Origin of the sequence: Cellvibrio sp. OA-2007 (genome assembly GCF_000953825.1) — a bacterium.
GTDB lineage: Bacteria > Pseudomonadota > Gammaproteobacteria > Pseudomonadales > Cellvibrionaceae > Cellvibrio.
Window position 1 is genome coordinate 1 of record NZ_BBUL01000016.1, and the last position, 48,984, is coordinate 48,984.

A 48,984-nucleotide genomic window follows, 5' to 3' on the forward strand; every position below is an offset into this window, starting at 1 on the left:
CACTGTATCAATCGATGTAATTGCCAATGACGGCAATGGCGGCACGGTGACTGATACCTTCGATATTGTCGTCGCCAATACCAACGATGCGCCCACAGTTGCTTTTCCAATTGCAGACCAGAGTGCAACTGAAAATACCGCTTTCAATTTCACCTTTGGCGCTAATGTATTTGCTGATCCCGATGTTGGCGACACACTGACTTACAGCGCACAACTTGCGGGTGGCGGAGCCTTGCCAGCGTGGCTGAGCTTTAATTCCGCTACCCGCAGTTTTAGCGGTACACCGGCTCTTGGCGATGTTGGCAGTATCAACATTGAGGTCACTGCGAATGACGGGCAGGGCGGTACAGTGAGCGATGTTTTTGCGCTCACTATTTCTAGCCTGCCGGTGAATGCACCGCCGTTTGTACAGTCGCCTATTGCCGATCAAGTAGCTGCCGAGAACCAACGTTTTGATTACAGTTTTCCCGCGTCGACCTTTGTTGACCCAGAGGGTGCTCCGCTAAGTTATTCCGCCCAATTGGTAGGCGGTGGATCTTTGCCAGCCTGGCTGAGTTTTGATGCAGCGACACGCAGTTTTAGCGGCACACCGACGGCGGGCGATATAGGTAGCATCAACGTATTGGTGACGGCGAGTGATGGTAATGGCGGTTCTATTAGCGATAGCTTTGTTATTGTCGTCAACAACGTTAATGACGCACCGGTGCTGGTAAATCCTCCGGCCAACCAGACTGCGCTGGAAGACCTACCGTTTAGTGTGACCTTCCCCGCCAACATGTTTACTGATGCCGATGTGGGCACCACCTTAGTCTACAGCGCGCAATTATCCGGCGGCGGGCCCTTGCCCGGTTGGTTGGTGTTTGATGCCGCGACCCTGAGCTTTAGCGGCACACCTACACAGGCGGATGTGGGAAACCTGAGTATTCACATCATCGCCAGCGATGGCATTGCCACTGCGACAGCACAATTTGAACTGACTGTGGTGGAGGTGAATGATGTGCCTGAAACCACCGGCAGTATCGTCATCAATAATATTGAAGACGCGGCGGGTGATCAGGTTGATTTATGGGCCTTGTTTAGCGATCAGGAAACTGCCACTCGCAATCTGGTATTTTCTGTCGTTAGCAATAGCAACCCGGCCTTGGTGACCAATGCGAGCATTGATCTTGCCACCGGTAAATTGCAGTTGAACTATGGCGCCAATCAGTTCGGCAGCAGCGATTTAATGGTGCGTGCGCAAGATGAGCAGGGCGCTTCGGTTGATACATTGGTACGCGTCAATATCGCATCGGTAAACGATGTACCTGTATCGAGCGGCATAGCGGATATTAGCGTCAAGGCTGGCACTGCACCTCAGCAGATGAATCTGCGCAGCGTTTTTAGCGATGTGGAAAATGGCACGGCGTTGAGCTGGACGCTGATGCAAAACAGCAATAATAGTGTGGTTCCAAACATTCAAATCGACCCGGCTACCGGCCTTATGACGCTCTCGTTTGCCTCTCAAACCGGTGGCGAGTCAACCATTACTCTGCGCGCGAAAGACAGCGATGGCGCTTGGGTAGAAACCTCGTTTAAAGTCACTGTAGCTGCGTTGGAAAAGCCACCCGTTACTGTGCCGCCGGTAGAGCCGCCAACCCCTCCAACAACGCCGCCTACCACACCTCCAACAACACCGCCTACCACAGATGGGCCAAAAACCCCTGATGGTGCAGATACAGATCTGCCAGAGATTCCCGGTGAATTGCCAAATCAGGGTGGCAATAACAGCCTTGAGCCACTGCTGCCGGATGGCTTGGACGCTCAACAAATTATCGTGGAAACCGGCGATAGCAATCACACTGACGCGGTGATTAACGATAAGTCCAGCCGCGATTATGAACGTGCTGAGGAGGTCAATAGCGATGGCAATGTTCCGCTTACCACCTTAACCGCCTCACCTAATCTGGCAGGCTTGATTGCGCCAGACGCCGGTTTTGCCCCTTGGGAAGAGGCGGATTTTGATAATGAAGTGCGTCGGTTACGCGCACAGATGGATGAAGCCATGGTAGAAGAACAAGATCGCAAGGCGGTAGTGGCCGGTCTTACATTTTCTGTTACTACCGGGTTGCTGATTTGGTCTTTGCGCGCGAGCAGTCTATTGTTAACCATGATGTCCATGCTGCCGCTCTGGCGCGGGCTGGATCCGCTACCTATTCTGGATGAAGTGAACAAGCGTAAAAAAGAATTGGAGCAGCAGCGTAAAGACCGTGAGCGTGAAGACAAAAATGCCAAAGAAGTGGGTTATTTGTTTGACCATGCCCAGCGCAAAGAAAGCGGTTCATAACCTATACGTAAATACATAAGCAAGGCGCGATGATGGTTGGTTTTACTCCTGCGGTCAGGTTAAGTTTGGGCTTGGTGGTGCTGACAGTCTCCATCTTGATCCTTGCCCAAGCATTGGGTTTGACTCCCGGTGCCGAGCGGCAACAATTAGATGTGCGCAAGCGCTTGACGGAAACTCTCGCCTCGCAGGTGGGGGTGGCAATCATGCGTGGCGACGAGATTTTGCTGCAATACTTGCTGGAATCTACCGTAGAGCGCAATCCGGAAATAGAGTCGGCGGGTGTTCGGCGCAATGACGGCATTATCGTTTCGCAAACCAAGCTGCACGCTAAAAAATGGGCGGGCGCTAAACCCTATGAGTCCACCCCAACGCACGTGCGCTTTCCAATTATGCTCAATGGCGCCAAGCGCGCCGAGTTTGAAATCACGTTCGAACCCTTAATGAGCGACCAACACCCCATTTTTGGTATTCCCAGTTTCATCTTGCTAGTGGTGTTTGTATCGCTCAGCGGTTTTGTCGGTTTTTGGTTCTACATCAAGCGCGCGTTAAAACACCTGGACCCCAGCGCTGTGGTGCCAGCGCGGGTGCGCAATGCATTAAATATCCTCGCGGAGGGCGTGTTAATTCTGGATCGACGCGAACAGATTGTATTAGCTAATACAGCGTTGATTGAGCATCTGGGGCGCACTGAGCAGGCCATTATGGCCAAAAAAGCCAGTAACCTCGGCTGGTTTTTAGATCCGAATCAAGAGGTGCGCGAATACCCTTGGCTTACTGCCATTAACACGGGTGTTAAACAAACTGGTGTGCGCCTACTCTTGCCGCAGGCTGATGACAGCGACAAAATTTTTCATGTGAATGCGGTGCCCATTCTGGATGCCAAAGGCGCAAGTCAGGGCACTATTGCCGTGTTTGAAGACATTACCGAATTGGAAACCAAGAGCCGTTTGTTGGAGAATATGATCCAACAATTGGCGGCGAGCCAGGTAGCTATTGAGACCAAAAACAAAGAGCTGACCTACTTGGCCACGCGCGATCCACTCACCAATTGTTTCAACCGCCGTGCACTCTATGAGCACCTCAATGGTAAGTTCGATGGCGCGCGTTCGTCTGACACTGAATTCAGTTGCATCATGGCGGATATCGATTTCTTCAAAAAAGTGAACGATACCTACGGCCATGCGGCGGGCGATGAGGTAATTAAAATGGCCGCCAACAGCTTGCGCGAAGTGGTGCGGGATATGGACATGGTGGCGCGTTTTGGCGGGGAAGAGTTCTGCGTGATATTGCCGGGGGCACCGCTGGAGCAAGCGCAGATGATTGCCGAACGCTGTCGCGAAAAAATTGAAAAGAAGGAGACCAATGGGATCAAAGTGACAGGTAGCTTCGGAGTCACATCGATTCGTATGGGCGCCACTACTGCAAGCCAGCTTATCCAGCAGGCTGATGAGGCGCTCTATTACTCCAAGCAGCACGGGCGCAATCAGGTCACTTGCTGGGCGCCGGGTATGGAAAGCCTTATCGCCGAGAGTCAGCATTAAGTATTAAACCAACAGTCTCCCCAGATAAAGGGAGTCGTCATCCCCGCTGCGGGGATCCATAGGTTTTTAAATTGGTAGCCAGACTCCCGCAAACGGGAGTAGCGATGGATAAATAATCAGAATACCCAGTATTTTTAGCGTAATTTCCTCCAGAGTGATCTTGCCGGTGGTAAATCTGCCGCTAGTAATTACAATAGCCCTCGTTAATTTACTTACCGCTTTAGGCTATCAATCGGGAAACTCCATTGAAATCAGTGACTCCGCAACGCCGCGCGCCCGCTTCTGAGCAAGCGTCCAATCTTCTCGTTCGTCTGTTAAAGGAGGGCGCACTGATTGGCTTGGGTGCAGTCTGTTTGTATTTGATGATCGCCATGGTCAGTTATGATGCGAATGATCCGGGCTGGTCAAAAACCGGCGAAAACAACATAGTACAAAATGCAGGCGGCCCGTTTGGTGCCTGGATTGCCGATGTGTTCTTCTCACTGTTTGGCTATCTCGCCTATTTGTTTCCAGTAATGATCGCCTATCGCGCCTGGCTGGTGCTGAAAGATCGCACCCGCCAAGGTGGTATCGACTGGCTGTTTTTTGGCTTGCGCGCGGTGGGTTTGATATTGGTGATGGTGGCGGGTGCAGGTATTGCCGCTATGCACTACAGCGATGGCGCATCGGTGCTGCCTTATTCCAACGGTGGCTTGCTGGGCGCTGCGGTATCCGATGGCGTTTTTCATGCATTTAACTACACCGGCGGCACGCTGCTATTGTTGACCATGTTTCTGGTCGGTATGACCATTTTTACCGATCTATCCTGGCTCAAGTTGGCGGAAGATATTGGTCGTTGGATCTCCCTTGGTGTCGCGCGCGCGCTGGAAAAATGGCAAGTCTATCAACGCGAGCGGGCGGAAAAAAAGATCGCCGCGAAGGCACAAGAACATCGGCGTGAAGTCGTGGTGCAACACGCAAAAGTGGAAGCCAAGCGTCAGGCGCCAGTGATTATTGAAGAGCCGGTTAAAAAGAAACCCGCGCCCAGCCCGCGCATCGAAAAAGAAAAACAGCCGTCATTGTTTGAATCGCTGGAGCCGGCTGTGGGCACCTTGCCGCCCTTGAGCTTGCTCGACCCAGCCGATAAACGCAGCGACAAGGGTTACTCCAAAGAGTCGCTGGAGGCCATGTCCAAACTGCTGGAGTTTAAGCTCAAAGACTTCGGTATCGACATTGAAGTAGTTTCAGTTCAACCCGGCCCAGTCGTCACTCGTTTTGAAATCCAGCCCGCACCCGGCATTAAAGCGAGCCGCATCACTGGCCTCGCCAAAGATCTCGCCCGTTCACTCGCGGTGGTATCGGTGCGGGTGGTAGAGGTGATTCCCGGTAAATCGGTAATGGGGATCGAAATCCCCAACGCACACCGTGAAATGGTGCGCTTGTCTGAAGTGATCTCATCTGAAGTTTACGATAACGCCAAGTCTCCTTTAACCATGGCGCTGGGGCACGATATTTCCGGCGAGCCGATTGTGGCTGACCTCGCCAAAATGCCCCACTTGCTGGTGGCCGGTACTACCGGTTCGGGTAAGTCGGTGGGTGTTAACGTGATGTTGCTTAGCTTGCTGTACAAATCCACGCCCAAAGAAGTGCGCTTGATATTGGTCGACCCGAAAATGCTGGAACTTTCGGTCTATGAGGGCATTCCCCATTTGCTGACGCCGGTTATCACCGACATGAAAGACGCCTCCAACGGTCTGCGTTGGTGTGTGGGTGAGATGGAGCGCCGCTACAAACTGATGTCTGCGATGGGGGTGCGCAACCTCGCTGGTTTTAACCGTAAAGTGGAGGATGCCATCAAAGCCGGTGAGCCGATCAAAGACCCGCTATTCAAGCCGGAAGAGAATTTTGACCCAGGTGCAGAAGTAGCAACTGCGCCAGATTTGGCCGAGTTGCCATTTATTGTGGTGGTGATCGACGAATTTGCCGACATGATGATGATTGTCGACAAGAAAAAAGTAGAGCAATTGATCGCCCGTATCGCGCAAAAAGCCCGTGCGGCGGGCATTCACTTGATTCTCGCTACCCAGCGCCCATCGGTAGACATTATTACCGGCCTGATCAAGGCCAACGTGCCGACCCGTATCGCCTTTCAGGTTTCCTCCAAAATCGACTCGCGAACCATTCTGGATCAGGGCGGGGCAGATCAATTGCTCGGTCACGGCGACATGTTGTATCTGCCGTCCGGCACCAGCGTGCCCATTCGTGTACACGGTGCGTTTGTTGATGACCATGAGGTTCACAAGGTCGTCGCCGACTGGAAAAAACGTGGTGCGCCGCAATATATCGATGGCATCACCGATGACGACAACAACTCCATTCCGGTACCGGGTTTACCGAGCGAAGGCGGTGAAGATAGCGATGGCGAAACCGATGCGCTGTACGATGAAGCGGTCGCCTTCGTGATCGAATCGCGCAAAGCCTCTATCTCATCAGTGCAGCGCAAATTGCGCATCGGCTACAACCGTGCTGCGCGTTTGATCGAAACCATGGAGTCGGCAGGTGTAGTCTCCACCGCAGGCCATAACGGCAACCGCGAAGTATTAGTTGGCGGCGGGCGCGATTAAATTTTTATTAATTGAATCATTTATCTCAGGTTCATCCGCACCCGATAGGATCTAGGTGTCAGTCACTCAATTTATTGCTGGAAATTATATGAACGTCTTGTCCCGAATTTTTACTGGTTTATTGTTGCTCGTGTCCGTTACTGCGCAGGCGGCTGACGATCAAGCTGCAGCGCAACTGCGTAAACAACTCGATGCTATGAACACATTGCAAGGCGACTTTGTACAAACTACCTACGACAAAAAAGGTGTTGAACAAGAGTCCAGCAGCGGCAACTTTATGCTGATGCGCCCGGGCAAGTTTTATTGGAAAACGCTGGCGCCTATGCAACAGTTGTTGGTATCCAACAACAAAACCATTTGGCTTTATGATCCGGATTTGGAAACCGTTAATGAGCGCGCGTTCAGCGATGACCTGCGTGAAACTCCGGCGCTACTATTAAGTTCTGATATAGCCCAACTGCGCAAAAGTTTTACCGTCACTCGCGATGAAAAAGAAAAATCTGCAGAAAAATATACGCTTACCCCAAAAGTGACCGAGGGCATGTTTCAGCATTTAACGCTGGTGTTTAAGGCGAATCAGCTCACCGAGTTTGCGATTCAAGACAGTCTCGGCCAACTCACGCGCTGCGTATTAAGCAACGTGCAGCGCAACCAAACCCTGCCGGAAGAAAAATTCTTTTTTCAACCGCCGGAGGGTGTTGAAATCCTGAAAGATTAAGCGCGATGGATCTTTTTGGAAGTTCTGCGCCCGCCTATCAACCACTGGCGGCGCGCATGCGCCCGCGCAATCTCGACGATTATATCGGTCAGGAACATCTGCTCAGCGCCGGAAAACCCCTGCGCGAAGCGATAGCGCGCGGCCAATTGCACTCGATGATTTTGTGGGGGCCACCGGGTGTAGGTAAAACGTCACTGGCAAAACTATTTGCAGAACAAGCTGATGCACGGTTTGAATCTTTGTCGGCGGTTTTGTCGGGTGTCAAAGAAATTCGTGCCGCTGTCTCCAGCGCACAGCAAGAGCGAATTTCCAGTCGCCGCAAAACTATTTTGTTTGTCGATGAAGTGCACCGCTTTAACAAATCCCAGCAGGATGCGTTTCTCCCTTATGTGGAAGACGGCACTTTTATTTTTATCGGTGCGACCACCGAAAATCCCTCGTTTGAATTAAATAACGCCTTGCTCTCGCGCTGCCGTGTTTATGTGCTGCGCGGCCTGCAACCGGAGCAATTAAAAAACGTATTACAGCAAGCGCTCGATGATAAAACCCGTGGCTTGGGTGAGCTGAATATTCGTATCGATGACGATACACTGATGACCCTCGCTCAAGCCGCCGATGGCGATGCGCGCAAAGCGCTTAACCTGCTGGAAATTTCTGCCGACCTTGCCGATGAAGACGGCGATCATAAAGTCATCAATGAACAGGTGATTGCAGAAGTGCTCGCTTCTGATGTGCGCCGCTTTGATAAAGGTGGCGATATTTTCTACGAACAAATCTCGGCGTTGCATAAATCCGTGCGTGGCTCATCGCCCGACGGCGCTTTGTATTGGTTGGCCAGAATGCTCGATGGCGGTTGCGATCCGCTCTATATCGCCCGCCGCGTAGTGCGCATGGCCAGTGAAGATATAGGCAATGCCGACCCGCGTGCGCTGCCGCTGTGTCTGTCGGCGTGGGATGTACAAGAGCGTTTGGGCAGCCCGGAAGGGCAGTTGGCTATTGCCCAAGCGGTCGCCTATCTCGCCTGCGCACCCAAAAGTAATGCTGTGTATAATGCGTTCAATCAAGTCATGGCCGACGTGCGCAATCAACCGGCTTATGATGTTCCCGTGCATTTACGCAATGCCCCAACCAAGCTGATGAAAAGCATGGATTACGGAGCGGAATATCGCTACGCCCATGACGAGCCAGGCGCTTATGCCGCAGGTGAGAACTATTTGCCGGAAGACATTGCCCAAGCTTGCTATTACCAACCAGTCGAGCGTGGGCTGGAATTAAAAATTCAGGAAAAACTTGCACATCTGCGCGAGTTGGATAAACAAAGCAAAAAGAAACGCTACAAAAAATAAGTTGGGATATTTATGCAGTGGTTAGCAATCGCATTAGGTGGTGCGCTCGGCTCAGTACTTAGATTCGCTGCCGTTGGATATTTAACGCCGCTGCTGAATTACCGTTTTCCGTTCGGTACCTTTGTTGTCAATATTGTAGGTTCTTTTTTGATTGGCATGGCCTATGTGCTGTTAGTTGAAAAAGCCACTGTGCCAGCCGAATACCGGTTGTTTTTTATCACCGGATTATTGGGCGGGTTTACCACTTTTTCGGCGTTCTCGTTAGAAATTTTACAGTTGTGGCAAGAAGGGCATGTGTTTAATGCGCTTGTTTATGCCAGCAGCTCGGTGATTTTAGGGTTGTTAATGGCTTTTGTTGGGATGGCCTTAACCCAAAAATTATTTTAGTTTTTATTATTCATATCCTTTAACTTTTAAATAGATAATTACTCATCATGTTAGATTCAAAATTACTCCGCACCGCTACCGAACAAGTTGCCCAGGGTTTGGCCAAACGTGGCTATGAATTAGATGTTGCCAAAATTCAAGCACTGGAAGAAACCCGCAAAGCAATTCAAATAAAAACCGAAAATTTGCAAAGCGAACGCAACTCTATTTCCAAAGGCATCGGCAAAGCCAAACAGGCGGGCGAAGATGTAGCGCCTATGATGCAAGCCGTGGAAAACATCAAACAAGAATTGGCCACTGCAGAAGTGGAATTGGCAAAAGTGCAAGCCGAGTGGGATGCATTTGTGAACGCCATTCCCAATGTACCTGCCGATGAAGTGCCCAATGGAAAAAGCGAAGACGACAATGTGGAAGTGCGCAGCTGGGGCACGCCGCGCAATTTTGAATTCCCAATTGTCGATCACGTTGACCTGGGTGCAAATCTCGCCGGTTTGGATTTTGAAACCGGCACCAAAATTACCGGAACTCGCTTTGCTGTATTGCGCGGCGGTGTGGCGCGCCTGCATCGCGCACTGGCGCAATTTATGTTGGACACTCACATCAATCAACATGGTTATGAAGAAGTTAACGTCCCTTTTATCGTCAACCGCGATTCACTTTTTGGAACGGGTCAACTGCCCAAATTTGAAGAAGATTTATTTAAACTGACCGATGACCGCGAATTTTATTTGATTCCTACCGCCGAAGTGCCGGTCACCAATATCTACCGCGATGAAATTATCGATGAGACGCAGTTACCGATTAAATTAGTCTGTCACTCACCTTGCTTCCGCTCTGAAGCAGGCAGTTATGGTCGCGATACTCGCGGAATGATTCGTCAACACCAGTTTGAAAAAGTAGAGCTGGTGAAATTTGTTCGCCCGGAAGAATCCGATGCGGCATTAGAAGCATTGGTTGGCCACGCCGAAACCATTTTGCAAAAACTCGGCTTACCGCATCGCACGGTAATTTTGTGTGGTGGTGATATTGGTTTCTCATCCGCGAAAACCTACGACATAGAAGTCTGGGTGCCGTCACAAGGTAAATACCGCGAAATTTCTTCGTGCAGCAGCTTCCGCGATTTTCAGGCCCGCCGCATGATGGCGCGCTACCGCAACAAAGAAACCGGCAAACCCGAATTGCTACATACCCTTAATGGTTCAGGTTTGGCCATTGGCCGCACCTTGCTTGCCGTAATGGAAAACTACCAACAAGCCGATGGCAGCATCATTATTCCAGAAGTGTTGCGCCCCTATATGGGTGGCACCGAAGTGTTAACGCCAGCGCAAAAGTAATTGCAAGTTTCACTCATGTGAACTGTAGGGTGGGTGGAGCGCAAGCGATACCCACTTTTCTGTTATCGGGAGCCAGAAAATTAGATGTTCACCAAAATCGATCACCTAAAAGCAATTCTCGATGCCCATCGTCCTCTGCCGGAATCGGTGGTTCATAACCTGCATGAAGATTTGGTGCTGCGCTGGACTTATAACTCCAATGCCATCGAAGGCAATACGCTTACACTGATGGAAACCAAAGTGGTGCTGGAAGGCATCACTATTGGTGGCAAAAGCCTGCGTGAACATTTTGAGGCGATTAATCACCGCGATGCGATTTTGTTTGTAGAAGAGTTGGTGCGGCAGCGTGAAGCTTTGTCCGAATGGCAGATCCGCAATATCCATCAACTGATTCTTAAAAATATTGATGAACAAAATGCCGGGCGTTATCGCAACCTGAACGTCTTGATTTCCGGTGCGACTCATACTCCACCAGATCATCTGCTTGTGCCTGAAAGAATGGCCAGTTTTATTTCGGGACTAAATCTGGATTTACATCCCGTTGAATATGCAGCGCGGGTGCATGTGGATTTTGTGGGCATTCATCCTTTCGTTGATGGCAATGGTCGCACATCGCGCTTACTGATGAATTTGGAATTAATGAAAGCCGGTTTTCCGCCTGTTGTTATTCCGGTTGAGCAGCGCTTACGTTATTACCAAGCTTTGGATCTTGCCCATACTCAGGGGGATTACCAACCTTTTATCCAATTGGTGGTTGAAGTCGTTGAACAAAGTTTTGAACCCTATTTTTTTGCCTTAGGCATTAGACCTTAAAGCGATACTTTCTGGCTTTGTCGTCACCTTTCATTCATTGCCTTGTTTCCCGCCAATAAGTTACTATGTACGGAAACCCCGTACGTTATAGGTGCCCTATGGAAACGGTAAGTGTTAATCGCTTTCGCGATAATCTGAAAGTGTTGGTGGAAGATGTCATCGACAATCACGCCCCCTTAAAAGTCACCCGCCGCGCTGGTGAGGATTTTGTGGTGGTGAGTGCCGCTGACTGGGAGCGGGAGCAGGAAACTTTGCATGTACTGCAATCCAGCGACCTGATGCGGCAAATTGCCAAATCGATGAAAACCCACGCAAAAGGCTCTGGCTATCAACCCACGGAAAGGGAACTCGATGAAATCACTGGTATTTGAAGGTGAAACCTGGGCGGCGTATGAAGTCATGCGTGAGCGCGATAAAGCGTTGCATAAGGCTCTTTGTAAAGTACTGAAAGAATTACTGCGCGCTAAAGATCCAACTAAAGGAATCGGGAAACCTGAAGCGCTTAAGCACAACCTCTCTGGTTTTTGGTCGCGACGCATTTCGCACAAAGATCGCCTCATTTATAAATTTGATGACCACGCGATTTATATTTTTGCCATCGGTGGGCATTACGATCAGTAGATATATTTATGGATTATTTCCCCGTCTTTCTCGATTTAAAAAAACGTCGCTGCCTGTTAGTCGGAGGTGGTGAAGTGGCTACTCGTAAAGGGCGCATGCTCGCTAAAGCGGGTGCGGTTTTGCGGGTGGTTGCGCCAGAGATTTCCAGTGAATTGCGTGAGTTAATTGCCAGTTCTGGTGGTGAGTTGTTTGCGCGCGAGTATCAAACCAGTGATTTGCAGAGCTGTGTATTGGTTATCGCAGCGACGGATATTGAATCGGTCAATGAAAAAATTTCTGCTGATGCACAAGCCTTAAATCTGCCGGTCAATGTTGTGGATACGCCTGCACTTTGCACTTATATCACGCCAGCGATTATTGATCGCTCGCCCTTGGTGATTGCAGTTTCCAGTGGCGGTGAAGCGCCGGTGCTTGCGCGTTTGGTGCGGGCAAAATTGGAAACGTTAATTCCAGCGAGCTACGGCAAGCTGGCGCAAATTGCTAGCCTGTGGCGCGACAGAGTTAAAGCGCGTTTTAGCGATGGCGATAGTCGCCGCAAGTTTTGGGAGAAAATCCTGCAAGGTCCCGCAGCAGAGTTGATGATGAATGGGCAGGAAACTGCTGCAAATAACTTTATCGCAAGTGAATTGGCGGCAGATCAAGCTGAATTAACGCGAGGTGAAGTCTATTTGGTTGGCGGCGGACCGGGTGATCCGGAATTGTTAACCCTGCGCGCGTTGCGTTTAATGCAGCAAGCCGATGTAGTGCTTTATGACCGATTGGTTTCTGATGGAGTGATGGAATTAGTGCGCCGCGATGCCGAGCGGATTTATGTAGGCAAGCGCCGCAGCGAGCATGCAATGCAGCAAGAAAATATCAATCAGCTATTGGTTGATTTGGCCAAACAAGGTAAACGTGTGTTGCGTTTAAAAGGCGGCGATCCGTTTATTTTTGGTCGTGGTGGCGAAGAGATCGAATTGCTCGCGCAAAATCATATTCCGTTTCAGGTCGTACCGGGTATTACCGCTGCATCAGGTTGCGCGGCTTATGCGGGCATTCCTTTAACGCATCGCGATTATGCTCAGTCGGTGCGTTTTGTGACGGGGCATTTGAAGTCCGACGATACCAATTTGCAGTGGCCGGAGTTAGCCAATCCTACTCAGACACTGGTGTTTTATATGGGGCTGGTGGGGCTGAAAGAGATTTGTGAATCCCTTATTACCCATGGCCGCGCGGCCAGCACGCCAGTCGCCTTAATTGAAAAGGGCACGACTCAGGAGCAGCGGGTGCTAATTTCAGATTTGAATTCGATTGCCGATGTGGTTGCGCAAAATGATGTTCATGCGCCCACGCTATTCATCGTGGGTGATGTCGTCAAACTGCATAACACCTTAAAGTGGTTTAAAGCTGGTAACTAATATTGTATAAAATGTGATCTGTGCGTCAGAAATGTGTTGAAGGTGGTTTTAAGGTTAAAGGAATTCAATGTTTTGCCGATAAATTGACTGTGATTTGACTATTTAGGCGTAACAGGAATCTCTATGGTTTATCTCGGCCCCATACAACCCCGACCGGTATCGGTAAAGGTGCCCAGCCGCCCATCTGCAACTACGGCGGTTAGCGCCTATGCCAATGAGCAGCAGAAGAACGAACGCTCCGCCGGGCTTGACGGAGTCATGCCTCCCGGTGGCGTGGAGCGCCGTAAAAAACAAGATCGCCGCAATAAATCTGCCGCACCTATGTTAGAAACCCGCGCCGGAAAAGACCGGCGCAAATCCCCGCAGCCTAGTATTAGTATTTCGATCTAATTTTTTCCGTAACTTTTAGTCGGTTGTTGAACCTGAGTTGCGTATTTGCACCGGAACAGATTTAAACGCGGGCGTTTTGCTGCGTGGGTCATGGGTAGTCGCAATCAACACATTAGCCTCCGGGTAATAGGCCATTGCATTGCCGCGCGGTAGATCAAACGCAAATACTTTTACTGCTTTCATTTCACCTTGTGCTGATTGGACGTCTACAGAATCGTTCACTTTAATTCCCAGTGCATCAATATCCGCTTGATTCATCAAAATCGACCAGCGGGTATTGGTGCCGCGATAGGAATCACTCTCTTCATAAATAATCGAATTAAATTGCCCTTCGCTGCGGATACTCGCCAGTAAAAATGGATACTCCGCGCTGGTGACAGGTGCGGGTAGGGGATTGGTTTGGAATTGCGCTTTGCCGTTTTCGGTTTTAAATACAGGTGTGGAAAATAAACGATCTTTAATTGTAAATTCCTGTTTGGTTTTAGCTATATCTTTTAATTCACTTAAACCGGGAATAGTGGCTGCAATAGCGGCGCGAATAGAATCGTGTTGTTTCAATTGATTAAAATCGAGCGGGCAATTGGGCAATAAACGTCTGCCCAATTCACACAAAATTTCTACTTCGGGTTTTACATTATGTAAACGGTCGATGCCGCCATCGCTCAAGCGCACATAATTAAACATGGATTCTTGTGTAGTAGGTTGCCACTCTTCATCGCGCGCGGTGACCGGCAAAATTAACGCTTCGCTAGTTTCCATACCAGTGATATGGCCAGCGTTTAAGGTTGTTGTTAAATAGACTTTGAAGTTGATTTTATCAAGCGCTGCTTGTGCCCACTTGCTGTTGGGTGTGGCGGAAAACAAATTCCCGCCCATGATGAATGCGGCATCTATTTTTCCTGCGTGTGCTGCATCTAAACAGGCGAGGGTATCCATCCCTTTGCTGCGCGGAAGTTGCACATTCAAGTGCTGTTCAAGCTGCTGTAATACATCGTCCGCTAAAATCGGTTTTACTCCAACGGTGCCAATACCTTGCACATTGCTGTGGCCGCGCAGTGGCAATAAACCTGCAGCCGGTTTGCCGAGCATGCCGCGCAGTAATGCCAAATTAGCAATGGCTTCGACATTTTCTACTCCGTGCAAATGATGGGTAATGCCCATGCCCCAGGCAAAAATTGCTTTGTCGGCGCGCGCATAAGCATCGGCCAGCGCAATTATTTTTTCTTTCTCAATACCGCAAGCGCTAACCAGCGTTGGCCAGGTGGTATGTTCAATATCATGTTTAAACGTTTCAAAATCACTGGTGTATTGCGCGATATAATTTGTCGCAATTTGATGTTTTTCTAACAGTGCTTTAGCTATGCCTTTGAATAATGCCAAGTCACTGCCAATTTTTGGTTGTTCATATTCCGATGCAATCCAGCTGCCGCCGCTGAGCATAGACTTGGCGCTTTTCGGTACAGCAAACCGCACCAGCCCAGGTTCTTTTGCCGGATTAATCACAATCACTTGCCCGCCGCGCTCACGGCAATTTTTTAGTTGATGCACAAAACGTGGGTGATTGGATGAGGGGTTTGCACCTATCACAAAAATACAATCGCAATTGCCAACATCCTCTAATGAAACTGTTGCGGTGCCAGTGCCTATCACATTGGATAAACCCACCCCGGTCGCTTGATGACAGTAGTAGGAGCAATTATTGACGTTGTTGGTGCCATACAAGCGGGCGAGTAATTGCAGCACAAAACCGGCTTCATTTGATGAGCGACCAGATGAATAAAAAAAGCTGCGCTCGGGATCGGTTGCGGTAAATGCGCGAGCCATTTTATCCAGCGCAAATTCCCAACTGACGGGGGAATATTTATTGCTATCGGTAGATTTAAATAATGGATTGTTTAACCGCCCGAGGTGTTCTAATTCATAGGCGCTGAGTTGTTTAAAATCGTCGAGCGTATGATTGAATAAATCCGTTGGAATAGGTTGCTGTATATCGGTTGATTGCGCCTGAATACTTTTATTGCATACCGAGGGAAATTCATCTTTTTCATTTGTCATGCCGCCGCGCTGACCGCCCATGCCCAAACCGCAGGCTTTACAGGCATTTTTACTATTGAGCGCTTTTGCTGAATTGAGCAGGCCAATACGCGCAACGGTTTTTAAGGTGTAGAGAACTTTTTTAGGGCCACCGCCGACAATAGTAATGGGTTCGGTGGGAGTGGATTCTTTTATAGACATAAGCGCTCAACCAGACAGCAATACAATAACAAGAGGTTAGGGGGGATTCTGTGGTATTGCAATATGTTAAATGGCCCGCTTGCTAAAGCACGGGTTGGTAAAAAACTGGGGGGGAATAGAAATTCAAGGTTTAGTTTTGTGAAGCAAAAGCTGTGACAATGAGAAAGGGGGTCACGGTAGTGAGCCCCTCTTTAATTTCATTTTTTTACAGCTGGTTTTTTTATTTCAAAATGCCTTCAATTTTTGCTAATTCATCCGCACTGAACTCAAGGTTATTGAGTGCTGCTACAGAGTCGTCAATTTGCGCTGGGCGGCTGGCGCCGATCAGGCAGGTGGTAACAACTGGATTGCGTAGCGTCCAGGCGATTGCCATTTGTGCCAGTGATTGATTGCGCGATTCGGCAATTGCATTTAAGGCCTGCACTTTTTTAAGCTTTTCCGGGGTGATGTCTTTGTCGCCCAAGTAGATTTGTTCGCTGCGTGCTGCACGAGAACCTTCCGGAATACCGTTCAGGTATTTGTTGGTCAGTACACCTTGTGCCAGCGGTGAGAAAACAATGGAACCTACACCTTCGGTTTTTAATACATCGGTCAGGCCTTTTTCAATCCAGCGATCAAACATGTTGTAACGCGGTTGGTGAATTAATAATGGCGTGCCCAGCTCGCGCAAAATGCGCACCGCTTCTTGTGTTTGTGCCGGTTGATAATTGGAAATACCCACATAGAGTGCGCGACCGGAGCGAACGATAAAATCCAGTGCTTGCATGGTTTCTTCCAGTGGTGTTTCCGGGTCCATGCAGTGGTGATAAAAAATATCAAAATAATCGAGGCCGGTGCGTTTTAAACTTTGGTCGCAACTGCTGACTAAATATTTGCGTGAGCCGCCAATGCCGTAGGGGCCTGGCCACATATCGTAACCAGCTTTGCTGGAGATAATTAATTCATCGCGGTAGTGAGCAAAATCCTGTTTGTAAATATTGCCGAAGGTGGATTCTGCAGAGCCAAAATTGGGGCCGTAGTTATTGGCTAAATCAAAATGGGTGATACCCAAATCAAATGCGCGACGCAGCATCGCACGGGCATTGGCTTGTGAATCAACTGCGCCGAAGTTTTGCCATAAGCCCAATGACAGGCGCGATAAACGCAGACCACTTTTTCCGCAGCGCTGGAATTTCATGGTTTTGTAGCGATCAGGATGGGCGACATAAAGCGGATTGGGTTCGTGGGTTATCATTTTTTATCCTGCAGTGTAGTGAATGTAGATCTTACCGAAGGGGCGCATTTTACCTGAAAAGACTCCAAGACAAGCTTGGCTGAGTGTAAAGAAAAGCTGAGTAAATAAATGTATCGTCCCCAACAGTAAAAATCCCTGCGAGTTTGTCTGGCAGGGATTTTTACTGTGAGTGTTTATCGTGGCTGTTTAGCGGGTCGCATAACTCGCAACCAAAATCCCCCAAATAACCAGCATACAAATATTGCCCAGCATATAAGCGCGCAGGCGATGGATAACATTGTTGCTGTGCAGATGGATCCAGCTATGAGCGATACGCGCCAAGACAAAAATCCACGCGGTGATAATCATTACTGGCGGTTGTATGCCGAGGGCAATGGCAGTAGCGCCGGCAGCGTAAAACAGCACCGGCACTTCAAACAAATTGCTGTAATTGCGTGCTGCTTGAGCGATGGCGTCGGGCATTTCACCGCTGTTAAGGCGAAATTGGCTGAGCCGAATATCGCCGGCTTTAACGGCTTTAACCCGTAAGCGAAACAGATGAATAGCGACCGCACAGGTCACCAAGACCATGGCAAACATTGGGTAGAGCATAGGGGTATCCTTAATTAAGGTGTTATCAGTTGGGTTTCACTATAGCTCAAGAGCAGGGTGATTCCGCAGTGCATATGCCATCTAATCGCCATAGGGGACATTCGCGGATTCAGACACTATAATGGCCGCCTTTATTTGCCGGGTCTGCCACAGGCAGCACTTTCTTACCCACCATCACAAGGTAAACCCATGATTATCAAGCCAAAAGTTCGCGGTTTTATTTGTACCAACGCCCACCCGCAAGGCTGTGCAGTTAACGTTCAAGAGCAAATCGCCTTCACTAAAGCCAAAGGTCCTGTGGCCAATGCCCCCAAAAAAGTCTTGGTATTGGGCTGCTCTACCGGTTTTGGTTTGTCTTCACGGATTACCGCTGCGTTTGGCGGTGGTGCGGATACGCTGGGTGTTTGCTTTGAAAAAGAGCCAAGTGAGACTAAAACGGCGACTGCCGGCTACTACAATACCTCGGCGTTCCACGATGCGGCCAAAGCAGAAGGCCTGTATGCCCAGACTATCAATGGCGATGCGTTTTCTGACGCGCTGAAAGAGCAAGTTATCAGTGAATTGAAAAACTCCATCGGTAAAGTCGATTTGGTGATTTACAGTCTGGCATCACCGCGCCGCACTGATCCTAAAACCGGTGAAGTCTACAATTCTGTACTCAAGCCAATCGGCAAGCAGTACGTGTCTAAAAACCTCAATACCGATACTCTGAAAATTGCCGATGTCACCATCGAGCCAGCATCAGATGAAGAGATCGCCAACACAGTTAAAGTGATGGGCGGTGAAGATTGGGAAATGTGGATCGATGCTTTGAAAGGTGCCGATCTGCTTGCCGACAACTTCCAAACCGTGGCTTACACCTACCTCGGCGACAAGTTGACCTGGCCGATCTACGGTAAAGCAACTATCGGTAAAGCCAAAGAAGATTTGGATCGCGCCGCGAAAACCTTGAGTGCAAAACACGGCGGCAACGCCCATGTTGCAGTATTAAAAGCGGTAGTAACCCAAGCGAGCTCGGCCATTCCGGTAATGCCGTTGTATTTGGCGATCCTGTTTAAGGTGATGAAAGAGCAGGGCACCCATGAAGGTTGCATCGAACAGATTCAACGCTTGTTTACAGAGTGCCTCTATTCAAATACTCCGCGCCTGGATGATGCCAACCGCTACCGCGTCGATGAACTGGAATTGAGCTCATCGGTACAAACCAAAGTGGAAGAAATTTGGGAACAAGTGACCGAAGAAAATCTGTTTGAGTTGACCGATTTTGCCGGTTACAAAGCGGAATTTTTGCGCTTGTTTGGTTTTGGTTTAAACGGTGTCGATTACGACGCAGAAACCACCCCGCTGGTGCAGACGAATTTCTAAGCCTGCCGCAACAATCCCTCGCCTCGGCGGGGGATTTTTTTATCGGTCATTGTTAAATAATTGTTGTGTAGAACTGTATTTAAATAGGAGCATAAATGCGCAAACGTATTGCGATAGATATGGACGAAACCATTTGCGATACCATGGCTCGCCATCTCGATTGGTACAACACCGAGTTTCAACAAAGCTTAACTAAAGCCGATTTATACGGAACTAAAATTTATCACAAAGTGCCCGAGGCACATGTTGCCCGCGTGCGAGCATACCCTGATATCCGCGCGTTTTTTACTGACATTCGACCCTATGACGATGCTATCGAGGTGATTCGTGAATTGCATGAATCTTATGAGATTGTAATCGCCACAGCAGCGATGGAGCATCCCACTTCGTTCGCACCTAAATATGAGTGGCTGGTGAAATACTTGCCGTTTTTGTCGCCGATGAATTTTATTTTTTGCGGCAAGAAAAATCTGGTGCAAGCAGATTATTTAATTGATGACAACTCGCGTCATTTTGATGGATTTGTAGGGCAGGGGATTTTGTTTTCTGCCCCGCATAACATGGAAGAGGCGGCAGAGGTGCGGCTCAATAATTGGCAAGAAGTGCGCGCCTATTTTTTGCGATAAGTTTTTGCGGTATTGTTCTCGCAAATAAGCGCGCACATTATTGGTTACTGCAAAGGTTTAAAAAAACGCTCGCTGCGCGGTAAAAAATAATCCTCGTAGTCGAGTGACATTACCACGCTGCGTGAGCGACCGACAAACTCGCTGCGCGGTACAAAACCAATCATGCGTGAATCAGCACTATTGTCACGGTTGTCCCCTAGCATTAAATAGTGGCCTTCAGGCACGGTGACTGGATCAAAATTGGCGTAGCCCTGCGCATTGGGATCCAAGCGGACAATATGTGTTTGTTCCGGTAGTTGCTCCAGCCAATCGCCATTGGTTGCTGCGGTATAGGAAAGCGCTTTACCGTTGATAATTAAATGGTTATCGCGCATGGCAATAGTATCGCCCGGTACGCCAATCACACGTTTAACCAAACGCTTATCCGCTACTTTGGAATCGAATACTGCAATCTCACCGCGTGCGGGGTCGGCAATTTTATACAGTGAAATGTGAGTGAAGGGGATGCGTAAATCATAGGCCATTTTATTCAGGCCAATCCGGTCGCCTTCGATCAGGGTGGGTTTCATCGAACCGCTCGGCACATCATTCCAATCGGCGATGGCGCTGCGGAAACAAAACATCAGAGCCAAAAATACGATGAATGAGCGATTTTCTTTCCAGCAGGATTTACATTGGCTCAGCATGATTGATTTCCTTTAACAGCAGTCAGTTGATTGAACAAATACCAAGGATGAATAAAACTGTATGAGTGTGTATTGACCGGGTTTTTCACACTCGGTTCAGTGCATGAAACATTTACTTTTTAGCAGCTATTTTTTATGTCTATTTTTCGTCATCTAGTGGGTGTTATCACAACGGGTTTATTTATCGTTTTCACCAGTGCGGTGTTTATTCCCTTAATGGTGTTAGCGCTGTTGAAGGTGGGTATTCCACTGGCGCGCTGGCAGGCGCTGTGTAACCGCTGGTTGGATGGATTGGCCAGCCTGTGGATGAATGCTAACGCCGGGCATCAGAAGTTGTTATTGCCCACGCAAATTGAAATTGAAGGGCTGACCAATTTGAGCCGACAGGAGTGGTACATGATGGTGGCTAATCATCAATCCTGGGTGGATATTCTCTTGCTGCTGCGCATCTTTAACGGGCGCATTCCCTATCTTAAATTCTTTTTGAAACAATCCTTGATTTGGGTGCCGCTGCTCGGCCTCGCCTGGTGGGCGTTGGAGTTTCCCTTTATGCGTCGCCATACCAAAGCGCAGATTGCACGCGCCCCCTCCCTGCAAGGGAAAGACATAGAGCAAACCCGCAAAGCCTGCGAAAAGTTCCGCTATAACCCGGTGACAATCATTAACTTCCTTGAAGGCACGCGCTTTACTAAAGAAAAATATGCGCAACAACAATCTAGTTATCGTCATTTGCTGATGCCCAAAGCGGGCGGTTTGGCGTTTACGCTTGCGGCGATGAATGGGCAGTTGCATCGCCTGCTGGATGTAACCATTTATTATCCTGACGGTATTCCAACCTATTGGGATTACGCCTGCGGCCGTGTGAAGCGCATTCAAATACACATTCGTCAGTTGCCTATCCCCACAGAATTGATTGGTGATTACACCGGAGACGCTGAATTTCGCGCGGGTTTTCAGCAGTGGGTGAATCAATTGTGGCAGGAAAAAGATGCGCTCATCGAACAGATGGCAAGCCGCAGGGAAAATTAAACTAGGTAGTCGCGCCGGTTGAGGCTATTCTAGCGGCGAAATCTGTCGAAACCGGCAAATTTAAATGATCACATAAATTCGTAAATGATCAGGTAAGTCCGTAAAAACCGACTGGAGGGCTACATGTTCTACACGCTAAATGATCTTTTTGCCAAATTGGGGTTGCCCAATACTCCCGCCGAAATCGAGGCTTTTATCGCCAGACATAACCCTCTGCCGCAGGCTGAACCACTGGCCAGCGCGCCTTTTTGGACTGCCGAACAAGCGGAGTTTTTGCGTGAGGCGCGTCAGAGTCACTCGGACTGGGCGGAAGTGGTCGATGAGCTTAATTGCTTATTGCGCGACTAGCTTTATGCTGTTTGAAGCCTAGCGACCGGCCAATGTGCCGGTCGTTTTCATTTGGCAGTCATGTTTTCTATGTTATGGTTCGTCCTTCCTAACTTGAGGTAACAGGATATAGCTATGCATAAATTGACCATTGTACTCACACTGACTGCACTCACCACGACTGCGCTTGCCGATGAAAAAAAGCGCCCTTGGGATGTCGATGTAGATGTAGGTGCAATCGCCACTTCCGGCAATACTGATTCAACCAGCCTCCAATTTAAGGTGGATGCCAAGCAAAATCTGGAAAAATGGGAAAACCAATACATCTTCAATTCGCTTTTCAAAGAGGATGAGGTCGAACAGGATGACGACACAACCAGCAAAGAAAAAACCGCTGAGAAATATTTTGGTTCGGCTAAATTTGCCTATTTGTTAGGTGTGGAAAAATCCTACGTATTTGGTTTTGGATCTTATACTGACGATAAATTTGGTGCTTATCGCACCTACACCACTGTCGCACTGGGTTACGGTGATTGGCTTTATTCCAGCCCTACATTCAATTGGTTTGTTGAGGCGGGTCCGGGTTATTTTGAAGGTGAAAAAGTAATCGAGAGCGACGATGCCAGCATCCCCGATAGCATTACCGATGAAAGTGGTGCAATGCTGCGTGCAGCCACAGCGTTGGAATGGAAAATAACCAAGAATGCAGAATTTAAACAAGTGATTAGTGTGGAATCGGGCGCGGATAATACTCGTACCCAAAGTGAAACCTCACTGGCAACATCCATCAATGGCAGTATGAAAATGAAAGTGGGTATTGCCATTGCCAATGATACCGATGTAGCGCCGGGTAAAGAAAAGACCGACACGACTACGTTTATCAATTTGGTTTACAGCTTTTAAATTGATTGTTTAATCTCGCGTAAAGCACCTGACTGAAAAAGTACTTAACAAAAAGCACTTAACGGAAAGTACTTGGCAGCAAGTTCTTAGCTGAAAGTTCTTAACTGAAAGTACTACGGTTAATTTCTTGTTAGGTGCTTTGTTTGCGAGCCGTTATAATTCGCCCAGTTTTTCAATCGCAGTCATTATCTGCTCTTTGTGTTTTAAATCCCTATGGCATCATCTCATTTTTCGCGGACGCTATTAGCCCCCAAACATTGGTTGACTTGGCTGGGTGTTGGTCTTTGGTTTTTAATAGCCCAACTTCCCTATCGCTGGCAGTTGGCGATGGCGCGTGGCCTCAGCCCATTGTTGCGCAAAAACAAAAAACGTTTGCATCAGGCACAGACTAATTTGCGTTTGTGTTTTCCTCACATGAGTGATGCTGAACGCGAAAAACTGCTAAAAGAAACTTTGTTTTCCACTGCGATGGCAGCGTTTGAAACAGGCATAGCCTGGTTCTGGCCAAAGTCGCGCTTGCGCAAGTTGTTTACCATTACCGGCCTTGAACATATCGAACAGGCGCAGGCTGAAGGGCAGGGTGCATTGCTGCTGAGTTTGCATTTCACTACCTTGGATATTGGCAGTGCCATGCTGGGGCAGTATTTGAATTATGACGGTATGTATCGCCCCCATGCCAATGCTGTTTATGATTATTTGCAGCAATCGCGCCGCGAAGCCTATTGCAGAGGTGGCATGGCATTTAGCCGCGACAATGTGCGTGCGATGGTCAGCCAATTGCGTAAAGGCCGCATGATTTGGTACGCACCCGATCGCGATTTAGGTGAAAAAATGTCGGTGTTTGTGCCGTTTTTTGGTGTGCCGACCGCAACGGTTACCGCGACTGGCCAGTTTGCACGGATGGGGCGCGCGAAAATAATTCCTTTTACCCAGCGCCGTTTGGATGATGGTAGTGGTTATGCCGTTACGATTCACCCGCCGTTTGAAAATTATCCAACCGGCGATGATATTGTGGATGCACGCCGCGTGAACGAATTTATGGAGCAGGAAATTGCAAAGTGCCCAGGCCAATATTTTTGGGCACAACCGCGTTTTAGAACTCGCCCGCAAGGCGAGCCCCCAGTGTATTAAATTATTTTTTTTGTACGGGTTTGTCGGAATAGTGGACTTGCCCGTTTTCATCCGTCCAGCGGTAAATAGTTGTCGCCGGTTTTTCATCTGCAGCGGTCGAGTCCGTTGGTGCTTGCGTAGTATTATTCGATGCTTCGTTTATATCCTGTACGCGATAAGTGCCCATGCCATTCGCAGGTGTCGTCTCGCTGCTAAAAATAATTTCCGTTAACTGATTGAGTTTTGGATTCATCATCAGTGGTAATTTGTTCGATGAGTTTAATTGCTGCTGAAATTCCGGATCGTTAATGATCGCAATTACACGCGGGTCGTGCTTGATTGTTTGCACGCGGCTCCATGCTTGTACCATTTTTTCAGCCGCTGCTTGCGCACCGTGTTCGCTGGTCACATCGGATTGTGACATAAGCGCCTGCACACTGGGGTTATTCATCAGTTCCTTAAAGGCGGGGTCGCGCATCAGTGCGTGGGTATCACCGGTGGTGAGAATGGATTGGATTTTCTCATCGGCCATCAAGTTTTTCATCTGTCCATCATTTGCCACTTGTTGCACATGGGTGAGCATGGTTTGCGGATTCTCCACAAACGCTCTGGTTATTTGTGTAGTGGTCTTATCATCCAGTGCTAAATCCACCGCCGTGGCGGCGGCAGTGCTAATTAATTTTTTGGCGCTGGCTTCAATAAATGAATCATTGGTTTTGGTAAGGTCTCGTATATTGGGTACACCTGTGGCGGGAGCGCGTGCAGTATTATTTTGTATCGTGGAATTATCCGGTGTAACGGCATTATTTGCCTGTAGCTGTGGTTGAGCCTTGGGTGTTATCACCAGTCCAATGCCGTAAACCACCAGCAGCCCCACCAGTGCGCCCATTAATACTCCTACACCTGCGCCGCCAATTTTAGAACCGGTTTGTGTCGCATCTGTATCGGGAATTAATTTGGCCAACTGATTGAGCAGCACACTAACTAACAAACTCACCAGCAAAAAAATACTGCTGCCTGCAATAAAATATACAATCAAACCCTCTAGCGAGGTGTTTTGCATAATTAATTTTGCCAGCGGTTTGGTAAATACAATCGCCGCTGGGTAGGCCACAATCCAACTGAGTATACGGGTGATGGAACCGATAAAACCTTTCTGATAGCCGCGCCAGGTAAAAAACGCGAGCAGTGCAAAAAAGATGATCGTTGTCAGGTGCATATATATTCCTTAGTGCATTACTGGTTGAAATTTTTGTTGGTGTAATTTTTTTGCTAAACATTTGTAGCAATAAAAAACTACAAGGATAGGCGCAGTTGCTTGTTTATTTCATTGCTAAAGCCTTGTGGTACAGCGGCTTTATTGGCATAGGTTTGCCACTGGCTAACCACATCTTGTACCTGTTCAATAATTAATTTTGCTTCTTTGGTGAAGTTGCTAATCAGTTTAGCGGCGACTAATAAATCTTCGCGGGTAAAATTATCGCGTTTGCCGTTTACACTTAATTGATGCGAGTTTACCCAGGGCGAGCCGGGTTTATAACTGTAGGCTACATCAAATGCGGGCGCCAATTGCCATTGCGCCCGCGGGCCTGGCAAGATAAAACCGAAGTTTTTGCTGTGATCATCGTGGTTGCGCGCAACAATGTTAAACACCATACGGCGATAAATTTCTATCGCCTCTGCGCGGCTCAAGCGCAGTTGCCGTGCAACGGAAAATAATTGTTCATAGCTGTAATGGCCGGGCATTTTAAAATCGGCGTGATCTATGGCGCAGAGTGATTGATAGTGCAATTTATGATTGCCAGTGCGATCAAAACGCTGCGTCAAAAAATGCGCGCGCTCGCCATCAATTAATAATTCGCAAGGTGTCATCGCAATGCCTGCGTCTTTTGCCATCAAATAATAGGCGTATTCCATCCGACCAAAACCCTGCGGGTCACCGAAGGTTTCACGATTATTGCCTTGTTCTACAATGCCATCAAATTTTAATAAGTAATGTTCAAAACCTTCCGGTGCATCCACTTGGCCGGAGCGAATTTCGCTGCGATTTTTATTGATCGCCACCAAGGCTTTGGCGCGCGCGCCGCCGGCAGATGTTCCCACCTGCAAAATTGCGGTTAAGTCATCGTTTCCGGCGCTGTGCAATTGGCTGCTCACGCCGGCGCGCTGATCCAATACTTGCTGCGCCATACTGATCAGTGAATCCAGCTCCAGTTTGGTATTTCCGGTTTGGGTCTGGCGCAGTGCTGGTGCGTATTCCAATGCACCCATGCCGCGTTTGCCGCTGTAGAGCAATCGCTCCAGTGGATTAAAACTCTGCGGATCGCGGCCATTGCGTGCCAGCCAGGCATTGATAACCGCATTGCCAAAATCATCGGGCAGGGTATCGGCAAAACAGGCGGGCAGACCTTTGTAAGTGGCGCGATTAAGTTGCGGGAAGTGAAAAATGCGCGTGCTATCGCTGCGGCTGGGCATGTGCAGCGGCGCGATTTGTACGCCGGTTTTGATCCATTCAGGGGTGTATTCAAAGGTCGCGGTTGCGGTGTCTGGCGCCCACGCCAGTGCGCCCACCAGTTTGTCCCACAGCCAGACTTCAGCGAGATTTTGCATTACCAATCCAACCCGGGTTCTTCTACACCCTCTGCCGTATTTGCCGTTGCTGTTTTATAGGTTGTGTGGCGTGCGCGTTGACGCTGCTTGCCGCGCAGCTTTAATTGCTCCAAGGGGCTAGGGGGAGTTGCAGGTAAAAAGTTTTCCAACTGTTCCAGTGCATTGAGCGCGCGCAGAGCGGCCACCATGTTTTCCAGCTTGCCACCACCGGCAACCAGTTGGCGATAACTTTTGGGGGTTATGCCAATCTCGTCGGCCAGTGCCTGCTGGGTCATGTTCTGCGCCAAGCGCAGAGCCTCAAGGCGATTGCCCAGCTCAGCCGCAACGGACGCATTTGTCATAGTATAAAAGTTCATAATGGGTATTTATTTACCTTTATGTGTCTTAGTTAGGCCATTTGGGTTAATTTATACCTATTATCGCTTCTTGTCTATTTTTGGGTCTTTTTATACCTATTAACTAATTTAATGCTGTTTATGGGTAGTATGTGACCTATTAATATTGGAGGTATGGCTATGTGGCTGGTGTATTAACAAGCGACAGCGGTGCGGCTTTGGTGTTAGTTGGGAAAAACTGATTTCGCAGTCTCATAAAAGGTGTTTCTACCAAGAGATAGAGAAGCCATCCGCAAAAAATACTTACCGCCATAATAATTGCCACGCCCAGCCAGCCATTAATATCAATCTCATATTCCGTTAACGGTGCTTTCAATACTTGAAATATAGGTTTGTGAATTAAATAAATCGCGTAAGACCACAGCGCTAAACTTGCTGCTCCCGGAATTCGTATGCGATGCAACATTGAGTTGGGGCTGAGTGCAGCGAGTACCAGAATGCCAAAACTGATTGCCAATAACGAATAGCCAAATGTGGTCACCATGAACGTGCGTCCATAGCCTTCGATATAGGCAAAGTTCTGAAATACGTAAAACATGGTGCCCACACTTGCCAAACCTATTGCTAACAAAAGATTGCCTCTACGCAATATTGCGGCGTAAATCGTTGGGTGAAAATTTTTCAATAAGGCGATCGCTATGCCGGGTAGTAGTTCATCAAAGCGGGTAAAGCTGGAATAGTAAATATGTTCCATAAACGATTGCATGGTGATTGCAGCTTCGCCTTGGGCCTGCCAATTGTATCCGCGTAAAAAAATTGCGAGCAGCATTGCGCCAATAATGGCTATCCAGCCAAGTCGAACAGAGCGTTTAGCGTAGGCGATGAGTAATGCGATAACCGGAAAAATTAAATAGAATTGCTCTTCAATGCATAAAGACCAGGAGTGTGTAAAGGTTTCCCCGGCGCGCATGTCGAGGTTTTGGGTAAAGGTGAGAAATGACCAGAAGGGCGCCGTGGCGGTACCACTCAATGCGACTGGAAAAATAAAATAGAGCGCGAGTACAAAATAATAATTAGGCAGGGTGCGCAGAAAGCGGCGAATGTAAAACAGTTTCAGTGAAAAGTCCTGCCCTTTGGCAAATGCAGAGAGAATCTGGTTGCCAATTAAATAACCGCTTAACACAAAAAATAAATCGACACCTGCCCAACCAAGTTGGCTCATGAAACCGAAGCTGTTTTCCCAGCTTACCACCACTTTGTAGTGGTAGATTAAAACGATAACAATAGCAATGGCGCGAAGAGTATCCAGTCCGTAAAGGCGATTATTGTTATGGGCTTCCATGGGGTGATGCATGTGTCGTCCTGATAGATTTAGTATGTTAGTTGTGATGGGAAATTGTGGAGAATTGGTACTAAGGTAGGTTGAGCGGCATTATCACCGTAATTCCCGCATAAGTTCAATCAATCGCGCAATCCGCTCATTGGAGAGCTGGCGATAGTCGGGGTAGGGTGCAACAATCAGGCGATGTTCCTTGTTGATGGCAAAGTACTGGTCAAGCCACACCAGCGAAGGCAGATCCAAAGATGCGGCGTATGTTTTTCCCGCGATGATATGAATCGCGTTATTGTTTTTATCAAGTTCTGGCGCGCTAAACAAAAGCGCTTCTTGCGATTGCAATTGAAATAATTCCGAATCTCGATATTCCTGCCAGCTCGGCGGTAAATTCGTGCGCTGATTTAGCGAAAACCAATCAAACAGTAATTTGGCGTAAACATTAAACGCTTTACGCCAGTGGTTACTGGTGTGCTGCACTATATGTGCGAGCTCACCCGGTGCCAAGCAGCGAAGTTCTTTCATCGATGAGTAATCGCCAATCGGCGGGCGATTGGCGATATAAAAATTGATGGAGCTCTCTTTGGAACCAAAACCAATGGGTGGCATTGAGCTTTTAATCGCTAAAGCTTTTTAGATTGTTAATTTTCAGGGAGACGATAGCGCCTCCGCTGTCTAGCGTATAGGTTGTGACTTCGTTGATAAGGCTTCCAGAAATATCGACAGTTTGGGCTTGTACAATAAAGTCCAAATGGCCACTGGTTGTGCTTTCTGCTCGCCAGTTACCGGGTGCGATAGTGATGTTATTGTCGCAGGTGAAGCCCGGTGTAATATCGCTGTCGCCTGATTTTACCTGCGCGGGAAAATGGTAAGGCGAGGTAGACGAGCAGTTAATTCTGGTGCCCATACCGGTTTGGCTGGCAAAAGTGGTAAAAGAGATTAAATTTTTAGTGGCGGTATCTATATAGGAGGTTGTCTCCCATATAGGAGCAGAAATATTGCCGCTGCCATGGCGAGAGTTTTTAACCGTAAAGTAGCGATATTGAGGCGTTACCATTACACCATTGATGACTGTTTCTGGCTTATTTTCGATTGCAATAAAACCATACTGGGTGGTCGCCGAGTCAAACAATTCTGAGGAGTAAACAACTCCACTTTTTAATGAGACTACTTTTTCAAGGCTATAGGTTTTGTTTGGCTGTGTGTCGAGAGTATTGCTTTTATCATCTCCTCCGCAACCAATCAAAATTAGGGGAATAATAAATACACTTTTTTTCATTTCCTTGCTCCATGTGAAAACTCAGAGTGTGAAAATATACGCTCTTTATCTAGGGTTAGGCAATTTAGATTTATTGTTTTCTGCGCTGTTATTGTTACGTGTGTCAACGTATTAAATTATTCCGGCGTTATTATTCAGTAGCCATACTTTTTCCCAAGCAGGGCACTGACCTTTTAACTTTCCTATCACTTCCGCGCTTTCTAATAACTGAATTGTATAACTTGAGTTGTAGTGCGCTTGTAGTTCTTCATCGCAAATGGAAAAGGGTGGTCCCGGGAGTTGAGTCTGGTCATATTCAAAACAAATCAAAAGTTGTTTGGCATTTCCAGTAATTGTTTTTAGATGTGATGTGTAATTGGTGCGCATTGCAAGGGGCAAGGCAACCAAGGCGGCGCGATCATAAACTGCATCGACATGGCCGAGTAAGCTTGCTGTGACATTAAAAACATCGCCTACAAATACATCTATATTGGGCGCGCGATAATACTGCAGATTTTCTAATTGCGTAATCTCCGGTGCTACTCCCAGCTCATCAAAAAGCTGTTCGATAGCGATAGGGCTTAACTCCGCACCAACAACCTGAAAACCATGCGCGAGCAGCCAATGAATATCCAGTGTTTTCCCACACAAAGGTAAAAATACCCGGCTGCCAGCAGCCAAACCCAATGTGGGGAAATGCTTAACCAATAACGGGTGTGCATCACTGTTGTGAAAACCAATGTCGCTTTCTTGCCATTTCTTATGCCAGAACTCGGGTTGCATGGGGTGCTCTTGTTGCTGAGGGTGGGATGCTTTTTAGTTTGAAATGTTCGTTTGATTAACTCAGCAATTAATTACTTGTGTTGTATAAGCTGCTTTGAAAATTGAACAAAATCATCCAAATGGTTGGTGATGATATTTTCCACGATAGGCAATAGCAGCGTTTGGTAATCGTGAACCGCGATATTGCGAAAACCGACCATGCGTTTCATGGTTTCGGCGAGAGTATTGTCGATAATATTTGCTTGAGCCAGCAGGGTAAATACATCGCGTGCGCTTTGCGATACGCCCAGGTGTTTGGTGCGAACAATGTGTTGCCCCATATCGAGCGCAGCTTGGCAAGCGCGCTGAATATTCAGGATTGCAGCATCTTGTCGGCTGTAGTCGTTCGCGAAATTTGCTCCGGCTTTGGTGAGTTCCTCACGCACGCGGTTAATGCAACGCTCTATGGTGGCCGCTTTATTGATTAGGATATCATTTGCCATAAATTCTTCCGGTCTCGCGGATTTCGTTAAGTTGCTCGGCACGAAGCTCATCGAAGTCTAGTTTTTCGTTCAATACAAATACGTCAAATAAATCTGCTTGCACATCTTTCGCCCATAAGCGTCGGCCTGTGGTGATAACTTGGTGTTGCATCACAGTAGACGCGGCGCGCAGGTCGAGCAAGTCTACCTCGTAACCGAGCTTGTCGGCCAATTGGTTGGCTATTTCAAATAATTGCAATGGATCGGCATAACCCGCGACCAATACCGCCAAATCCAAATCGCTTTGCGCATTAGCCGTGCCTTGCACTCGGCTGCCGAAGGCGTAAATTCCCAGTGCGTTGGGAAATGCTTTTTGCAGTTCGGTGCAAATCAGTGTTTCGGCATCGGGTGTTAATGAATAGTTACTCATATAAACTCCAAAATATTCCCGCACCTTAAACCAAAATTGATGAAACGGGTAGGTTGGCGGTGAGCTTGCGAACCCCAACGTGACCATACGTCCGCAACCACCAAAACTAACATCTGTGCGCTGTTAATTGGCTTTTTGTATCCACAAAACAGCGTGCGGTTTGCGAATATGAATGTTGGGGTTCGTTCCTCACCACCAACCTACGCGAATTTGTGAATGCTTGAATATGGCCAGTCTTGCGCGTTGCTTACGTAACCGTGTTTTACAGGGTTATGGTGTATGTATTCAATATGGTTGTAAAAATCCCGTTCGTCGCGGATGGTGTGTTCCCAAAAACGGCGTTGCCAGATTCCGCGTTCGCCCTTTTTTAAGCGCGTGGTTTTTATTAATTCGTCTTTGGCAATGCGGCGGGAGAAGTTGGCTTTGATTAATGCCCAGCGGGTAGAGTAGTCAAAGTCATTGTGAGGTAAGGTCAACAGGCAATGTAAATGATCGGGCATTACCACCATCGCGTTGATCTCGAATGGATGGTTTTGTTTTACCGTTTTAAATGCCGCCCGCAAACAATCAATTTCCCGCACCAGCAAATCGCTCTTGCGATCCGCCAACGCCAAGGTGAAAAAATAACACCCACCCTCAACATAAACCCGCCGATATTGCATAACCACTCCTTGTAATTAATTCAATCCCCATTTATTTCATCGCACCCGTAGGTTGGCGGTGAGGAACGAACCCCAACATGACCATATATCCGCAACCACCAAAACCAAAATGCATGCCCCGTTGATTGGTTTTTCGTGTTTAGGTCAAAAATACAAATTTAAAATAAATCCAGCTAAGTAATAAAAATACAAGTGATGCCGTCGCTTGCCCAATGGCTCGGGCATCACCTTTTTTCATGCCTCGTTGTGCGAGCCGTTTGGCAACAATGCGGTAGCCAATAAGCATCGAAATAGTTGCCGCAATCGCCAAGATAATTATGATTACAAACAAGTCATTTTGCAGTTGCGATAAAAGTTCGTTATTCATAATTTATCTCCGTAGGTTGGCGGTGAGGAACGAACCCCAACATGACCATGTATCCGCACCCACCAAAACCAAAATACATGTGCTGTTGATTGAGAAGGCTAATTTTCTTGTTTGTAAAATATATATCCACCAATATTTAAATAGTCACAAAGTTCTTCGTAATATACGATTTTGTTGCGATCCACCTGTGACAAGCAACCGTCAGAACTTTTTAGGGGGTGCTGCATAGATTGATAAAATGGTTCATCCATTTTATCAATGTGAATAATCAAGTCATCATCCTTTCTTTCCCATTTCATAGGGTTTAGCCACGTAAAACCTTCAACAAATTCAGCTACTCCGTTCTCTTTCAGTATGAGCTTAAAGGCTGGCACGTCGCTGCCTTGGTGGAGCCAGGTTTCTTCTGATATAGCTTTCATTGGTATTGCTAATAAAAGAGCCAATAGATAAAAATGTTTTCTCAAAATAATATCCTTAATGTTTAGATGATATATGCCTATGACATGTCTGTTGCTGCGCGGCACTTAGCCTGTGAAACGAACCCCAACATGACCATGCATCCGCAACCACCAAAACCAAAATACGTGCATCGTTGATTGGTCTTTTATATTCCCAAAACAATGTGCTGTTTGCGATTACGAATGTTGGGGTTCACAAACTCACTACCAACTCTTGGGCTGCTCAACCTACGGGCTTGCATTTTCAAGATCATCTAATGATAGAAAAATATTTGGATGTTGTTTTAATTGTGCATTTTTGCTCTTGTGATTTGGCGTCATAGAGTTGTATACATCGCGCCGAGCTCTAGCATGCATCCATCTGTACCTTTCTACTAGATAAGTTTTTGGCGGGTCGTAATCACCTGCGCCGAGATCTCTTTTGTATTCTCTCCAAAAGCCTTTAAGCTCAGAGGCTCCGCAAACTTGAAACTCAACATAATTTTTTTCGAGATTTACATGTGTGTGGATCTCATTTTCTTCCCAGCGTTCACATCTGCTTTGCCAAGTCCAGGCTGTTATTGAAGATCTTTTTTCATCTTCTTGTGAATTAAATACAACTGCTTCCAGTTCGGAATCTATGTACGATTCGAGATAATCTACTATATGTGAGTATTCTGTTTGTGCTTCACTATCGGCAGGTGCGTTTTCTAGACGTGATTTATATCTTTTTAATAGAATTTGGACAGAGGCTAGATCTTTCTCAGATCGAATTGCTGAGATTTGAGCCTTCATTATTGCCTCAGCATTTTTTTGAATTTTTTGTGATGTGGTGTTTTGTTCAATAATTAAATTCAGTTCTCTGCGGGTTTGACGCAAGCTGACAGTTAACAGAGTGATGGTAATTAAACCCACAATCGGGTTTATTATTCCTCCAAGATAATCTCCAAATTGGCCCCACTCAGCTGTGTCTGGGCTCAAATTTGGCCCCCAGAAGTTATATAAGTAAAATCCCATTGACACAATAAACATCAAAATCGCTATCCAAATTGCGGAAGCAATGACTAAGTCTTCTGCGTTTTTTGGGGGATTCGTTGTTTCTATCAGTACATCGGTCATAAGTTTTTCCATATAAAAAACCGCCATCCAGCCCCACCAGAAAACTCTCTGACAAAACTCAATAGCGGTTTGGGTTATTCACTCCGGAATATGTAATCCGTTCGTATGGTTGTGGCTACTGCGCCAGCTGAATCAGCTCGATATCTTTTTTTAGCAATTCATTTATAAATACAGAATAATCTTTACCTTTTGCTGCAGCTAAGCTCACGAGTGTGGCTTGCACATCATCATCAAGGTAAACAGGTAAGTGTACTTTTGCATCGGGGCGATAAAATCCGCCGCGCTCGCCTTTGCTGAAATCGTATTCGTCACGCATAAAAATCACCCTTCGTAATTTTTGATCTCATGGACTGTAGCTTTACGTGCGGAAATAATCCGCACGTAAATATTGTCATCGTCTTCTTGCCATGTGTGGACGGTTACAACAATGCGCATGCTGCGAACTTGCCCAATAGTTACCCAGCGTTCTTCTTGTTCGCTGTGTTCATCATCGCGCAACTTAATGGCGAGCGGGTCATTAAATATCTCGCTCGCCTCAATAAAGCTAACACCATGCTTACGTAAGTTGCTGGCCGCTTTATTGCGATCCCATTCAAAGTGTATATCCATTTTGGCTTTCCTTTTAATTTGAAACTGGTTTAAGAGTTACAAATCAATCCCAACTCAACGCTCCACCTGTTTGATACTCAATAACTCTTGTCTCAAAGAAATTCTTCTCCTTACGCAAATCCATAATCTCGCTCATCCACGGGAATGGGTTTTGTGCGCCGGGGAATTGTTCTTTCAGGCCGACTTGTGCGCAGCGGCGGTTGGCGATGAAGTGGAGGTATTCTTCCATCATCGCGGCATTCATGCCGAGTACGCCGCGTGGCATAGAGTCGCGTGCGTATTGGATTTCCAGCTCGGTGCCTTCCAAAATCATTTGGATCACTTCTTGTTGGAATTCTGCAGTCCACAAGTGCGGGTTTTCCAGTTTGATTTGGTTGATTACATCGATACCAAAATTCAAATGCATGGATTCATCGCGCAGGATGTATTGGAACTGCTCGGCAACGCCGGTCATTTTGTTGCGGCGGCCCATGCTGAGGATTTGGCTGAAGCCGCAGTAGAAGAAAATACCTTCAGTCACTACGTAAAAAGCTACCAGGTTGCGCAGCAATTCTTGATCGGTTTCTGGGGTGCCGGTGGTGAAGGTTGGGTCGCCCAGGGTTTGGGTGTGTTTCAAACTCCAGGCGGCTTTGTTCGCAACGCTGGGTAATTCGCGGTACATGTTGAAGATTTCGCCTTCATCCATACCCAGTGATTCAATACAGTATTGGTAAGCGTGAGTATGGATTGCCTCTTCGAATGACTGACGCAAAATGTATTGGCGGCATTCGGGGTTGGTGATCAAACGGTAAATCGCCAGTACCAGATTGTTCGCTACCAGTGAGTCGGCGGTAGAGAAGTAACCGAGGCTGCGCATTACGATGCGGCGCTCGTCATCGGTCAGGCCGTCTTTGCTGCGCCAGGTGGCGATGTCGGCAGTCATGTTTACTTCTTGTGGCATCCAGTGGTTGGAGCAGCCATCAAGGTATTTTTGCCATGCCCAATCGTATTTAAACGGAACGAGTTGGTTTAAATCGGCGCGGCAGTTGATCATGCGCTTTTCATCGACCTGAATACGGGCAGCGCCCATTTCCAATTCTTCCAAACCGGGTGCTGGGTCAAGTGCGGCGAGGCTGGCGCGGGCTTTGGCCAATTCGGGGCTGATGCCGGTTTCTTTGGCGCTTTGGGCAAAGGCAGTATTCACTGCGTGTGCATCGGCAGCTTTAGAGGCTTGCGCTTGGTCATTTTTCGCTTGTGCTTGGGCAACCTGCGCTTGGGTAGGTTGTACCACTGGCTCAGCCGCTTTGGCTTGCGCGGCGCTGATGGCGTCCTGACGGGTGGTTTCTCTTACTGCTTCTTCGGTGTCGAATTCATCCCAACTTAGCATGGTGTTCCTCGTTTAATTCTGTGTGCGTGTATCGCGTATTCTGCATATTTGTTGGGGTTCGTTCCTCACCACCAACCTACAGAGTACTTCGTAGGTTGTGGCGGGGCGCGTAGCCTGAGGAACGAACCCCAACACTTTTATTGGCAGGCTTCACAATCCGGGTTATCGATTGAACAGGCCAATGGCACTGGCGCTGCTTGAGCAAAGCTGGCTTCGTTCACCTCTGACACCGGCGGTTTTGCTGCCGCCGGTGCGGCGGATAAACCACCCGCGCCGCCAGACGATACCGCGTTTAATGAGCCGGTATTGATGGTGGACTTCTCTGTGGTAGTCGCTGCCAAGGCACGTAGGTAATACGTAGTCTTTAAGCCGCTGAACCATGCCATGCGATAAGTAATGTCTAATTTTTTACCGTTAGCGCCCGCGATGTAGAGGTTCAAGCTCTGTGCTTGGTCGATCCACTTTTGGCGGCGGCTAGCGGCTTCTACGATCCATTTGGGTTCTACTTCAAACGCGGTGGAGTAGATGGCTTTGAGGTCGGCCGGGATACGGTCGATCTTTTGCAGTGAGCCTTCGTAGTATTTCAAATCGTTAACCATTACCGAATCCCACAGGCCGCGCTCTTTCAAGTCGTGCACCAGGTGCGGGTTAACTACGGTGAATTCGCCGGAGAGGTTGGATTTCACATAGAGGTTTTGGTAAGTCGGCTCAATTGACTGAGTCACGCCGGTGATGTTGGAAATGGTTGCCGTTGGTGCAATCGCCATCACGTTGGAGTTACGCATACCGGTGCTTTTTACTTGTGCACGCAGAGTCGCCCAATCGAGGGTTTGGCTGCGGTCGACTTTGATGTAATTCTCGCCACGGTTTTGTGCCAGTAGTTCGATAGAGTCGATGGGCAGAATACCTTTGCTCCACAAAGAACCGTCAAAGGTAGAGTACTTGCCGCGCTCGGCCGCCAAGTCGCTGGAAGCTTTGATCGCGTAGTAGCTGACCGCTTCCATAGAGGTGTCGGCAAAATCAACTGCTTGTTGCGAGCTGTAGGCGATACGTTGTGCGTAAAGTGCATCCTGGAAGCCCATGATGCCGAGGCCGATAGGGCGGTGACGCAGGTTGGACTGTTTGGAGGTGTCCACGGCGTAGTAGTTAATGTCGATCACGTTATCCAGCATGCGGATCGCAGTTTTAACGGTGCGCTCCAGTTTGGCTTGATCGAGTTTGCCGTCCACAATGTGTTGCGCCAGGTTGATGGAGCCGAGGTTACATACCGCGATTTCATCATTGGCCTTGGTGTTCAAGGTGATTTCGGTACACAAGTTAGATGAGTGAACCACGCCAACATGCTGCTGTGGGCTGCGCAGGTTGCATGGGTCTTTAAAGGTGATCCACGGGTGGCCGGTTTCAAACAGCATGCCCAGCATTTTGCGCCACAGGTCTAATGCGCGCACGGTTTTGAATACTTTGATGCGGCCAGCAGCAGCTTCAGCTTCATAGAATGCGTAGCGCTCTTCAAAAGCTTTGCCGTACAGATCATGTAAATCAGGAACGTCGTTCGGCGAGAACAGGGTCCAGGGCTGGTCGTCAAATACACGCTTCATAAAGGTGTCTGGCACCCAGTTTGCGGTATTCATATCGTGGGTGCGGCGGCGGTCATCACCGGTGTTTTTACGCAGCTCAAGGAATTCCTCGACATCCATATGCCAGGTTTCCAGGTAGGCACACACAGCGCCTTTGCGCTTGCCGCCCTGGTTTACCGCTACGGCGGTGTCGTTGGCCACTTTCAGGAAGGGAACTACACCTTGTGATTTACCGTTGGTGCCTTTGATGTAAGCGCCCAATGCGCGCACTGGCGTCCAGTCATTACCCAAACCGCCGGCGAATTTGCTCAGCATGGCGTTGTCTTGCATGGCGCCGTAAATACCGTGCAGGTCGTCTGGTACGGTGGTCAGGTAGCAAGAGGACAACTGCGGGCGCAGAGTACCGGAGTTGAACAGGGTTGGGGTAGAGCTCATGTAATCGAAGGAAGACAGCAGGCGATAGAACTCAATCGCGCGGTCTTCGCGGTTCTCTTCTTGAATCGCCAAGCCCATAGCAACGCGCATAAAGAAAATTTGCGGCAGTTCGATGCGAGTATCGTTGCTGTGGATGAAGTAGCGGTCGTACAGGGTTTGCAGACCGAGGTAGGTGAATTGCAAATCGCGCTCGGCGATCAAGGCTTTGCCCAGTTTATCCAAGTCAAAGTTTTGCAGTTCGGGGGAGATCAACTCCAGCTCAATGCCCTTTTTAATATAAAGCGGCAGAGTTTGCGCATAGAGGGTTTCCATATCCGCTTGGGTCGCAGAAGTGGCAACACCAAAGAAGCTCAGGGCTTCGGCGCGCAGTTTGTCCATCAACAGGCGAGCGGTCACAAAGGAGTAGTTAGGCTCTTTTTCTACCAGGGTGCGGGCGGTGATCACCAGTGAGGTGTTCACGTCTTTTTCCGCTACGCCATCGTAGAGGTTGCGCATGGCTTCATCGAGAATCGCCTTCTCGGATACACCGGCCAAGCCTTCACAGGCTTCACGCACGATGGTGCGCATACGGCCAATATCGAGCAGGGAGCGGGTGCCGTCGGCCAGAATCACGTTCAGTGCGGGGTAATCTGGGTCCGGCTCTAGTGATACCGGTTTTTTCTGGGCGCGCAGGCGGGCGTGTTCTTCGCGGTAGAGCACGTAATCACGGGCGACTTTTTGTTCGCCCGAGCGCATCAGGATCAGTTCAACCTGATCTTGAATCTCTTCGATATGAATAGTGCCGCCCGATGGCATGCGGCGCTTAAAGGTGGCGGTAATTTGTTGCGTCAGGCTTTCAACCATCTCGCGCACGCGTGTAGACGCAGCGGCTTTGCCACCTTCTACCGCCAAAAACGCTTTGGTCATGGCGATGGCGATTTTACTGGCATCAAAAGGAACCACCGTTCCGTTGCGCTTGATCACGCGCAATTGCCCCGGCGCTGTTGCTGCAAGGCTCGACGAGCCGCCGTGGATTTCGTGTTGGATATTGGTTGTACCGGTGGTTTGTTCAATGTCGGTGTGCATAGACGTCTCCCGCGTGAGGTCATTCCTGGTTGAATTTGTTACGTGATAAAAAATACTGCTGACTAGCCTTGCTATCTTGTTGACCCAGCTTACTTGCTGACCCGCTTATCCGCCGGTTCGCCCTTAATAGGGAGCGGCTTCCGTTATTAAAATCAGGGTTCAGAACACCGTTTTCTGCTGATTTTGTCACCACTAGATATAGTGGTTACTACTCAGCCGGTTGTGCCCATACTACTGATGCCTGCTTGGTGTGTTGAAACGCCAAGGTGGCCGTTAAAAATCAGGCTGTATTTACGCAGACACTGTGAATAACGTTCAATTGGGTCAAAAATCTGCTTGACGATTAGCTCTATGAACGATAGGCGCTGGCTAGGTGTTTGGCACCTGCAATACCTATATCTAGGGGTAAATCGCGAATGGGCTACAAGATAATGCGGTTATGGGTTTTATGCAAGCTTGAAAACCTGTGGATAAGGTGTGGGTGAGGCCGGTAAAAACTGGGGGCAACTAGTGAAATCCTTGTAAAACAACGGGAAATCCAGCATTGCCGCGAGTCATAGCAAATATGACACCTTTTAGTGCCGCTTAGACTTTTTTCGCATGTATGGGCGGGGGTGATATGACTACATATTGTGTTTGTGTTTTTTTACGGCAGCATGGCCGCAAAAGCTGCGAATCTGCTGAAAAGTAGCCACCAGGTGAAATGCTCTAGAAGGTATTGAGGTAGGAGATCAAGGCGTTTTGTAGACCACCCGGTTGCGGCCTCCACCTTTGGCTTCATAGAGTGCCATGTCGGCGCGTTTGAACACATAGTCAAAACCTTCATTCTTTTTGACGGAGGTGGCGCCTATGCTCATGGTGACTTGCAGTGGATTGCTGGGCTCAAACACGTGTTGGCTGACCACTAGACGAAGTTTGTCGGCCAGTTCTATTAAGCGCTCCCGATTGGTTTGCGGGCAGACTAATACAAATTCTTCACCACCCCAGCGCCCAAAAACATCCGATTGACGTGTATTTTGGGTAATCAATTTGGAGATGCCAGCCAAAATACGGTCGCCTGCGTCGTGGCCGCGCTGGTCATTGATGTGTTTAAAATGGTCTATATCAAACACCAATAAACCTATTTGGGTTTTCTCGTAGTCGCCGTCAAAGAGTTTTTCGACAAACTGGTTGATGCCTGCGCGGTTCATAACGCCGGTGAGGGTGTCGGTGGTGGACAGAGCTTCAAATTCCTTTTTCTCGATTTCTAACTGCTTGTAGTTGCTTTGCAGCTCCTCAATTTTCCGGTCGGCTTTTTTGGAGTTGATATAGATAAAGTAGAAACGTATCAGGCCTTCGAGAATGATCAGCGCCATCCAGATGATCAAAATGGCGAGATAGAAGGTCTCTGCCGGTATGCGGGTCCCGACAAATTCAATTTTTTCTATTTTTATTTGATGGTCGCCGGGAGTGAAGAAGTCAAAACCGAAGGTGATGACATTGTTGCGCTCGGGTGCGGCGTATTCGCGAGGTACATCAAAGTTATTTATCCACCACTCAGCCACGCTAAACTCACTGAGTCTGACATAGGCTTCCTGCGTTAAGCTATTAGTGCGAATGACAGTTGACTGAAATTTGGCCGATGTTAATGGATCTCCGCGATCATAGGTGCTGTTGTAGTTGCGAAAAAATATACGGAGGCGCTGGGTCTCGCTTAACACTTTAATTTTGATATTAAAACCATCGTATTCGGTGAGATCTATACCTTTTATGTAATTGGAGCCCAGGGTGAGCGAATAGCCGCAAGAGAAGGGATCTTCGCGGTAAAAGTTACAGCGCCAAATATCATTAGCCTCATCGATCCATTCCGCAGAAGGAGTGCCATCGCTGTGGGGGTCACCGTAAATAGAGTGGGGGAAGTTGCTGTTGGGGAAAATAGTGAGTGATTTTTGTGGAATGTACTGTTGTGCAAAAAGCGCCATGACGGTGAGCAATCCAGCTATTAAGCGTAGTGCATTGTAAAGATTGGATTTCATCAATGATCCGCAGCTGTAATTATTTGAATAGCGACGTGGTAAATAGTGCCACTTAAAGCCTTATTGCAATGTCAGGTTGAGTATAGGACAAAATTGAAATAACCAAAAAAATGGTGTGATGAAATGGCAGGCAATAAAAAAAGGGGCCTAAGCCCCTTGTAGCGCAGAACCTCCCTGTGACTTCCTTGCAATGTAGTTTCCTTACTCTTAACGCTTCTTATAATGATTTGAGTGAGTTACAACTTGATGACACTTTTATCCCCAAGTGTCTTTTTTTGCTATCACATACCCTTTGGGTTGTAGATCCACAACATGTTGTTTACATGGTTGCTGGTGTCTTCACCAATTAATACGCGGCCATCATCTAATACTTCGATGTTGTCCGGCTGGGCTATGCCGTTAGCGTCGCACTTGTCGCCAGTGCTGCTACCGTTGTAAGCACCGCCTACTACGACCGGTTGCATACGATCTACGTTGTAGTTCATGTCAAAGCCCATGCGGTAAACCGCGCCGCAACGATTTTCTTTAACTTGAATATCGCCGGTAGTGTCGGCCATTGCGCCGCGTACTTCTGCCATGGCGACATACATAAATGGCACGCTGCGATCTTTAGCGCCATCGTGGTTGATATTGATACCTTCCATTTTGTTGAACTCAACCGTTGCGCCTTTGGCTTTGGCGGCGCGCAGGGTTTCAAGGAAAGCGACGCGGTTGTCGGGTGCGGTACCTGCGGCCCAAGCAGCTACTTCGGCATCGCTAATATAGTTGGTTGAACCGGCAACATGATTGGTTTCGTTGATCGCATCGTAGCTATCGATCCAGGCTTCGACTTGCGCATTGGTTGCGTGAGCCAGCATGATCCACTCGATATCAAAGCCAGCTTTGGCGGTATCGTTGGTGGCATCCTGGGTGACTTTTGCAGCGTAAAGTGTGCCTGCGCTCAGATTGCCTGCGACATCCGCGACAAATTTGTAGAAGCCTTTGTTTGAACCGTCATCCGTTAAATACACGGTTTTCTTGTCGGGCATGATCACTGGGTTTTCATGGGCAAAGCGACCCATTGCAAAATGCTTAACCGGTACCGGTGTGGCTGCTTTGGGCTGGGTGATTTCCACTATATAGCCGTAGTCATAAGGATTGGGGAAGGTGCCGCCCAAGTAGTCTTTGATTTTCAGTACATCGGCGTAATTGGGGTAGCCGGTGGAGTAAGTCATATCATTCCAGCGAACGGTATTTTCTGCTTCGTAGTTTTCTTCTGAGGTCAGCGGTGTGCCCCAAGGTGAAACGGTACCAAAACAGTTAATGATGGTGCCTTTTACATTGCCAAAGTTGACGTTCATGGCGTCATTCACGCGCCAGGTGCCATCGTTTTGTTTGGCGATATTCAAGCGGCTTACACCACCTGGGCGATCTTCCCACGCGCTGAACAAGTAACCTTCGCTGCCAGTGCTATTGCTGGGGATGAACGCATTGAAGTCGGGGTTGTTGGATTGTTTGATGCTCACCGTGCCAGCAGGGTTGGTGATATTGCCAAAACCAAAGGGCATAGCGCCTGCGTAGGTGTCGCCTTCGCGGCCAAGTGCTTGGTAACTACCTATGGCAACTTTGGTGGTTTGTGACTCTGGTGAGCCCTTTACCGGTACCGGAACTGGAGTGATTTTAGGGTCAAGGTTGTCCAGATCGACGCCGTTCCATACACCCACAGCGGCTTTCTTTTCGTCGCCTGGCAATGTGTCGGTTGGGTGCTGGATATTGAAAAAGAACTCACCGTTGTCGGTTTTGAACATGCCGGTTAATTCGGCGCCCACAGGAATAGTCGCAAGGCGGATTAATTTAGCGGGTGCGGTGGCATCCACGCCATCTTTTCCATTGGCGCCATTGCTGCCGTTGGCGCCAGGGTTGCCTGCCGGGCCTTGTACGCCGGCATCACCTTTAGGTCCTGTGGTGCCATCTTTGCCATCGTCACCACCGCAGGCAGTGAGCAGAAGGGAGGAGGAAATTAACACGGCTAATATTTTTTTGTTAAATGTCATGGTTTTTGATCCCAAGGTTAGTCTTTAAAAATGGTCTTTAAAAAGAGGTTTGCGAGACACGAAGCCTAGGGATGCTGTGTGAAGGTTTAGCAACATATTTGTGTCAGTTAAATGAAGGTTTTTTGACGCCAAAAATCTACTTATCGAGCCGCTGTAGTTGTTGTGGAAAAATAAAAAAGCACTGGTGCTTGCGCAGCAGTGCTTCCTGAAAATATGCAGTTATGCCGATTAATTTACTGGGGATTGCTCCAGTCCAAACGAATATCCCAGTTGTAAAAACGGAATTCCGGCGCCAGTGGCGGTTCGGATTCATCAATTGTGTCGAATACGTTTTTAGCTGGATTCCAGGTTGCATCGCGCCCGTAGATGTAGCTTTGGTGGCGCACTATATGGGTATAGGCCTTGTTTAATTGCAGTGCGCGTTGGTGTGATGGGGTGATCAGTGTGTAGACATCAGCCGCCTTGACTTTATCTGTATCGACCATGCCGTTCCCGGTAAACCAGCGGCTGAGCATTTCCGGATTTTCGCGGAATTCACTGCCGCCACCGGCGCGCTGTAAGTAATGCAAAATTTCACCGCCGAGTTCGCTGACACTGGGGGCGTCCTGCATGCCTTTTAAGTTGATGTAGCCCCAGCCTTGCGGGCCGGTGACCTTGCGCGCAAAGGCAAAGGTCTGGTCGATAGTGGCGCCCACTGCGGCGTGGCAGCCCATGCAAAAAAAGGTTTCTTCGTGGGTTTGGGGGCGCAGCTCACCGGAGTAGTCCTCAATAAACCCTTGTAGCATCCAGCCGAAACCGTTTTCCATGCCCTGTTCGCCGTGGTCAACAAAGTTGGGCAGTTTTTCCTGATTCTTTTCTTTGCGCTCGCGGGCATAGCGGCCGGAAACATCGTATTGGGCAAGTTCCCGGATTTTTTTCATGTAGCGCAATTCTTTCATCCGCGCGGGCACAAAAATATTGCCTTGGGCATCGCTGCCCACATAGCGCACTGAGTGCATAAATTCGGTTTGCTCAGGGTACTGCTGGGCAATCACGGCGAATTGTGCGGCGTCGCCAAAATAGTGTTCTTGTGGTACCAGCTCAGTAGCAGTACCAAGCTGGCCGTCACCGTCTAGATCCATGCCGAGTTGCTGTTCATTCTGTGCCGCAATCGGAATGCTGGTTAATTGTTTGATGTTGAGTTCAATCAGCGCCAAATTTAAAAAGTAGAGTGCAACATCGTACTCACCGTTGCGCTCGCGAAAGGCTTTGGGCAGACGGATCATCACATCGTCAGTCGCGCCATTTGTTGGCCAAAAGGTGCCGGGGAAGGGTTTGTAATTAAAGGCGATCCAGTGGCTGCCGTCTTTGGCGATACCTTGTTCGTCAAAGGCGTCGGCTGCAGTGTGGTAGTTCTGCAGGTCGGGAATAAAACCTTGCCAGTTGCGCGCCTGCAGTGATGGGGCGAGTTTGGTGTAGTTTTCACGGTTGACGTAAGTTTGAATGCTGTCGTCACTGATTTGTGCGAGCCAGTCATTGCGGTCTTGAAACAAATTTGACCAGTGATTGCTCAGGCCATCATCTGAAAAAATATAGGCGCCCTGTAGTCCACCGTCGTCCAGCTCATTCATGCGAAATTCGCCTTTGCTACGGTCATACATTTGATGACAGGTATAACAAGGGTTATGGCGATTCTCGGTCTTGGTATAACACTGGGACGGAATGGGTGCTTCCAGATTAGTGATGTTGTCATTAGTAACCGGTGTCTGCTGGCTGGGAGCAACTTCAGGCAAGGCATTAATGGTGGCGGTGCTAGTTGTTTGTTCTGGGGTAGAACTTGTTAATGCGTCATTTAGCTGTGGCTCGCAGCCGCTTAGGCAGCATAAAAAGGCGAGGGCGGCAGCCCCTATAACCGGTGTAGTCTGTTTCATGGTGCAGCAAATCCCGCTGAATTGGATGACAAAGTGATTGCAGCCTAACAAGGGGATGTGACATTTTTCTTGCAGTTTGGGGCGGGCTCAGCGCGGCGGGGTTTGGTGATTATTGCAGCAGTGGTTGCGTGGTTTTAGGCTGGGTGGAGCCAGATCTATGTAAATCTGCTACGCTTGGCGACATAGCTTATTAATGACAAATGTGTGTGATATGGATTCTAGCGTGACATCGGTTCAATCAGATTACTCTCTCTATCGCGATGTCATCCGCGATCTGTTAAGTGGCAAGGAACAATTACCGAGCCTGCCTTCTATTACCTTTGAAATTCGCAATGCCATGGAGCAGCAAGACCTGTCCATGTCGGAATTGGGCCGGTTATTGGCGAAAGATGCCGAGTTATCGGCAGTGTTATTAAAGTATGCATCCAGCCCTTTGGTGGGCAGCCAAAATCCGCCCAATAATTTGCTCGATGTGATTCGCCTGTTGGGGATGAATCAAGTTGAGCGTATTACCATGGTGCACTCAATCAAGAGCCTGTTTTCTGTCCACTCAGTTAAACATAAACGTTTGTATCTGGAGGCTTGGCGCCGCTTGGCCTTAAAGGCCAGTGTCAGCACCTATATTGCCAAGCACATGCATTTTAAAAATGTACTGCCCGATAACGTATTAATGGCGGCGCTGTTGAGCGAAGTGGGAACCTTGGCGGTGTTGTCTGCTTTTAAAGACGCCGAGCAAACCCCCGATGTTCCCGCCTATGTTGCACTCTGCCGCGAATATGCCAAATCTCTCGGTGTGATCACCCTCAAGCAGTGGCAGGTCGACGAGCAGTACATCAAGGTGGTGCAGGGTATTGGCAACTGGTCGGGTGAAAGCCCAGGTGCCCCAAACCTTGGCGATCTGATTAATCTGGGGTTGTATCACTCACTCAAACTCAGCAACGCCAAAACCGATTTGCCGCCCATTCAGGAATTAACCGCCTATCAAAAACTGGAAGCGCCAGAAAATTCAGTGGTTGCCGGTGGTCTCACTTTTGTGATGAGCAATGTGCAGGAAATTAAAATCGTCGCGAAAAGTTTGTTCTGATACTTCTTCTGTGGCTCTCGTGACCGGGAGCCAATTTATTTCCCTGCCGTAAAAGCCACTTCCCATGTTAAATGAATTACTCGCCATTCTTGCTCCCATCGTTATTTCTGTCGGTGCTGGTTATATCTGGGGTAAAACGGGTACTGATTTTCCCTCGGATTTTATTTCGCGCATTGTGATGAATATAGGCACGCCCTGTTTAATCATCAGTGTGATGGCGAAAGTCAACATTGATCCAGCAGTGATGGGGCAGGTGGCGTTGGCCACCGCGATTGTGATGACGGCGATGGGCGTGTTTGGTTGGCTATTGTTGCGCTGGATGAAACTGGAAATCGGCACCTACCTGCCGCCGTTAATTTTCCCCAATAACGGCAACATGGGTTTACCCCTGTGTTTATTCGCCTATGGGCAAACCGGCCTCGCGCTCGCGCTGGGTTCCTTTATGGTGATGATGGTCGCCACTTTTACTGTCGGCCTATTGTTAGTGACGACCAGTGAAGGTGGGATATTAAAACGCATAGAAGCCATCGCCAAACAGCCGGTGATTTATTCGATGATCATCGCGGTACTTCTGCTCGTCACTCACACTGAGTTGCCGCGCTGGATTAGCAATACTCTCGATTTGCTTGGCGGTATCGCCATTCCCCTAATGACTATCGCACTCGGTGTTTCCCTTGCCACATTAAAAATTCATTTTTGGAAGCGCAGTTTATTATTTAGTTTTTTGCGTGTCGGCGGCGGTTTGTTGTTTGGTTTTATTGTGTGTGAGCTAATGGACATTACCGGCGTATCACGCAATGTGGTGTTGTTGCAATCGGCCATGCCTATTGCGGTATTTAATTATTTATTAGCGCTGCGCTACAACCGCCATCCTGAAGAAGTTGCGGCGATGGTGCTGGTATCAACACTCGTAGCGTTTATTGGTTTGCCGTTTTTGCTGGTTGCGATTTTGTAACAATGCAGGCTGAAGTTGAATCGCTTTTGTGCTCTATCAACACCGGGGCATGTAACAGACAAACCCCGATAAAATTATCGGGGTTTGTTGTAAGAGGCTTAGGCTGCAACCTCTTGGACACTTATCCTTTTTTGCTAAGGATTAGATAAGACTGTTGAGATACTTCTCCAGCATGGTGTAACCCACGCCATCCTTTTTGTTTCTATCGCTTGCATCGCTGGGGTTCAGGCCATTGGCATTTTCCCAATCGTCAGGCATACCATCTTTGTCGCTGTCTTGTGGTGCTGTGCCGTTTTTCAGCGATGGCCAGCCACCCACTTCTTGCTGTGATTCGATGATGCCATTTTTTCCGTAAGTGGCGGTGCCATTGCGCACTTCTTCGATGATGCGTGTATCCACCGAGTCGCGCACTTTAGAAGCACCGGCTTTCGCCAAAACTGATAGATAAGCCTGCTCTGCCGTTTCTTGCTTGATTGGCATAGATGGCCAGGGCTTGGTTAACTTCGCCGCGGCAACAGCAGGTTGTACACCGCCATCCCAGTTGTCGGCTGTCACCCGGGAATTGCCGACCATGTAGTTATCAGCCACATAAAAATGGCCGTAATCTGCATCGCCATTGCGAGTGGTTGGGTTCAGGATACGGCTGCGCACCGCGTTTTCAGTTGCCGGGCCCGGTTTGTAGTAGTTAGCCACCATGTTGATGTTAGAGAAGTTGAAGTTGGCATTGCCCACTTGTTGCTGCTCACCACCATAGGCGCTGTTGTAACCCCAGTTGTAAATCACGTTGTTGCGATAATCCACATTGCCGCCACCCGAGGCAAAACGAATCGCGCGGCTCACGTTGTGGGCGATGAGGTTGTGGTGATGGCTGCTGTAAGGTGAACCCCAGATACCGGCAAAACCATGATCGCCGCCACGGTTGAGGGTTTCGGTAATCATGCTCCACTGAATGGTGACGTTTTCGCCGTGGTAAATCGACATGGATTCGTCGTCGCCCCAGCTGGCGGAGATGTGGTCCAAAATAATGTTTTTGCGATAGCGCATAGAAACCGCATCAGCATCATTTTTTAATAGATCGCCGTAGCGTGAGCGAATATAACGAATGATCACATTGTCGGCGTTAATCACTAATGGATAACGCTTCAGCGTAATGCCATCGCCCGGTGCGGTTTGACCGGCAATGGTGATGTTGGGGTTGCTGATGGTCAGGTTACTTTGTAAATCGATAGTGCCTGAAACACGGAACACAATAGTTCTCGCACCCGACGCTGAAACCGCCGCACGCAAGCTGCCCGCGCCTGAGTCATTCAGATTAGTCACTTCGTAAACCGCACCACCACGGCCACCGGTGGTGTGTTTGCCATAACCTTCCGCAGTGGGGAAGGCGAGCAACTCAGTGGCGGTTGCACTACTACTGGAAGAACTGCTCACACTCGGCGTTGAACTTTTAGGCGTTGAACTGGCAGCCACACTACTGACCGCCGGTTTGCTGCTAAGTGCAACCGAGGAACTGCTTACTGCGGGCTTGCTGCTGGAACTGCTTGAGCTACTCGCAACCGCACCGCAAATACCGGCGCTTGTTTTCGCCCCGAGGATGCTGAGTGAATCGATATTGGCCAAACCATCGGCTGTTAATGCGGTTAACTGCAGGTTATTGTTGTCTTGCACCAGATCTACATCAATTGACACGGTTTGCCATTTCGTCCAACTACCTGTAGAGGGCATATCCAGAGTGTAACTACCGTTAGCGCCATCATTCAGGAGCAAAGTTCCCTTTCTATTACCGCTACCCCCATTGGCATAACGGAAGGTTAAGGTGTAACGGCTGCTTTCAGATGCATTAACTGCCCACTTAATCATGGCGCCTGTTGCATTTTTGCTATTAGCAAAACCGTTTCCCGTGAAGCCTGCATTATTGCTATCAATGGTGCCATCGACACTACAAAATCCTGGTTCCAGTTCCTGCAGTACAAACGTTGAAGTGGCCGCCCAGGATGACGTGGAAATAGCTAGCGCTAATCCAGAAAGGATAAATGAGTATCCCGCCTGTTTTGTTGATGTTAAAAAATTTGGTTTCATTGTCATTACACTCGCTGTTATTTAATTTTAAAAACTGCACGTTTATTTTGTGGTGCGGCGCACAGTTTGAGAGGTGTTCGCTATGCACAAAAATACATTGCGATTAGTGAATGTTGGAGTTTTACAAAATACTGCACAGACTTGCACGCCATCTCCGTTTGGCGTACAGCAGTTGAAGCAGAGTAAGTTGTGAATCAGCAAATCACTTCCTGAAATTTTTTGTTAATCGCTTGTATTCAAAGAAATGAATTCCCCAAGCTTGTACTGCTTCACAGACTGGAAATTTGTTTTTTATTTTTATAAATTTATTCTCGTACTGATTTTTTATTTTATTAAAAATAAAAAAGCCCCAATAAAATTATTGGGGCTGCGCACTGCATTTCTTGTTGCTATTTAATATTTAGTACAACGCGTTGATAGCGCGTGAGTTGTGGCGAACCGTCGTCGCTTACTTTGATCCCCTCCGCCAACTTCGGACAGTT

The 48,984-nt window shown here is 48.3% G+C and carries 45 protein-coding genes; 20 read left to right on the plus strand and 25 right to left on the minus strand.

The genetic code is table 11. The features are described 5' to 3' along the window. The 12 genes from AWU77_RS00065 to AWU77_RS00120 form a co-directional block, all read left to right on the plus strand. Positions 1-2,323 (plus strand): putative Ig domain-containing protein (locus AWU77_RS00065; protein ID WP_193747460.1); only part of this gene is annotated, 2,323 nt, incomplete at its 5' end. Between the two features lie 29 nt (positions 2,324-2,352). Next, on the plus strand, positions 2,353-3,864 hold the full coding sequence (locus AWU77_RS00070) for a diguanylate cyclase (RefSeq protein ID WP_238582273.1): 1,512 nt from the start codon (positions 2,353-2,355) through the stop codon (positions 3,862-3,864). A gap of 245 nt (positions 3,865-4,109) precedes the next feature. Further along, positions 4,110-6,467, plus strand: coding sequence for a DNA translocase FtsK (locus tag AWU77_RS00075; RefSeq protein ID WP_062057389.1), 2,358 nt, complete (start codon positions 4,110-4,112; stop codon positions 6,465-6,467). An 88-nt stretch (positions 6,468-6,555) separates the two neighbouring features. Next, a complete protein-coding gene (gene lolA, locus AWU77_RS00080) occupies positions 6,556-7,185 on the plus strand; it encodes an outer membrane lipoprotein chaperone LolA (RefSeq protein ID WP_062057390.1) in 630 nt (209 codons plus the stop codon). Between the two features lie 5 nt (positions 7,186-7,190). Next, complete coding sequence (locus AWU77_RS00085; protein ID WP_062057391.1) at positions 7,191-8,531, plus strand: replication-associated recombination protein A; 1,341 nt, start codon at positions 7,191-7,193, stop codon at positions 8,529-8,531. A 12-nt stretch (positions 8,532-8,543) separates the two neighbouring features. Continuing rightward, the gene (crcB, locus tag AWU77_RS00090; RefSeq protein WP_062057392.1) at positions 8,544-8,918 is read left to right on the plus strand and encodes a fluoride efflux transporter CrcB; all 375 of its coding nucleotides are present in this window, start codon (positions 8,544-8,546) and stop codon (positions 8,916-8,918) included. 47 nt (positions 8,919-8,965) lie between these two features. Further along, positions 8,966-10,252 (plus strand): serine--tRNA ligase, encoded by a 1,287-nt coding sequence (gene serS, locus AWU77_RS00095; protein WP_062057394.1) that lies wholly within the window; start codon positions 8,966-8,968, stop codon positions 10,250-10,252. 84 nt (positions 10,253-10,336) lie between these two features. Then, complete coding sequence (locus AWU77_RS00100; protein ID WP_062057397.1) at positions 10,337-11,065, plus strand: Fic family protein; 729 nt, start codon at positions 10,337-10,339, stop codon at positions 11,063-11,065. Between the two features lie 98 nt (positions 11,066-11,163). Next, positions 11,164-11,436: a type II toxin-antitoxin system Phd/YefM family antitoxin gene (locus AWU77_RS00105; protein ID WP_062057401.1), complete on the plus strand. Its 273-nt coding sequence runs from the start codon at positions 11,164-11,166 to the stop codon at positions 11,434-11,436. Then, entirely contained in the window at positions 11,417-11,686 is a 270-nt protein-coding gene (locus AWU77_RS00110; protein WP_062057404.1) for a Txe/YoeB family addiction module toxin, read from the plus strand. The genes AWU77_RS00105 and AWU77_RS00110 overlap by 20 nt, the downstream gene beginning before the upstream one ends. Before the next feature lie 8 nt (positions 11,687-11,694). After that, a complete protein-coding gene (cysG, locus tag AWU77_RS00115; protein ID WP_062057407.1) occupies positions 11,695-13,083 on the plus strand; it encodes a siroheme synthase CysG in 1,389 nt (462 codons plus the stop codon). A 123-nt stretch (positions 13,084-13,206) separates the two neighbouring features. Continuing rightward, a complete protein-coding gene (locus AWU77_RS00120; RefSeq protein WP_062057410.1) occupies positions 13,207-13,473 on the plus strand; it encodes a hypothetical protein in 267 nt (88 codons plus the stop codon). A gap of 15 nt (positions 13,474-13,488) precedes the next feature. Here the strand turns inward: AWU77_RS00120 and AWU77_RS00125 are convergent, their stop codons facing one another. The 3 genes from AWU77_RS00125 to AWU77_RS00135 form a co-directional block, all read right to left on the minus strand. Further along, entirely contained in the window at positions 13,489-15,708 is a 2,220-nt protein-coding gene (locus AWU77_RS00125; protein WP_062057413.1) for an FdhF/YdeP family oxidoreductase, read from the minus strand. Between the two features lie 220 nt (positions 15,709-15,928). Further along, on the minus strand, positions 15,929-16,942 hold the full coding sequence (mgrA, locus tag AWU77_RS00130) for an L-glyceraldehyde 3-phosphate reductase (RefSeq protein WP_062057415.1): 1,014 nt from the start codon (positions 16,940-16,942) through the stop codon (positions 15,929-15,931). 186 nt (positions 16,943-17,128) lie between these two features. Next, a complete protein-coding gene (locus AWU77_RS00135; RefSeq protein WP_062057418.1) occupies positions 17,129-17,533 on the minus strand; it encodes an MAPEG family protein in 405 nt (134 codons plus the stop codon). Positions 17,534-17,722: 189 nt separating this feature from the next. Here AWU77_RS00135 and fabV point away from each other — a divergent pair, with 189 nt between their 5' ends. Both fabV and AWU77_RS00145 read left to right on the plus strand, forming a co-directional pair. Then, positions 17,723-18,898 (plus strand): enoyl-ACP reductase FabV, encoded by a 1,176-nt coding sequence (fabV, locus tag AWU77_RS00140; RefSeq protein WP_062057421.1) that lies wholly within the window; start codon positions 17,723-17,725, stop codon positions 18,896-18,898. A gap of 95 nt (positions 18,899-18,993) precedes the next feature. Beyond that, a complete protein-coding gene (locus tag AWU77_RS00145; protein ID WP_062057424.1) occupies positions 18,994-19,524 on the plus strand; it encodes a 5'-3'-deoxyribonucleotidase in 531 nt (176 codons plus the stop codon). A 44-nt stretch (positions 19,525-19,568) separates the two neighbouring features. On the opposite strand, the gene lepB is transcribed toward AWU77_RS00145, so the two are convergent. Next, positions 19,569-20,210: a signal peptidase I gene (gene lepB / locus AWU77_RS00150; RefSeq protein ID WP_062057427.1), complete on the minus strand. Its 642-nt coding sequence runs from the start codon at positions 20,208-20,210 to the stop codon at positions 19,569-19,571. Between the two features lie 135 nt (positions 20,211-20,345). Between lepB and AWU77_RS00155 the strand changes: the two genes are divergently transcribed. From AWU77_RS00155 to lpxL, 4 genes are all read left to right on the plus strand, one after another. After that, entirely contained in the window at positions 20,346-21,239 is an 894-nt protein-coding gene (locus AWU77_RS00155; protein WP_062057430.1) for an acyltransferase, read from the plus strand. Between the two features lie 123 nt (positions 21,240-21,362). Next, complete coding sequence (locus tag AWU77_RS00160) at positions 21,363-21,587, plus strand: DUF2789 domain-containing protein (RefSeq protein WP_062057433.1); 225 nt, start codon at positions 21,363-21,365, stop codon at positions 21,585-21,587. A gap of 114 nt (positions 21,588-21,701) precedes the next feature. Further along, positions 21,702-22,469: a YdiY family protein gene (locus AWU77_RS00165; RefSeq protein ID WP_062057436.1), complete on the plus strand. Its 768-nt coding sequence runs from the start codon at positions 21,702-21,704 to the stop codon at positions 22,467-22,469. Between the two features lie 213 nt (positions 22,470-22,682). Further along, positions 22,683-23,600, plus strand: a complete 918-nt coding sequence (gene lpxL, locus AWU77_RS00170) for an LpxL/LpxP family Kdo(2)-lipid IV(A) lauroyl/palmitoleoyl acyltransferase (RefSeq protein ID WP_062057439.1) — start codon at positions 22,683-22,685, stop codon at positions 23,598-23,600. A 1-nt stretch (position 23,601) separates the two neighbouring features. Here lpxL and AWU77_RS00175 read toward each other — a convergent pair whose 3' ends face one another. The 20 genes from AWU77_RS00175 to AWU77_RS00270 all read right to left on the minus strand — a co-directional run bounded on the left by AWU77_RS00175 (position 23,602) and on the right by AWU77_RS00270 (position 44,384). Continuing rightward, a complete protein-coding gene (locus AWU77_RS00175; RefSeq protein ID WP_062057442.1) occupies positions 23,602-24,798 on the minus strand; it encodes a CvpA family protein in 1,197 nt (398 codons plus the stop codon). Between the two features lie 77 nt (positions 24,799-24,875). Next, entirely contained in the window at positions 24,876-26,189 is a 1,314-nt protein-coding gene (locus AWU77_RS00180; protein WP_062057445.1) for a type II toxin-antitoxin system HipA family toxin, read from the minus strand. After that, positions 26,189-26,530, minus strand: a complete 342-nt coding sequence (locus tag AWU77_RS00185) for a helix-turn-helix transcriptional regulator (RefSeq protein WP_062057504.1) — start codon at positions 26,528-26,530, stop codon at positions 26,189-26,191. The genes AWU77_RS00180 and AWU77_RS00185 overlap by 1 nt, the downstream gene beginning before the upstream one ends. 172 nt (positions 26,531-26,702) lie before the next feature. Then, complete coding sequence (locus tag AWU77_RS00190; protein ID WP_062057448.1) at positions 26,703-27,878, minus strand: acyltransferase; 1,176 nt, start codon at positions 27,876-27,878, stop codon at positions 26,703-26,705. Positions 27,879-27,959: 81 nt separating this feature from the next. Next, positions 27,960-28,466, minus strand: a complete 507-nt coding sequence (locus AWU77_RS00195) for a DUF6942 family protein (protein WP_062057450.1) — start codon at positions 28,464-28,466, stop codon at positions 27,960-27,962. 7 nt (positions 28,467-28,473) lie between these two features. Next, a complete protein-coding gene (locus AWU77_RS00200; RefSeq protein WP_062057454.1) occupies positions 28,474-29,136 on the minus strand; it encodes a hypothetical protein in 663 nt (220 codons plus the stop codon). 111 nt (positions 29,137-29,247) lie between these two features. Then, complete coding sequence (tmpT, locus tag AWU77_RS00205; protein WP_062057457.1) at positions 29,248-29,898, minus strand: thiopurine S-methyltransferase; 651 nt, start codon at positions 29,896-29,898, stop codon at positions 29,248-29,250. 71 nt (positions 29,899-29,969) lie between these two features. Next, complete coding sequence (locus AWU77_RS00210) at positions 29,970-30,380, minus strand: DUF86 domain-containing protein (protein WP_062057460.1); 411 nt, start codon at positions 30,378-30,380, stop codon at positions 29,970-29,972. Next, positions 30,370-30,789, minus strand: a complete 420-nt coding sequence (locus AWU77_RS00215; RefSeq protein WP_062057463.1) for a nucleotidyltransferase domain-containing protein — start codon at positions 30,787-30,789, stop codon at positions 30,370-30,372. Before AWU77_RS00215 ends, AWU77_RS00210 begins: the two co-directional genes overlap by 11 nt. Positions 30,790-30,989: 200 nt before the next feature. Beyond that, positions 30,990-31,451, minus strand: a complete 462-nt coding sequence (locus tag AWU77_RS00220; protein ID WP_062057466.1) for a transposase — start codon at positions 31,449-31,451, stop codon at positions 30,990-30,992. 139 nt (positions 31,452-31,590) lie between these two features. Further along, entirely contained in the window at positions 31,591-31,818 is a 228-nt protein-coding gene (locus tag AWU77_RS00225) for a hypothetical protein (RefSeq protein WP_062057469.1), read from the minus strand. Positions 31,819-31,916: 98 nt separating this feature from the next. Beyond that, positions 31,917-32,282: a hypothetical protein gene (locus tag AWU77_RS00230; RefSeq protein ID WP_152625207.1), complete on the minus strand. Its 366-nt coding sequence runs from the start codon at positions 32,280-32,282 to the stop codon at positions 31,917-31,919. A gap of 222 nt (positions 32,283-32,504) precedes the next feature. Continuing rightward, positions 32,505-33,374, minus strand: coding sequence for a hypothetical protein (locus AWU77_RS00235; protein WP_152625208.1), 870 nt, complete (start codon positions 33,372-33,374; stop codon positions 32,505-32,507). A gap of 115 nt (positions 33,375-33,489) precedes the next feature. Then, positions 33,490-33,690, minus strand: a complete 201-nt coding sequence (locus AWU77_RS00240; RefSeq protein ID WP_062057479.1) for a hypothetical protein — start codon at positions 33,688-33,690, stop codon at positions 33,490-33,492. A 5-nt stretch (positions 33,691-33,695) separates the two neighbouring features. Then, positions 33,696-33,983: a BrnT family toxin gene (locus AWU77_RS00245; RefSeq protein WP_062057482.1), complete on the minus strand. Its 288-nt coding sequence runs from the start codon at positions 33,981-33,983 to the stop codon at positions 33,696-33,698. A gap of 43 nt (positions 33,984-34,026) precedes the next feature. Beyond that, the gene (locus AWU77_RS00250) at positions 34,027-35,349 is read right to left on the minus strand and encodes a ribonucleotide-diphosphate reductase subunit beta (RefSeq protein WP_062057484.1); all 1,323 of its coding nucleotides are present in this window, start codon (positions 35,347-35,349) and stop codon (positions 34,027-34,029) included. A gap of 137 nt (positions 35,350-35,486) precedes the next feature. Continuing rightward, positions 35,487-38,426, minus strand: coding sequence for a ribonucleoside-diphosphate reductase subunit alpha (locus tag AWU77_RS00255; RefSeq protein WP_062057487.1), 2,940 nt, complete (start codon positions 38,424-38,426; stop codon positions 35,487-35,489). Between the two features lie 731 nt (positions 38,427-39,157). Next, positions 39,158-40,441 (minus strand): diguanylate cyclase, encoded by a 1,284-nt coding sequence (locus tag AWU77_RS00260; RefSeq protein ID WP_062057489.1) that lies wholly within the window; start codon positions 40,439-40,441, stop codon positions 39,158-39,160. A gap of 281 nt (positions 40,442-40,722) precedes the next feature. Beyond that, entirely contained in the window at positions 40,723-42,474 is a 1,752-nt protein-coding gene (locus tag AWU77_RS00265; RefSeq protein ID WP_062057492.1) for an alkaline phosphatase PhoX, read from the minus strand. Between the two features lie 233 nt (positions 42,475-42,707). Continuing rightward, the gene (locus AWU77_RS00270) at positions 42,708-44,384 is read right to left on the minus strand and encodes a hypothetical protein (RefSeq protein ID WP_062057495.1); all 1,677 of its coding nucleotides are present in this window, start codon (positions 44,382-44,384) and stop codon (positions 42,708-42,710) included. Positions 44,385-44,607: 223 nt separating this feature from the next. On the opposite strand from AWU77_RS00270, the gene AWU77_RS00275 reads away from it, so the two are divergent. Together AWU77_RS00275 and AWU77_RS00280 are read left to right on the plus strand one after the other, a co-directional pair. Beyond that, on the plus strand, positions 44,608-45,468 hold the full coding sequence (locus tag AWU77_RS00275) for an HDOD domain-containing protein (RefSeq protein WP_238582274.1): 861 nt from the start codon (positions 44,608-44,610) through the stop codon (positions 45,466-45,468). Between the two features lie 64 nt (positions 45,469-45,532). Further along, complete coding sequence (locus AWU77_RS00280) at positions 45,533-46,423, plus strand: AEC family transporter (protein ID WP_062057501.1); 891 nt, start codon at positions 45,533-45,535, stop codon at positions 46,421-46,423. A gap of 141 nt (positions 46,424-46,564) precedes the next feature. On the opposite strand, the gene AWU77_RS00285 is transcribed toward AWU77_RS00280, so the two are convergent. Then, positions 46,565-48,502, minus strand: a complete 1,938-nt coding sequence (locus AWU77_RS00285; protein ID WP_193747461.1) for a carbohydrate-binding protein — start codon at positions 48,500-48,502, stop codon at positions 46,565-46,567. Positions 48,503-48,984: the final 482 nt, after the last annotated feature.

Excerpts from the sequence above, each read along its gene's own strand:
- AWU77_RS00195 (WP_062057450.1), bottom strand. The coding sequence starts at position 28,466 with ATGCCACCCATTGGTTTTGGTTCCAAAGAGAGCTCCATCAATTTTTAT.
- tmpT (WP_062057457.1), bottom strand. The coding sequence starts at position 29,898 with ATGCAACCCGAGTTCTGGCATAAGAAATGGCAAGAAAGCGACATTGGT.
- AWU77_RS00270 (WP_062057495.1), bottom strand. The coding sequence starts at position 44,384 with ATGAAACAGACTACACCGGTTATAGGGGCTGCCGCCCTCGCCTTTTTA.
- serS (WP_062057394.1), top strand. The coding sequence starts at position 8,966 with ATGTTAGATTCAAAATTACTCCGCACCGCTACCGAACAAGTTGCCCAG.
- AWU77_RS00285 (WP_193747461.1), bottom strand. The coding sequence starts at position 48,502 with ATGAAACCAAATTTTTTAACATCAACAAAACAGGCGGGATACTCATTT.
- AWU77_RS00235 (WP_152625208.1), bottom strand. The coding sequence starts at position 33,374 with ATGACCGATGTACTGATAGAAACAACGAATCCCCCAAAAAACGCAGAA.
- AWU77_RS00225 (WP_062057469.1), bottom strand. The coding sequence starts at position 31,818 with ATGAATAACGAACTTTTATCGCAACTGCAAAATGACTTGTTTGTAATC.
- lolA (WP_062057390.1), top strand. The coding sequence starts at position 6,556 with ATGAACGTCTTGTCCCGAATTTTTACTGGTTTATTGTTGCTCGTGTCC.
- AWU77_RS00280 (WP_062057501.1), top strand. The coding sequence starts at position 45,533 with ATGTTAAATGAATTACTCGCCATTCTTGCTCCCATCGTTATTTCTGTC.
- AWU77_RS00105 (WP_062057401.1), top strand. The coding sequence starts at position 11,164 with ATGGAAACGGTAAGTGTTAATCGCTTTCGCGATAATCTGAAAGTGTTG.
- AWU77_RS00185 (WP_062057504.1), bottom strand. The coding sequence starts at position 26,530 with ATGACAAATGCGTCCGTTGCGGCTGAGCTGGGCAATCGCCTTGAGGCT.
- AWU77_RS00145 (WP_062057424.1), top strand. The coding sequence starts at position 18,994 with ATGCGCAAACGTATTGCGATAGATATGGACGAAACCATTTGCGATACC.
- AWU77_RS00250 (WP_062057484.1), bottom strand. The coding sequence starts at position 35,349 with ATGCTAAGTTGGGATGAATTCGACACCGAAGAAGCAGTAAGAGAAACC.
- AWU77_RS00210 (WP_062057460.1), bottom strand. The coding sequence starts at position 30,380 with ATGGCAAATGATATCCTAATCAATAAAGCGGCCACCATAGAGCGTTGC.
- AWU77_RS00160 (WP_062057433.1), top strand. The coding sequence starts at position 21,363 with ATGTTCTACACGCTAAATGATCTTTTTGCCAAATTGGGGTTGCCCAAT.
- AWU77_RS00120 (WP_062057410.1), top strand. The coding sequence starts at position 13,207 with ATGGTTTATCTCGGCCCCATACAACCCCGACCGGTATCGGTAAAGGTG.
- AWU77_RS00175 (WP_062057442.1), bottom strand. The coding sequence starts at position 24,798 with ATGCACCTGACAACGATCATCTTTTTTGCACTGCTCGCGTTTTTTACC.
- AWU77_RS00260 (WP_062057489.1), bottom strand. The coding sequence starts at position 40,441 with ATGAAATCCAATCTTTACAATGCACTACGCTTAATAGCTGGATTGCTC.
- lpxL (WP_062057439.1), top strand. The coding sequence starts at position 22,683 with ATGGCATCATCTCATTTTTCGCGGACGCTATTAGCCCCCAAACATTGG.
- AWU77_RS00240 (WP_062057479.1), bottom strand. The coding sequence starts at position 33,690 with ATGCGTGACGAATACGATTTCAGCAAAGGCGAGCGCGGCGGATTTTAT.
- lepB (WP_062057427.1), bottom strand. The coding sequence starts at position 20,210 with ATGCTGAGCCAATGTAAATCCTGCTGGAAAGAAAATCGCTCATTCATC.
- AWU77_RS00245 (WP_062057482.1), bottom strand. The coding sequence starts at position 33,983 with ATGGATATACACTTTGAATGGGATCGCAATAAAGCGGCCAGCAACTTA.
- AWU77_RS00255 (WP_062057487.1), bottom strand. The coding sequence starts at position 38,426 with ATGCACACCGACATTGAACAAACCACCGGTACAACCAATATCCAACAC.
- AWU77_RS00125 (WP_062057413.1), bottom strand. The coding sequence starts at position 15,708 with ATGTCTATAAAAGAATCCACTCCCACCGAACCCATTACTATTGTCGGC.
- fabV (WP_062057421.1), top strand. The coding sequence starts at position 17,723 with ATGATTATCAAGCCAAAAGTTCGCGGTTTTATTTGTACCAACGCCCAC.
- AWU77_RS00085 (WP_062057391.1), top strand. The coding sequence starts at position 7,191 with ATGGATCTTTTTGGAAGTTCTGCGCCCGCCTATCAACCACTGGCGGCG.
- AWU77_RS00110 (WP_062057404.1), top strand. The coding sequence starts at position 11,417 with ATGAAATCACTGGTATTTGAAGGTGAAACCTGGGCGGCGTATGAAGTC.
- AWU77_RS00215 (WP_062057463.1), bottom strand. The coding sequence starts at position 30,789 with ATGAGTAACTATTCATTAACACCCGATGCCGAAACACTGATTTGCACC.
- AWU77_RS00165 (WP_062057436.1), top strand. The coding sequence starts at position 21,702 with ATGCATAAATTGACCATTGTACTCACACTGACTGCACTCACCACGACT.
- AWU77_RS00220 (WP_062057466.1), bottom strand. The coding sequence starts at position 31,451 with ATGCAATATCGGCGGGTTTATGTTGAGGGTGGGTGTTATTTTTTCACC.
- AWU77_RS00100 (WP_062057397.1), top strand. The coding sequence starts at position 10,337 with ATGTTCACCAAAATCGATCACCTAAAAGCAATTCTCGATGCCCATCGT.
- cysG (WP_062057407.1), top strand. The coding sequence starts at position 11,695 with ATGGATTATTTCCCCGTCTTTCTCGATTTAAAAAAACGTCGCTGCCTG.
- AWU77_RS00200 (WP_062057454.1), bottom strand. The coding sequence starts at position 29,136 with ATGAAAAAAAGTGTATTTATTATTCCCCTAATTTTGATTGGTTGCGGA.
- AWU77_RS00135 (WP_062057418.1), bottom strand. The coding sequence starts at position 17,533 with ATGCTCTACCCAATGTTTGCCATGGTCTTGGTGACCTGTGCGGTCGCT.
- AWU77_RS00265 (WP_062057492.1), bottom strand. The coding sequence starts at position 42,474 with ATGACATTTAACAAAAAAATATTAGCCGTGTTAATTTCCTCCTCCCTT.
- crcB (WP_062057392.1), top strand. The coding sequence starts at position 8,544 with ATGCAGTGGTTAGCAATCGCATTAGGTGGTGCGCTCGGCTCAGTACTT.
- AWU77_RS00180 (WP_062057445.1), bottom strand. The coding sequence starts at position 26,189 with ATGCAAAATCTCGCTGAAGTCTGGCTGTGGGACAAACTGGTGGGCGCA.
- AWU77_RS00190 (WP_062057448.1), bottom strand. The coding sequence starts at position 27,878 with ATGCATCACCCCATGGAAGCCCATAACAATAATCGCCTTTACGGACTG.
- AWU77_RS00070 (WP_238582273.1), top strand. The coding sequence starts at position 2,353 with ATGATGGTTGGTTTTACTCCTGCGGTCAGGTTAAGTTTGGGCTTGGTG.
- AWU77_RS00155 (WP_062057430.1), top strand. The coding sequence starts at position 20,346 with ATGTCTATTTTTCGTCATCTAGTGGGTGTTATCACAACGGGTTTATTT.
- mgrA (WP_062057415.1), bottom strand. The coding sequence starts at position 16,942 with ATGATAACCCACGAACCCAATCCGCTTTATGTCGCCCATCCTGATCGC.